The following is a 56,411-nucleotide window of genomic DNA, read 5'->3' as shown; positions in this document are numbered from 1 at the left end:
TAGGTGGCGACCATCCGCGCCTCGGGCGGCCGGGACGCGGCCTCGGTCAGCCCGGCCAGCACGGCGAGCACCGCGCACGCGAGCAGCGCGCCCGCCGACGCCTTCAGCCGCCCGTGCAGCGCGACGGCGAACAACGCCATGCACGGCACGGCGGTCGGCCGGAACTCCAGCTCGTTCGTCGGCATGACGAGCACCGCCCACACCCACACCACCCCGAACGCCAGCACGGGGTACCTGCGCCGCACCAGCAGCGCCGCGAAGCCGACCGCGACCAGGGCGACGAACAACCACAGACCCGCGCCCGCCGGCGTGCGGTTGCTGACCGCCGAGAACAGGAAGACGTCCACCGCGGTGGCCGAGGCGGCCAGGGCGACGTCGACCGCCGTGAAGCGGGACAACCACCGTGGCCGTCCCTCGCCGTCCATCAGGCCGATTCCTTCCGGCACGACGGCAGGTGGCCGCACGGGCCGATCGCCAGTGGTTCGCCCTCGAAAGCGCGCGCCTGGACCGACACGACAAGTCGCACGTTGGAACCGGACACCATTCCCTCCCCTTGTCACGCCATCCCGCGTTCGGTGCGCACGCATTTCCACGTGCTGGGAACAATGGCAACACATCTTCCCCGAACTATCGTCCACCCGGCGTCGGAGCTTGACGATCCCCCTCAGGGTTTACCTCGATCGGGCGACGCAGCACGGGAAAGCGGACCCGGCGAATCCACCCGGGGACCGACGAAAAGGCACATCGCGTTTCCGCATGATTGCCGTACAAAACCGACGACCGAACCAGACCGACGGAGGCGCGAGTGTCCACGGAGCCAGTTCCGCGCAGCCACGCCAGGGTGTTGTCCGAATGGGAGACGGCGCACTGGAGATCGCTGCCCGCCGCCCAGCAGCCGCCGTGGCCGGACCGCCGCGCGCGGTCGTTCCGGGCGAGGCTGGCGCGGTTGGCCGGCCTGGTGACGCCCGGCGAGGTGGCGGCGCTGCGGCGCGAACTGGGCGAGGTCGCGGCCGGTCGGCGGCTCGTCGTGCAGGCCGGTGACTGCGCCGAGCCGTTCGCCGAGTGCGGTCCGCGCCACGTGACGCCCAAGGCGGCGCTGGTCGACCGGCTGGCGACGGCGCTCGGCGACGACGACCGGCCCGTGGTGCGGGTCGGCCGGGTGGCCGGGCAGTTCGCCAAGCCGCGCTCGCGGCCGACCGAGGTGGTCGACGGGGTGGAGCTGCCGGTGTACCGGGGCGACCTGGTCAACGCGCCGCAGGCGGACCCGACCGCCCGGCGCGCGGACCCGGCCAGGCTCGTCGCCGGCTACCACGCGGCGCGGTCGGCGACCGGGCTGCTGCGCCACCACCACCCGTCGCTGTGGACCAGCCACGAGGCGCTGGTGCTGGACTACGAGCTGCCGATGGTGCGCCGGGACGACCGGGGCGTCCCGCTGCTCACCTCCACGCACTGGCCGTGGATCGGCGACCGGACCCGCGACGTCGACGGCGCGCACGTGCGGCTGCTGGCGTCGGTGGCGAACCCGGTCGCCTGCAAGGTGGGCCCGGTCATGCGGCCGGACGAGCTGCGGGCGCTGTGCGAGCGGCTCGACCCGGAGCGGGAGCCGGGTCGGCTCACGCTGATCGCCCGCCTCGGCGCGGACGCGGTGTCCGAGCTGCTGCCGCCGCTGGTGGACGCGGTCCGCGCGGCCGGCCACCCGGTGATCTGGCTGTGCGACCCGATGCACGGCAACACGGTCACCGACGCCGTGGGCCGCAAGACCCGACTGGTCGCCACGGTGGTCCGCGAGGTCGCGGGTTTCCGGGCCGCCGTGGACGCCGGCGGCGGGGTGGCCGGCGGCCTGCACCTGGAAACCACTCCGGACGAGGTCGCGGAATGCGGTTGGGACGACTTCCCGACCGGCTCGTACACGAGCCTCTGCGACCCCCGGCTCAATCCCGGACAGGCGCTCGCCGTGATCGCGGCGTGGCGTGCGGTCCGACTTCAAGAGGGGGAAAAACATTGCGTGGCAACGTGATAGTGACGCCGCCGTGCACGTTCCGGACGGCGGAGGACTTCGCCGTCCTGGCGGGCGACACCGTGCTGGGCGCCGTCCGCCACTCGACCAGGGGCGGCCGGCCGCGGTGGGAGCACGGCCTGCCGGTCCTCCCGCTGCACATGCTGCGGCCGGGTGAGCCCGAGGTCGTGGAGGTCTGGCACACCGAGGGGAGCCTGGTCCGGACCGGCGAGCACAAGGGGCTGCTCTACGCGCACGACGGCGAGGTGCTGTTCTGCGCCGGGTGGATCGGGCCGTCGGCGGACTGCGAAGAGGCCGCTCACCAGGCGTACCTGGCGGCGTTCGAGCTGGTCGAGGCCCTGGGCTACCCGAACGTGTTCCGCATGTGGAACATGCTCGACGGCATCACGGAGCCCAGCGCGCGCGGCACCGAGGTGTACCGGGACTTCTGCGTCGGCCGGGGCAAGGCGTTCGACGAGCGCGGTCACGCCATGCCGGCGTCCACCGGCATCGGCTCGCTGGGCGACGGCGTCGCGTTCTACTTCCTGGCGCACCGGTCGCACACGGCCGTGCACCTGGAGAACCCGTTGCAGGTGCCCGCGCACGAGTACCCGGAGCAGTACGGGCCGAGGCCGCCGAGCTTCGCGCGGGCGACGTACCTGAAGCCGGAGCGGGGTCGGGGCTCGCTGTACGTGTCGGGCACCGCGAGCATCCTCGACCACGCCACCGTGGCGCCCGGCGACGTGGCGCGCCAGGTCCAGGTGACGCTGGCCAACATCGCCGCGCTCATCGGCGCGGACAACCTCACCGGGCACGGGATCGACGGCGGCTACCGCCTCGACGACCTGCGCGCGATCAAGGTCTACGTCAAGCGACCCGAGGACGTGCCCCTCGTGACGCGGCTGTGCCGCGACGAATTCTCCCGGCGCGCGGACATCGCGGTGTTCACCGTCGACGTCTGCCGCCCGGACCTGCTGGTCGAGATCGAAGGGATGACACCGTGAACCGAGAGGGAGCACCCATGCCGAACACGTCCGTCCTGGCCGAGCCGGACGCCGCCCGGATCCTGATGGTGACCGATGGGACGGCGAGCTTCGACCGGGCCGACTTCGGCCTGGCCACCCTCGTGGACGTGCTGTCCACGCCGCCCGGGCCGTGGGTCCGGTTCGAGGTGACGCGGGCGCACCGGGAGGAGAACCTGCCCTCGTTGTCCGCGGACCTCCCGGGGTTCCGGTTCGACGGGCACGACCTGGGCCAGTACGACCAGATCTGGTTGTTCGGCGTGGCCCGCGCGCCCCGGCCGCCGTTGGACCAGACCGAGTTGCGCGCGTTGGCGGAGTTCATGGACGCGGGCGGCGGCGTGTTCGCCACCGGCGACCACGAGGACCTGGGCGTGTCCATGTGCGGCGACCTGCCGCGCGTGCGGAGCATGCGCAAGTGGCACTGGCCCGATCCCGGCCCGAACGGCGAGCCGGTCGCGCCGTCGATCGACGGCCCGGACCGCAACGACACGCTGTCGGAGGGCCACGACCCGCTGTTCCAGCTCAACGACCAGTCCGACGACATCCCGCAGGTCATCACGCCGCGGATGTACGCGACGTCGGACTCGCCGAAGTGGGCGCACCAGGGCTACCCGCACCCGCTGCTGTCGGGACCGCGCGGCACGATCCGCGTGCTGCCGGACCACCCGCACGAGGGCGAGTGCTACGTGCCGGACGACCTGACCAGGTCGTTCACCTTCGACGGGTACGAGATGACCGAGTACCCGGCGGGGTTGGCGCCGGAGGTCGTGGCGTGGTCGACGATCAACTCCCGGGCCGCGGACCGCGACCCGCGCAAGGGGCGGTTGGACGCGAGCACGTTCGGCGCGATCGGCGCGTACGACGGGCACCAGGTCGGCGTCGGCCGGGTGGCGGTGGACGCCACGTGGCACCACTTCTTCAACGTCAACCTGGTCGGCGACCCGACCGTGCCGGAGGACCCGATCAAGAGCGTCGGGTTCGCCGCGTCGGCCGCGGGTCAGGCCGCGTACGAGGAGATCAAGGCCTACTTCCGCAACATCGCGGTGTGGCTGTCCCGACCGACCACGCAGGAGGCCATGTGGTGGCGCGCGGTGTGGGCCACGCGCTGGCACCACCAGGTGGCGATGGACCTGCGGCCGGCGCTGATGGGCACGCCGGAGGACCTGGACCTGGCGGAGCTGCTGCGGATCGGCGCGGACGCCCGCCAGGTGCTGACGGCCACCGTCACCAGGGCGGACGCGTTGCAGTGGGCCGGCAGGCACGGCGTGGGCGCGGTCGACGCGGGCCTGTGGGAGACGGTCCGGCCGCACCTCGACCCGTGGCAGCCCCGATCGGGTGACGAAGAGGCGGGGCACCTGCCCAACCTCGTGCTGTCGCTGCTGCCGGAGCTGGTGCTGGACGCGGTGCTCGGCGCGGTCGTGTACGCGGTGGCCGCGGCGTTCCCGGAGCCGACCCAGGAGGCCCGTGACCGGGCGTCGGGCGTCGACTGGGCCGCGACGGTGCGCCCGCACCTGGACCGGGCGCTGGACGTGGTCGCGGAGCAGGTCCAGCGGACGGACACGCGGTTGCGGTCGTTGGGCGACACGCTCACCGCCGCCCGCCGGTCGGGCGCCTGAGCCCGACCGCTACGAGGGGGGATGACGGATGACCAGCGAGCTGACCAGCGAGCCGAAGACCGACCACGCGCCGCCCACCGGGGCCACGCGCACGGCGCTGCTCGACCGGGCGTCACGCGCGGTGGACGGCGTGCTCGACCTGAGCGTCCCGCTGCTGCGGATCGCCCTGGGCGTGGTGTTCCTGTGGTTCGGGGTGTTGAAGGTCGCCGGCACGTCGCCGGTGCGCGACCTGGTCGCCGACACCGTGCCGTTCCTGCCCGCGTCCTGGTTCGTGCCGACCGTCGGCGTGTTCGAGGTGCTGGCGGGCATGGCGCTGATCGTGGCGGTGCAGGTGCGGGTGGTCGCGGCGCTGACGGCGCTGCACCTGCTCGGCACGTTCCTCGTGCTGGTGGTGCAGCCGGCGGTGGCGTTCCGCCACGGCAACCCGCTGCTGCTCAGCGTCACGGGTGAGTTCGTGCTGAAGAACCTGGTGCTGGTGGCCGCCTCGCTCGTGGTCGCACGGCACCACCGCCGACGGCGCTGAGACGCCGTCACGGCCCGCCGGCCGGTCAGCTCTGAGGGGTGCTGACCGGCCGGCGGCGGTCGTGCGCGCTTCAGGACATCGTGGGGCTCGCCGTGTCCTTCGCCCTGGTGTAGGTGAGGCAGTTGGCGGCGTGGTCTCCCTGTCCGGGCCCGACGCGCACGCCGGACGCGGTGCACTCCAGTTCGGCGTTGTGGATGCAGTCGGTGCGCGAGCACGCGCCGACCTGCGCGACGACCTTGGGCAGGCCGCCCTTGCGGGCCAGGGGGATGAACGTTCCGCAGTCGGCCGCCCCGTTCGCGCCGCTCACGGTGATCGCGAAAGCGTGACAACCATCGTGGTTGTACGAACAACCCGTGACCGTGCACGAGTTGACGGCCGGCATTTCCGTGGTGGTCATGACCACTCCTCTGGACAGCAGGTTCCCTGTCCGGGACGTTGCCACCGACCACCGGGTACCGCAACACGAAATCATTAAGGGGAGCCTAACCTAAAAGCCCGCACCACGATTCCGATCGGCGTCCGGAATTGCGTTTCCCCTTTGCGCGGCGACGGTCGCGCAGCCGATCGACCCACCGACCCGCGGCCCCGTCACGGGGTGATCGCGATGTTGGTCAGACCGATCACCGCACGGGTCGCGGTGTTCGACGCGTGCACCACGTTCGGCACGCCGGCGCACTTCGACGTGGAGGTGATCCGGATCGCGTACTGGCCGACGCCGCCGAGGTCCGAGCGGTTGTCCCGCCACACGTTGCCGCACCCGTTGGCGGAGGACGGCGTGGTGGCGGGGTTGTGCGTCTCGTAGCCGTTGGCGAAGGTCCCCGGTGCGGCGAACGTGCCGGTGTTGCCCTCGATCGTGTAACCGGTGCCCTTCACGTCGACCCACGAGTCCGCCGAGTTCTGGCCCGAGATGCCGGTCCCGTCGAACGCGTTGCCCCGGATCACGCCGCCGACCGTGCCTTCCTTGACGTCGACGTGCTCGGCCGCGACACCCGGCCCGATCCGATTGCCGAGCACGTGCACCCGGTCGCTGCGGTCCACGCCGCCGGAATTGCCGTGGCAGGCCCAGTTCGAATTGGCGGACCCGAGGTAGACGGCTTCGCCGTACCCCGGCTGCCCGAGTCCCGTGTGGCTGATCGTGGAATCGCGCAGGACGCCGTCGGCCGACGAGCGCCGGAAGTGCACGGCTTCCTCGTCCACGTGGTGCACGTGCACGCGGTCGATCACGGTGTGGTGCGAGTTGTCCGCGACGATGCCCTTCTTCGACTCCCGCACGGTGAACCCGACCAGGTTCCAGTGCGGCGCGTCGTGCAGCCACAGCCCGTAGCCGGGATCCCAGCCCGGTGTCGGCGTCGGGCAGCCCGGCGCGGAACCCGACGGACCGTCGTTGACCAGCACCGCGTCGGCCGGACCGGTGAGCGTGACCGGAGCGCCGGCGGCGCCCGGCCGGGTGATCACGAACGAACCCCGGTACACGCCGGCGGCCATCCGGATGGTCTGCCCCGCCACGGCGCCGGCCAGGGCCGCCTGGAGCTGCGCCGCCGTGGCGACGTCCACGGTGGACCCGCCGGAGCCCGCACCGGTCGTGGCGGCCACCTCGGCGCTCGCGCCGGAGACGTTGCCCGCCGCGTCGCGCGCCCGCACGGTGAACGCGTACGCCGTGCCCGGCAGCAGGCCGCCGACGGTCGCGGCGGTGGACGTCACCGACGCGACCACGGTCGTGCCGCGCAGCACCTGGTAGTCGGTGACGCCGACGTCGTCGCTCGACGCCTCCCACGCCAACGACACCGAGCTCGCCGTCACGCCCGTCACCCGCGCACCGACCGGAACGGTGGGCGCGGACGTGTCGGGGACCGGACCTCCGCCGTCGCACGGCGTGCCGCCGACCGTGCAGCCGGTCGGCAGGCCGAGACCGGTGACGGTGAACCCGAAGCTCGCCGTGCCACCGGGCCGGACGCGGCCGTTGTAGCCCGCGTCGGCCAACCGGTAGTGCTGCCCGTCGCGGGTGAGCACGGAGCTCCACGCGTTGCTCACCGACGACCCGGGCGGCAGGTCGAACTCGACCACCCAGCCGGTGCTCTCCACGTCACCGGTGTTGGTCAGCACGACCTGCCCGCCGTACCCGGTGCTCCACACCGACGACCGACTGACCGCGGCGGACAGCTCCGCCGCCACCGCCCGCGCCGCGCCGACCTGCACCCCGACCAGGCAGGCGAGCGCGACACCCACCGCCATCAGGCGCTTACCCATGCGATCGCTCCTCGCGTCTCCGGCGGCGGCCGTGAGTCGACCTCTGGCTACCACGTCGACGGCGGGCCGTCGAGCCCGTCACCTTTCGCCGCTCCGGCTCGTCCACCCGGTAGACGACCGGGAGGGGACCGATGCACGACGACCTGGCGGACCGATTCGAGGCGCACCGCGGGCACCTGCGCGCGGTCGCCCACCGGATGCTGGGCTCCCTGCCCGAGGCCGAGGACGCCGTCCAGGAGACCTGGTTGCGGCTGCGCCGGGTCGACGCCGACGGGATCGACAACCTCGCCGCCTGGCTGCGCACCGTGGTCTCCCGGGTGTGCCTGGACGTGCTCCGCCACCGCCGGACCCGCCGCGAGGACGTGGTCGAGCAGGTGCCCGACCTGCCCGCCGACGACGACCCGGAGACCGAGGCGGTGCTGGCCGACTCGATCGGACGGGCGCTGCTCGTCGTGCTCGACACGCTCGGGCCCGCCGAACGCGTCGCGTTCGTGCTGCACGACGCGTTCGCCGTGCCGTTCGAGCGGATCGCGCCGATCGTCGGCCGCAGCACGGCCACCACGAAGAAGATCGCCAGCCGCGCCCGGCACAAGGTCCGCGGCACGACCGCGCTCCCCGAGCCCGAGCTCACCCGCCACCGGCACGTCGTGGAGGCGTTCCTCGCCGCCGCCCGCGCGGGCGACTTCGACGCCCTGCTCGCCGTGCTCGATCCCGACGTCGTCCGCCGCGCCGACCCCGCCGTGCTGCCACCCGGCGCGGCGGCCGAGGTCCGCGGTGCGCACGCCGTCGCCGCCGAGACCGTCGTCCTCACCGCGAACGCGCGCCACGCCGGACCGGCCCTCGTGGACGGACGCGTCGGCATCGTCGTCGCACCGCGCGGACGGCTCCGGCTCGCCCTCACCGTCACGGTCCGGGACGACCGGATCGCCGCCTACGACGTCATCGCCGACCCCTCCCGCCTGCGGCAACTCGTCATCACGGTGCCGGGCGACTTTTATCGTGACTTGAATCAAGTACGCCAGTAAGGTCGGGCGCGGCTGCCAGTCCCCGGCCGGCGACCGCGCGGAACCCGCCGCCACCGCGCGGACGACGGCCGTGGACCTCCCTGTGAAAGGACCACGTCCATGCAGTCCCCTGCACCATCACGGCGCGCGTCGACCCGGTGGGGCGCCGCGGGCCTCGCCCTCGCCACGGCGGCGGCCGGCCTCGCGGTGGCCGTCGCCACCGCGCCGGCGGCTCAGGCCACCGTCCTGCCCAACGGCTTCAAGAGCGTCGGCTACCTGCCGTCGTGGGCGGGCAGCGTCAACGCCGTCCAGTACACCAAGCTCACCCACATCAACTACGCGTTCACCCTGCCCAACTCGAACGGCACGCTCCAGGCCATCCCCGACCCGGGCAAGCTCGCGTCCCTGGTCTCCCTGGCCCACGCCAACGGCGTGCGCGTCTCGCTGGCCATCGGCGGCTGGAACGACGGCAACGACTCGGCGTTCGAGGCCCTGGCCGCCAACGCCACCAGCCGCACCACGTTCGTCAACGCCGTCGTCAACGCCGTCAACCAGCACAACCTCGACGGCGTCGACATCGACTGGGAGTACCCCGACCCCGGCGCGTCGGCGACCAACTTCACCGCCCTCATGGGCCAGCTCAGCACCGCCATGCACAGCCGCGGCAAGCTCCTCACGGCCGCGGTCGTGTCCGGCGGCGGCACCGCGGAAGGCGTCCAGACCGCCGTGTTCGGCCAGGTCGACTGGCTCAACATCATGGCCTACGACGGCGGCAGCCCGCACGCCAACTACGACTGGTCCATCGGCACCGTCAACTACTGGAAGTCGCGCGGCCTGCCCGCCGCCAAGGCCGTGCTCGGCGTGCCGTTCTACAGCAGGCCGAACTACTACACCTACGCGCAACTGGTCGCCATGGACCCGGCCAACGCCAACCGCGACTGCGTCACCGTCAGCGGCGTGCAGCAGTGCTACAACGGCGTGCCCACCATCAAGCGCAAGACCCAGTGGGCCATGGCCAACGCCGGCGGCGTGATGAACTGGGAGCTGTCGCAGGACACCACCGGCAGCACTTCCCTGCTCAGCGCCATCTACGACACGGTCATGGGCGGCACCACCCCGCCCGGCCGCACCGGTCCCATCACCGGCATCGCGGGCAAGTGCGTCGACGTGGCCAGTGCGTCGTCCGCCAACGGCACCGCCATCCAGCTCTGGACGTGCAACGGCACCACCGCGCAGAGCTGGACCGTCTCCGGCGACGGCTCGCTGCGCGCCCTCGGCAAGTGCCTGGACGTGGCGGGCGCGGGCACCGCCAACGGCACCGTGATCCAGCTGTGGGACTGCAACGGCACCGGCGCGCAGAAGTGGCAGGCCGGCTCCGACGGCACGCTGCGCAACCCCGCCTCCGGCCGCTGCCTCGACGCCACCGGCCCCAGTTCGGCCGACGGCACCCGGTTGCAGATCTGGGACTGCTTCGCCGCCACCAACCAGGTCTGGCGGCTCCCCGCCTGATCGAACCCCGGGCACGGCCCGTTCCTCGCGGAGCGGGCCGTGTCCCGCTTGCCCGCGGCACGGTCAACCGCAAAGGTGGTGCGATGGGTGAAGAGCGGGACGGCGTGGCGCTGACCAACCTCGACCAGCCGTTGTTCGACGGCGCCGACGCGACCAAGGGCGACCTGGTCGACTACCTGGACGCGGTGCGCGACCGGATCATCCCCGCCCTGGCCGGGCGACCGCTGTCGGTGGTGCGGGTGCGGCCGGGCCAGGAGCCGTTCACCCAGAAGAACCTGCCGAAGTACACGCCGCCGTGGGTGCGGACCGTGCCCCTGTGGGCGGAGACGTCCAAGCGGGAGATCCGGTACGCGCTGTGCGAGGACCGGCGCACGCTGCTGTGGTTCGCCAACCAGCGCGCGGTCGAGTACCACGTGACGCCGGCGCCGGCCGACGCGTTCGACCGGCCCGACTACCTCGTGCTCGACCTCGACCCGCCGGAGGGCTCGGGCTTCGACGTGGTCGTGGCGGCGGCGAAGCTCGTGCGGCGGGCGTTGGCCGACGACGGGCTGACCGGTGTGGTGAAGACCAGCGGATCCAAGGGCGTGCACGTGTTCGTGCCCGTGGAGGGCGTGGACCACGACGTGGCCGCCGCGACCCGGGCGTTGGCGGCGCGGGCCGAGCGCCTCGACCCGGAGCTGGCGACCACGGCGTTCATCAAGGACGACCGGGGCGGGCGGGTGTTCCTCGACTCGACGCGGGCCTACGGCTCGACCGTGGCCGCGGCGTACAGCCCCCGGATCCGGCCGGGCGCCACGGTGTCGTTCCCGGTGGACTGGGACGACCTCGACTCCGTGACGCCCGCCGACTTCACCGTGAAGACCGCGCCGGCGCTGCTCGGCGACGGCGACCCGTGGCACTCCCGGCTGCCCGCGCCCCAGAAGCTCCCGGACGACCTGGTCGCCGAGGGGCACACCATCCCGGTGGCCCGCGTCCAGGCGATGCACGAGGGCAAGCGGCGGGCCCGCGCCCAGCGCGCCCAGCAGTAACGCCACCGTGCCGCGCGCGGTCGGACCAGGTCCGCGCCGAGCCGTCGAGCAGGCGGCGCCGCCCGGTCTGCGTCCGAACGTGCCACGACGAAAGTCGCTACCGCGGGGGTGGCACAGCCCGCACGCTCGTGCGTGGCCATCCCTAAACCCTGCGGAGGCAGCCATGTCCTTGAGAAGGACGACCCCTGTGGCGAGCGCCCTGTTGCTCGCCGCCGCCCTGTTGAGCCCACCCGTCGCCACCGCGGCCCCGGTGAGCGCGGTGGCCGTGCCGGACATCCCGGTGGCCAACGTCCAGGCGCACCTGAACGACCTGCAGACCATCGCCACCGACAACGGCGGGAACCGGGCGCACGGCTGGCCCGGGTACCTGGCGTCGGTCAACCACGTCAAGGCGAAGCTGGACGCGGCCGGGTACCAGACGTCCGTGCAGCAGTTCACCACCAGCGGCGCGACCGGCTACAACCTGATCGCGGACTGGCCCGGCGGCGACCCGAACGACGTGCTGATGCTCGGCGGCCACCTGGACAGCGTGAGCGCGGGTCCGGGCATCAACGACAACGGCACCGGCTCGGCGGGCCTGCTGGAGGTCGCGCTGACCGTGGCCCGGCAGGGCCTGGCCCCGACCAAGCACGTCCGGTTCGGCTGGTGGGGCGCGGAGGAGCTCGGCCTGATCGGCTCCACCTACTACGTGAACAACCTGCCGACGACCGAGCGGTCGAAGATCAAGGCGTACCTGAACTTCGACATGATCGGCTCGCCGAACCCGGGCTACTTCGTCTACAGCGCCTCCGGCCAGCCGACCGGGTCGCTGCTGCTCCAGCAGACGTTGCAGGCGGCGTTCAGCGTGCCGACCGAGCTGACGTCGGTCGGCGGGCGGTCCGACCACGCGGCGTTCGCGCGGTCCGGCATCCCGGTCGGCGGCACGTTCACCGGCGCCGAGGTCACCAAGACCTCCGCGCAGGCGCAGAAGTGGGGCGGCACGGCGGGCGTCGCCTTCGACCGCTGCTACCACCGCTCGTGCGACACGATCAGCAACGTCGACGTCACCGCGTTGGACCGCAACACCGACGCGATCGCGTACGCCCTGTGGACGTTGGCGGGCTCCGGCGGCAACCCGCCCGGGCCGCGGTTCGAGAACGCGACCGACGTGACCATCCCCGACCTGACCACGGTCGAGAGCCCGATCACGGTCTCCGGCGTCGCGGGCAACGCGCCGTCGGCGCTGGCGGTCGGCGTGGACATCACCCACACCTACCGGGGTGACCTGGTGATCGACCTGATCGCGCCGGACGGCTCGGCGTACCGGGTGAAGGCGTCGAGCAACGACAGCGCGGACAACATCGTCACCACGTACACCGTGAACGCGTCCTCGGAGGTCGCCAACGGCACGTGGAAGCTGCGCGTGCAGGACGTCGCGTCCGCGGACACCGGCCGGATCAACGGCTGGTCCTTGCAGTTCTGACCGGAGCCGGGCGGCGGCGCGGGTTCCTGCGCCCGCGCCGCCGCGTCCGGCGGCACGGTCAGTTGATCGCGGCGATGAGCTCGTCGCGGCCCCGGGCGCCGGTCTTGCGGAAGATCGCCTTCAGGTGGTCGTTGACCGTGTGCACCGACAGGTCGAGCCTGCGGGCGATGTGCTTGGGCGCCGCACCCGCGTGCAACTGCTCGACGACCTGGCGCTCGCGGGCCGTGATGCCGTACCAGGAGCAGAAGGACGGGAGCAGCTGCGCGGCCGTGGCCGCCTGGATGACGACCGCCACGTCGCCCGCGCCGTCGGCGTCCAGCCGCTCCGCCTGGCACGCGACCCACCGCCCGTAGCTCGCCGCCGGGCCCAGCACCAGCGGCGCGCCCGCCGGGGCGCGGGCCGAGGCGGACATCCCGGCGAAGAAGGACCTGCCGGTCCACTCAGGAGCGCGCAGGCGGCTCTGCAGCCGCTCCCGCCACGCGAGCGCCGCCGGAGTGGCCGCTCTGATCTCGTGGTCCGGGCCGAGGACGATCACGCCCGGCGGCGGGCTCTCCGCGGCGGGCACCAGCGGGCCCGCGGTCACGTACCGGCGGAGGAACGCCACCAACGTCGGTCCGAGCCGCGCGGCGTTGCCGAGGTCCTCGTCGCTGAACGGCCGGGCGCCGCGCGCCCGGATCAGGCCGAGCGTCCCCCACACGCCGCGGGCGTCCCGCAGCAGCAGCCGCAGCTCGCTCTGGACGCCGTGATCGGCGAACAGCCGCCGCACCGCGCGGTGCCGAGGGCCGTCGCCCGCGCCCGCCACCACGTCGACCGGGACCGGTCGCCGCGCGAGGTCCTCGCGCAGGCACGGGTCCTGGCCCGTGTGGCAACCGCGCAGCAACCCCTGGCCGAAGTCCGCTTCGTAACCGTGCCAGAAGCTGAACGAAGCCGGTCCGAACCCGGTCGCCGGACCCAGACCCGTCAAGCGCGCCCCGTCGTGCGGCACCACGGACGCGACGGCCCGTGAGAGTTCCGCGCCGGACTCGGCCCAGCTCGCACCCTGTCCGGTCGCCGCGGTCAGCTCGCGCAGCAACCGCTCCCCCGAACGGCTCACACCGCGCAGTGTGAGCCGTTCGCGACCGCCCCGCAACGCCGCGGTCGCCCGCCCGGCACCCCCAACTTTCGGGATACCCGCCGAGCCGCCACCCGGCGGAGGGTTCAGCGCAGGTCGCGTGGCAGCGCGGACCTGCACCAGGGGTTCAAGGGGAGGACACCATGATCCGGTCCGGTTCGAAAGGGCTTCTCACGGGCGTGGCCGCCGCGGCGCTGGCGGTCGGCGGTCTCGTCAGCGCGTCGGCCTCGGCGGGCACCGCGCCGCAGCCGCGGTCCGAGCAGGCGGAGGTCGGCGTCCAGATCGTCTCGAGGCTGAGCGGGTTGTGCCTTGAAGTCCGGGGCGGCAACACGGCCAACGGCGGCGCCGTGGCCATGTGGACCTGCACCGGTGGCGACGGCCAGAGGTGGGAGAGCAACGGCAGCGAGTACCGCAACGTGTTCAGCGGCAGGTGCCTCGACGTCAACGACGGCAACGGCGCCAACGGCGCGGGCCTCAACCAGTGGGACTGCCAGGGGCAGCAGTGGCGGTTCAACGGCAGCGAGCTGCGGAACTCGAACGACAAGTGCCTGACGATCCCCGCCGCCAACCGGGGCAACGGCGCCGCCGTCGTGATGTGGGACTGCGTCGGCGCGGCCGACCAGCAGTGGCAGCTCGGCTGACGCCGGCCGGTCACCGGCTGATCACCCGGCCCGGTCCTTCAGGCTCGGGTGATCAGCCGGGCGTCCGCGTCCCGGCCGGGGCTCAGCCCTGCGCCGCGGCCTCGTCCATCCAGAACAGGTTCCAGATGTGGCCGTCGAGGTCCTCGAAGCTGCGGCCGTACATGAAGCCGTGGTCCTCGGCGTCCCGGACGAACCCGCCGCCCGCGGCCAGCGCCTTGTCCGCCACCTCGTCGACCTGCTCGCGGCTGTCCAGGGACAGCGCCACGATCGCCTCCGTGGTCGTGGCGGCGTCGGCGATCTCCTTGGTGGTGAACGTCTTGAAGAACGGCTTGGTCACCAGCATCGCGTAGACGGTGTCGCTGAACACGACGCAGGACGCGTTCTCGTCGGTGAACTGCGGGTTGTGCGCGAAGCCGAGCGCGGCGAAGAACTCGATCGACTTGGTCAGGTCGGTCACCGGCAGGTTCACGAAGATCTTCACGGACATGGTCTACAGCCCCCATTGGCACAGGCGGACACCGGCGTGTCCTGCGGATACTTGTGTGTCCGTCGGACACTGGGTGTACGATAGACACAGATCGACAACGTGAGCAACCCCCGATTTCGGAAGCCGGTGAGCGGATGGCGAGCGAGGACCAGGGCGTGGACTTGCTGTGGGGTTCGCGGGACAAGCCCGCACGGCCGGCCAGGCTCGCGCTCACCGTCGACCGCATCGCCGCCGCGGCGATCGAGGTCGCCGACGCGGAGGGCATGGCGTCGGTGTCGATGCAGCAGGTCGCCGCCAGGCTGGACGTCACGAAGATGGCGCTGTACCGGCACGTCGCGAGCAAGGCGGAGCTGGTCGCGGTGATGATCGAGTCGGCCGTCGGCGAGCCGCCGGACCTGAGCGGCGTGCCGGGCGGGTGGCGGCCGAGCCTGGTCAGGTGGGCCGACCTGATGCGGGAGACGTGGCGACGTCACCCGTGGCTGCCGGCCGCGACGACCGGTGAGCGCCTGACCGGTCCGCGCGAGGTGGGCTGGACGGAGGCCGCGGTGGCCGCGCTCGACGGCACCGGGCTCGACGGCGGCGAGCGGATGGACGCGGTGTTCCTGCTCAGCGGGCACATCCGCAACACGCAGTCGGGCGCGACGGCGGGCACGCAGCCGTGGACGGAGCAGAAGCAGCTGCGGACCGTCCTGCACGAGCACCGCGACCGCTTCCCGGCGCTGCACGAGGCGGCGCGGTCGATCAACGGCGCACCCCGCGACAACGGCTGGGCGTTCGGCCTGAACCGGATCCTGGACGGCCTGGAAGTGCTGATCGCCGCCCGCCGTCCGGACCCGACCGACTGACCCGGCGGCCCGGTCCGGCCACCCGTCGCCACGAGCCGCCCACCTGACCGGTCAGCTCCGGCGCGGCCGAGGTAATGGGGGTCGTTGGGTGGGGGCAGCCTCGGCGGGGGGCGGTGCCGGTCAGCGAACCCGTGGCCCGGTCCAGCGATCGGCGCGCCCGGCCGCTCCGCAGTCACCCGTCGAACCGAAGCGGTCGGTCGTGGGGCAGGAGGTCGGCGCCAGGACCGAGAGGGAGGCCAGGCGGCCCTGGTCCCGGGAGGTCCGGCGACGCCACGACGGGACGCCGCACGGGCCCGGCGCGAGGTCTCCGTCGGTCCACGAGGTCAGGTCGAACTCCCGCAGTTCGGCGACCAGCGCGCTCAGCGGCAGGCGCGGGCGGGTGCACGCGTAGCCCGCGGCGATGCCCAGCGCCAGCGGGAACCCGCCGCACAGACCCACCAGCTCCGCCACCGCACGGGGTTCCTCCCGCACCCGGGCCGCGCCGAGTCGCGCGGTCAGGAACGCGTGGGACTCCGTCCTGGACAGCACGTCCAGCGGCACGTGCGCGGCGCCGTGCCCGACGAGCAGCCCCGGCAGGCTGTCGCGACTGGTCACGATCACCGCGCACGACCGGCCACCCGGCAGCAGCGGGGTGACCTGGGCCGTGTCGGCGGCGTTGTCCAGGACCAGCAGCATCCGCCGCTGCGCGACCAGGCTGCGGAACAGGGCGGCCCGGGCGTGCGGGTCCGTCGGCTGCCGGTCGACGCCGTGCGCGTCCAGGAACCCGCGCACCGCCACCACCGGGTCCATCGGCGCGCCGTCACCGCCGAGGTCGACGAACAGCTGGCCGTCGGGGAACCGGTCGAGCCGCCGGTGCGCCCAGTGCAGCGCCAGCCACGTCTTGCCGATGCCGCCCGCGCCGACGACGGCGGTGACGGCCGTTCCCACGACGTCGAGCCGGGCCAGCTCGTCGCGCCGGCCGACGAACGGCACGGGCGCGGCCGGCAGCTGACGCGGCACCACCGCCGCGGCGCACGGGGGCGACGCGGCGAGCGCCGGGTCGGCGGCGAGGATCCGCCGGTGCAGCTCCCGCAGCGCCTCCCGGGGCTCGGCGCCCAGCTCCTCGACCAACCGCGTGCGGACCTGCCGGTAGTGCGCCAAGGCGTCCGGGGTGCGCCCGGCCCGGTGCAGGGCCAGCAGGTACTGGCCCGCCACCCGCTCGTCCAACGGGTGCCGCGCGGCGCGCGCGGACAGCTCCGCCACCAGCTCCGCGCCCTCCCCCGCGTGCAGCCGGGCGTCCACCAGGTCGTGCTCGGCGGCCGAACGCTCCTGCCGCAACCGGTCGCGCACGGCGCCCACCCACTCGCCGGCCAGGCCGGTCAGCGCCTCACCGCGCCACAACGCGAGCGCCTCGGTCAACGACCGCACGGCGTCGTCCTCGCGGGCGCGACCGCACAGCAGGCGGAACCGGTGCAGGTCCACCACCGCGTCGGCGACCAGGGCGTACCCGCCGGACCGGCGCACGATCGCCACCCCGTCCGCGCCGGTCAGCGCCCGCCGCAGCCGCGAGATGTAGCTGTGCAGGGTGGCCGGCGCCCGTCTGGCGACCTCCCCGCCCCAGACCCGCTCGACCAGCCGGTCCACCGGCACCGCCCGGCCGACGTCGACCGCCAGCGCGGCCAGCACGCACCGCTGCCTGGGCGCGCCCAGGTCCACCGGCCGCCCGTCGACCTCGGCGGTCACCTCCCCCAACAAGCGCAACACGACCGCCACGCCCCTCACCCCCGTGCGCCGAGACCTCTCTCCCCGACACCAGGCATAGCGCCCGTACCAGCGCCGTGCAGGAACTCTGCAAGAGGTTCACACCATGGGTACGCCATCGTGGGCCCGGCGCGGCGACCACCACGTTCGGCGACCCCCACCGCCGTGGCCGACCCGCGCACCGGTCCCCGCCGGACCTGACACCGATCGAACGAGGCGGTAGTGATGAACAAGGCAAAGTCCGTGATCGCCGTCGGCGTGACGCTGTTCGGCTGGTTGACCTTCGGCGGCGTCGCCGGCGCGGCGCAGGACCCGGGGTCCGACCGGCAGGCCCCGCGGCCCGCCGCCACCTGCAGCACCGGCTGGGTGGAGGTCGACACCGACAGGCTCAACGTCCGGAGCGGCCCCGGCACCAACTACGGCGTCATCGACACGGTGTACCGGGGCGATCTGCTGGCCTGCGGGTGGCTGGAGGCAGGCGGGCGGTACAGCGCGTGCGGCGTCACCAACGCCAACGGCTGGATCGCGGTCGACCTGGAGAACGACGGCGCGATCGACGGCTTCGTGGCGAGCACCTGCGTCGTGGACGCCTTCTAGCCGGGCGACGACCTGATCCCGGCAGCCCGGCGCCGTCCACGCGCCGGGCTGCCGGGCTTTCGCGCTACCTATGCAACTTGTTGCACTGCACCCCGTTGCACGGCTACGGTCACCGCCATGGCGTTGGAGCACGCGATCCTCGTGTCGCTGGACGAGCGCTCGGGCTCGGGCTACGAGTTGGCCCAGCGGTTCGAGAAGTCCATCGGCTTCTTCTGGGCCGCCACCCACCAGCAGATCTACCGCACGCTCAAGCGCATGGTGGAGCTGGGCTGGGTGTCGTGCCACGAGGTCGCCCAGGACGGCCGCCCGGACAAGAAGGTGTACGAGGTCGCCGAGGCGGGCCGCGAGGAGCTCGCCCGCTGGCTGGCCTCACCCGGCGAGCCCGAGACGATCCGGCACGACCTCTCGGTCAAGATCCGCGGCGCGTCGCTGGGCGATGCGAAGGCGTTGACCGGCGAGGTCGCCCGGCACCGCGACCTGCACGCCGAACGCCTCGACGTCTACCTCGCCATCGAGAAGAAGGACTTCCCGGACCCGTCGGCCCTGTCCGGTCGGCGGCTGCACCAGTACCTGGTCCTGCGCGGCGGCATCCGGGCCGAGCAGGCGCTGGTCGAGTGGTGCGACGAGGTGCTGGCCGCGATGCGAGAGGACGACCGGCGATGACCGCCTACCCCACCCTGCTCAAGCCCCTGGACCTGGGCTTCACGACCCTGCGCAACCGGGTCGTCATGGGCTCCATGCACACCGGCAACGAGGACCGGGCCAAGGACTTCGACGCGCTGGCCGCCTACTTCGCCGAACGGGCGCGCGGCGGCGTCGGCCTCATCGTCACCGGCGGCTTCTCGCCCAACCGGACGGGCTCGCTGTACCCCTTCGCCTCCAAGCTCACCACGCACCGCGAGGCGCGCGACCACCGCGTGATCACGCAGGCCGTGCACGAGCACGACGGCAAGATCGCCCTCCAGCTGCTGCACGCCGGCCGGTACGCCTACCACCCGTTCAGCGTGTCCGCGTCCGCGCTCAAGGCCCCGATCGCCAAGTTCCGCCCGCGCGCGCTGTCCGACCGGGGCGTGCGCGCGCAGATCGACGCGTTCGCCCGGGCCACCGCGCTGGCCCGCGAGGCCGGCTACGACGGCATCGAGATCATGGGCTCCGAGGGCTACTTCATCAACCAGTTCCTCGCGCCGCGCACGAACAAGCGCGCCGACCGCTGGGGCGGCAGCGCCGAGAACCGGCGACGCCTCGCGGTCGAGGTCGTGCGCCGCTGCCGCGACGCCGCGGGGCCGGACTTCGTCATCGTCTACCGGCTGTCGATGATCGACCTCGTCGAGGACGGGCAGACCTGGGACGAGGTCGTCGCGCTCGGCCAGGAGGTCGAGGCGGCCGGCGCGACGATCATCAACACCGGGATCGGCTGGCACGAGGCGCGGGTGCCGACGATCGTCACGTCCGTGCCGCGCGCGGCGTTCACGAACGTCACCGCCAAGCTGCGCCCGCACGTCGGCATCCCGGTGGTCACCTCGAACCGGATCAACATGCCGGAGGTCGCCGAGGAGGTGCTGGCGCGCGGTGACGCGGACCTGGTGTCGATGGCGCGCCCGTTCCTGGCCGACCCGGACTGGGTGCGCAAGGCCGAGACCGGCCGCGCCGACGAGATCAACACGTGCGTCGCGTGCAACCAGGCGTGCCTGGACCACACGTTCTCGTTGAAGAAGGCGACCTGCATGGTCAACCCGCGCGCGGGCAACGAGACCACGCTCCGGCTGCTGCCGACCCGCCGCGCCAAGCGGGTCGCGGTGGTGGGCGCGGGTCCGGCGGGGCTCGCGACGGCGACCGCCCTGGCCGAACGCGGCCACGAGGTGGAGCTGTTCGAGGCCGACGACGACATCGGCGGCCAGTTCGCCATCGCCTGCCGCATCCCGGGCAAGGAGGAGTTCGCCGAGACGATCCGCTACTACCGGCGGCGGATCGAGCTGACCGGCGTGAAGCTGCACCTCGGCGCCAGGGCCACCGCCGACGACGTGGCCGGCTTCGACGAGGTCGTGGTCGCCACCGGCGTCGCGCCGCGCGTGCCCGCCATCCCCGGTGTGGAGCGCGCCCTGTCCTACGTGGACGTCGTCCGCCACGGCTCGCCGGTCGGCGACCGGGTCGCGGTGATCGGCGCGGGCGGGATCGGGGTGGACGTGGCGGAGTTCCTGACCCACGCCTCCTCCCCCGCCCTCGACGTGGACGAGTGGCGCGCCGAGTGGGGCGTCACGGACCCCGAGCTGGTGCGCGGCGGCATCACCGCGCCGAAGCCCGCCGAGCCCGCCCGGCAGGTGTACCTCTTGCAGCGCAAGGCGTCCCGGATCGGCAAGGGCCTCGGCAAGACCACGGGCTGGGTGCACCGGGCGGCGCTGGCGGCCAAGGGCGTCGAGCAGCTGACCGGGGTGAACTACGAGCGGATCGACGACGACGGCCTGCACATCACGTTCGGGCCCAAGCGCGAACGGCCGCAAGTGCTGGACGTCGACACGGTGGTGGTGTGCGCGGGCCAGGAACCCGTGCGCGACCTCGTGGACGCGCTCACCGGCCGCGGTGTCGTCACGCACGTCATCGGCGGCGCGGACGTCGCCGCCGAGCTCGACGCCAAGCGCGCCATCGACCAGGGCACGCGACTCGCGGCCACGATCTGACCAGGAGGCACGGATGAACGCGGCACTGCGGTTCAAGGCGGCCGTCGAGGCGGGCGACGTCCTCGGCGCCACGGAGTTCTTCAGCGACGACATCACGTTCCACAGCCCGGTGAAGTTCCACCCGTTCGAGGGAATCGACTCCGTGCGCGCCCTGTTCGGCGTGCTCCAGCGGACCTTCGAGGACTTCCGGTACGTCGGCCAGTACGACGGGCCGGACGGCCACGTCCTGCGCTTCCGCACCGTGGTGGGCGGCAGGCAGGTCGACGGCATCGACCTGATCGAGCTGGACGAGGACGGCCGGATCGGCACGTTCACCGTGATGATCCGGCCCCAGTCGGCGCTGACCGCGGTCGGCGAGGCGGTCCTGGCGGGTCTGGTCGCCGACGGCGTCGTGCCGTAGCCGAGCGGCCGACCACCCCTAGGCTGCACGACGTGGACTTCATCTTCACCCGACCGGACTCGAAGGCCGCGGCCGCGGCGCTCGAGGTCTGCCACGAGTACGCCGAGCCGTGGCTGCTCAACCACTCGTTGCGCGCCTACTCGCTGGCCACCGCCCACGCGGCCGACGTGGACATTCCCCACGACGGCGAGCTGCTGTACGTCGCCGCGCTGCTGCACGACCTCGCGCTCACCCCGCCGTTCGACAGCCACACGCTGCCGTTCGAGGAGGCGAGCGGGCACGTGGCGTGGGTGTTCGCGGCCGGCGCCGGGTGGGGACGGGTGCGGCGCGACCGGTTGACCGAGGTCATCGTGCGGCACATGCGCGAGGACGTGCCGGCCGACGAGGACCCGGAGAGCCACCTGTTGCAGGTCGCGGTCGGCGCCGACGTGTCGGGGCGCGGGCTGGACCGGTTCGCCGAGCGGGTCAAGGACGACGTCGTGACCCGCTACCCGCGGCTGGGGTTCGCCGACGCGTTCCTGGTCAGGGCAGAGGACCAGGCCGAGCGCAAACCGCGCTGCGCCGCCGCCGAGCTGATGCGCGACGGCTGGGCGCAGCGGGTGACGGGCAACCCGTTGGACGCGCCCGGCCGGTGACCGGGCGCGTCCGGGGAGTCGATCACCTCAGGCCGTAGGCCCGGATGATCGTCTGGTCGACCGCGTTGCCCGCGGCGTCACGCGCCTGGGCCTTGAGCGAGACGAACTTCGCGCCGGCCGGGTGCACGACCGCCGCGAGCCAGCGCTCGCCGACCCTGAGCAGCGGCGCGGGCCGCCACGTCGTGCCGTCGTCGTAGGACACCTGCACGGCGGGCTTCGCCACGCCCTGCGCCCCGGTGACCCCGTTGCGCTGCACGTACACCGGGATCGCGAACGGCCGTCCGGCCGCCGCCCGGTTCTCCGCGTCCAGCGACGGCGCGAACCGCACCGCGAGCAGCGGCAACGCCGCCGGGTCCGGCCCGGCCACGTGCTCCGAGGTGAACGACCAGTCCGCCACCACCCTGGTGGACAGCTCGGCCACACCGGACCGCTCCGCTTCGGTGTGCAACCGGTAGACGCCCTTGCCCGACGGCACGACGCCCGCCACGTACCCGTCGTAGGGCGACTCGGCGAGCAGCGCGCCGTCGCGGTGCAGCGTCGTCTTCGCCGCCGAGACCTCCGAGAACCCGAGGTGGTTCGGGTCCTGGTCGGTGAACATCGGCAGCGAGACCACGACCTCGTCGCCGAGCCGCCCGGCCCACTCGTGCACGGCGGTCGAGGCCGGGAACGCCGGCCCGAACACGGCCGCGTTCCACTTCTCGGTCACCGTGCGACCCGCGGTGAACCGGCGCGGCAGGGAGGTCGACTGCGAGCTCTGCGGCGGGAACGCCTGGGGCTCCGGCATCTGCAGGAAGCTGCCGTACCAGTCGACGCCAGGCGAGTAGTACTCGGTGAGCTCCAGCGGCAGCGGTCCGCCCGCCATCTGGTCGCGGAACCCGGTCGTGCCGGGTCCGGACGAGGAGACCGACGACTTGACCTTCACCAGGTCGCGGCGCTGGAACGACCGGTCGAGCCGCTCGGGCACCGCGCCGTCGTGCCGCCACGCGACGTTGTACTGGTACGGGCTGCCGAGGTACGTGCCGTCGGCGTCCGGCTTCGCCAGCCGTCCCGCGACCTCGAAGCTCGCCGCACCGGGCGCGGACGTCTTCGACGGCACGAACAGCACGGCGCCCGGCGGGAACCCGATGAAGCCGGTGCCCGTGTCGCCCCAGGACGCCCGGCGGCTGAAGAACACCTCGGTGTAGCCGACCTCCGCCTCCTTCTCGTCCACCGACAACGCGATCGGCTTGCCCGCCCGGGCGTCGAACACGAACTCGGCGGGTCCGGTGACGGTGGCGCTGGGCTCCAGCACCTGGGTGAGCTGCTGCGTCTGCCTGGTCTGGATGAACGCGTCGGCGTAGTAGGTGCCCTTGGGCACGCGGGCGACGACCGTGCCGGACGGGTCGTGGTCCAGGTACGCCTTGCGGTGGTTCACGTCCACGAACCGGAAGAAGTAGTCCGGCGTCGGCGCGCCGGTGTGGTCGAGGAACGTCATCTTCACGTCGTAGCTCTCGACCTCCTTGGTCACGCCGATCGGCGTGCGCAGCGGCGTCGCGCCGCCGGTGGCCACCACGGCGCCGCCGTACCGGCCGTCCGGCGACTCCAGCGAGGTGTGGACCGTGACGACGACGGCCGCCTCACCGCCCGCCGGGACGGTGAGCGACGAGGGCGAGAACGTGACCATGCCCGCGGGCGCCGGGTTGCCGGCCGGGTCGCGCAGGTCGGCGGTCGGCGTCAGCGTCACCGGGGTGGCGCCGGAGTTGCGGTAGGAGATCTTGCGCTCGATCGGCTGGTCGTCGGCGTGCGGCCACTGGGCCACGCCCATGCTCAGCGACGCGGGTTCGGCCGCCAGCGACTGCGTGACGGCCGCGGCCACGTCCACCCGGCCCGCACCCTGCTCGTACACGGTCAGGTCGGCGTTGGGCTTCGCGCTCGCCATGAGCGCGCCCTTGATCCGCGCGGCCGGCCAGTCCGGGTGCTGCGCGGCCAGGATCGCCGCCGCGCCCGCGACGTGCGGCGCGCTCATCGACGTGCCGGACAGCGCAACGTGCGCGTCGCCGACTGGGGTGCCGATGCGGCCGTTCTTCGCCTTGGCCGCGACGATGTCCACGCCCGGCGCGGTGATGTCCGGCTTGATCGCGTCGTCGTCCCAGCGCGGGCCGCGCGAGGAGAACTCCGCGAGCGCGTCGGACCGGTCGACCGCGCCGACGGTGAGCGCCAGGTCGGCCGCGGCCGGGCTGCCGATCGTCTGGTCGGACGGACCGCTGTTGCCCGCCGAGACCACGAACAGCGCGCCGCCGTCGGTGGTGAGCCGGTTGACGGCCTGCGACATGGGGTCGGTGCCGTCGGTGCGCATGGAGCTGCCCAGGCTCATGTTGACCACGTCGGCGCCCGCCGCCACGGCCCACTCCATGCCCGCGATGATGTCCGACTCGTAGCCGCCGCCGTTGTCGTCGAGCACCTTGCCGTTGAGCACCGCGCTGTCCGGCGCCACGCCCTGGTAGCGGCCGGCGCCGGTGATGGTGGCGGCGACGTGCGTGCCGTGGCCGACGCGGTCGTCGGTGTCGGGGCTGTCGCTGAAGTTGCGCGACTCGACGACGGCGCCCGCGAGGTCCGGGTGCGCCGGGTCGACGCCGGTGTCCAGGACCGCGACCTTCGCGCCGGCGCCGGTGTGCCCGGCCTGCCACGCCTGCGGCGCGCCGATCTGCGGGACGCTGCGGTCGAGCGTGGCGCGGACCGGGCCGTCCAGCCACACCTTCGCCACGCCCGCGGCCCGCGCGCCCGCCCAGAACGCGGCGTCCTTCGGCGCCTTGACCGCGTACCCGCCGATGCTGGGCAGCGGCTCACCGGCCACGGCCGGGCCGGTCGAGGTCACGATCAGCGGCGTGACGCGGGTCGAGCGGTCTTCGTAGCCGGCCCGGATCAGGCCGGTGACGTCGAACAGCCGCTCGTCCAGCACGCCCGACCGCACGTCGCCCAGCACGTCGGTCGGCAGCACGTGCAGGTCGCCGTGCTCGTCCAGTCGCTGCACGAACCGCACCTCGGCGCGGCCACGACCGGGCCGCACCTGAGCGCGGTTCCCGCGGACCGTGACGACGTCACCGGTCACCAGTGTGACCGTGCCGTCCGGTTGCGCGCCGACCGGCGGCGCGGTGGTCGGCTCCGGTGGTTCGGCCGCGGCCGGGGCGCTCGCGGCGAGCATCACGACCGCCGCTAACAGCCCCGATGCGACTGGTCCCCTGGTTCTGCGGGACATGTGCCCTCCCCCTCAGCGTGGCGGTGCCTCACCGACCGCCACTGCCCTCGGTTACTAGGACACCTCGGAGAGCCACCGCGTTGCTTCGGGAAAGCGCATTCAGGGCGCGATACCCACTTGGCCGAGCCGCGCCCACAGCCATTCCTGCCGGGCGGTCATCGCCGGCCACCGGGTGCCGCCGGGACGCGGGTACACGTGCGCCGAGTAGGGCGCGGGGTGGTAGGCGGGGTCGAAGAAGCAGCCCGTGCCGTACTCCGCGTCCGCGGCGGGGCAGTCGGCGGCGATCGACGCGGGCGTGGGCTTGCGGCCGGTGCTCTGCCACGTCACGAGCGCCCGCAGCGCACTGGCGTACTCCGAGTCGCTGAGCGCGCTGTGCTCGGATTCCGTGGTGAACGCCTGCACGAGGTGCTCCGCGGTCCCCGCGCCGACCCGGCTCGCCAGGTAGGCCGACTCGTGCTCGACGAACGCCGTGGGGTCGCCGATCCCGTGCACGGTGATCACCGGGATCGACACCGCGCCGGTCGGATCGCTGTCGTAGGACAGGTCGCGCGCGGCCGACGGCGTGGCGCTGAACCGCTCGACGCCCGCGTTCAACGCCTCGTCGTCGTGCGATCCGGTGTACCGCACTCCCCTGTTCGCGAACGGGTTCTGCCCGCCGAGCCGATTGTGCACGATGTCGCGGAACGTGAAGGTGGCGAAGGTGAGGTGCGACGCGAGCGCGCTCTCCGGGACCTTGGTCACGGCGAGGATGTCGTCCAGGTTGCGTTGTTGCAGCGCGCTGCGCTCGGCGGGCGGCGACTGGTAGCCCGTGCACTCCTGGAGCCGCGCGCGCAGGCCGGCGGTGGTCATGGTCGAGTCGGCGCGCAGCCCCATCCACAACGGGTACTGCGGCTCGTCGGGCCGCGGGTGGTTGCCGCAGTAGTACTGGTAGACCACGCGCAGGTCGACGCGGTAGTCGTAGCCGCGCGAGCCGCCCGCGAGCACGCCGCTGGTGAGCAGGGCGGCGTCGTACGAGTCGTAGGCCTCGATGGCCTTCGCGGCCACGTTCCCGCCCCACGACTGGCCGTGCAGGATCGTCCGGTGCGGCTCGCCGAACCGTCGCACGAACGACTTCCGCGCGTTCTCGGTGTCCTCGGCGCCCATCCGGGTGCCGTAGCCACCGCGCCGGTAGGACGAGCCCGCCAGCGCGTAGCCCTCGCGCACCATCACCGCCCACCGGTCGAGGTCCTCGGTCGCGCGGTCCGCCGTGGGCGCGGCGAGGTCGGGGCCGCCGTGCGAGTGCACGACCAGCGAACCGTTCCATTCGGCCGGGATCGCGAACGCGTGGAACGCGCCGGTGGCGTCCTGCCCGCCGTAGCAGGTCGCGTCCGCCGGGAGCCGGGCGGGACACGGGACCTGTCCGGTGTCGGCGGTCGCGGGCGCGGCGGCGAGCACCGCGGTCAGCGTGACGGCGAGCGACGCGCTCAAGCCGAAGCGGTTCACGGACGACCTCCTCCGAGGAGCGGCGGCGCTGCGTCGCGCCACGGCGCACATCGTGTGCGCGTCACCGCGGGTGGGCCACTTCCGGTCGGAAAACTTGGGGTTGCCCTGACACTTCCCCGGCAAACGCCGCGCCGGTCGGTCCGCAATCACTCGATCGAGCGCACTTCCGGCGAGCCGGTGGGCACGCGGCGGAACGGTCGCAGCACCTCGCGGAGGTAGTCGAGGGAACCCCAGCGGTCGCCCTCGTGCGCCAACGTGCTCAGCACCTCCCGGAGGAACACCACGGGCATCCGGTCGCGCCAGTCGCGGTCCAGCGGCCGGACCTCGTGGTAGGCGTCGAAGAACCGGGCGGGCGAGTCGGCGCCGCAGAACATCATGCTCAGGTCCACGTCCGGCCACGTCCACGACACCGCCGGGTCGATGAACACCGGCTCGCCCGCCGCGGTGGACACCACGTTGTTGTGCCACAGGTCGCCGTGGGTCAACGCGGGCGGCGCGGCGGGCACGATCTCCGGCAGGCGCGCGCACAGCCGTTCGACCGCGTCCCGGTCGTCCGCGGTCAGCACGGCGTCGACCTTCGGCTCGTCCAGGTAGCGCAGGAGCCGGTGCTCGGCGAAGAACGCGTGCCCGTCGTCGTGCCGGCCGTTGCGCTGCGGCAGCAGGCCCAGCCACCCGTCGTGGTCCCAGCCGAACCAGGGGCCGCGCACGTCGTGCAGCGCGGCGATCGCGCGTCCGGCGCTCTCCCAGAACGCGTCCGTCTCCAGCGGCCGCGGGGTCAGCGCCTCCAGCAGCAGCCAGTCCTCGCCGACGCCGAGAACCTCCGGCGTGCGCAGGCCGTGCCGCCGCAGCACCGCCAGCCCGTCGGCCTCGACCTGGAACAACGACGGCGGCGCGTCCTCGGACGTCTTGAGCACGACCTCGCGGTCCGGGCCGCGGACGTGCCACACCGTGTTGACCACGCCGCCGGTCAGTCGGACGACCTCGGCGTTCTCGCTCAACCGGGCCAGGACTTCCTGCGCGGTCAACGGTCCCCCCTGATTCCGCTGTCCGGCCGACGCCGGCGATCTCGCACCGAGACTACCGTCGGATCGATTCAGCGGACATCTCGCACTGGAGCGACCATGCCCAAGTTACGCACGCCCGCGGCCGTCCTCGCGCTGGCCGTGGCCCTGCCGCTGGTGACCGCGCCCGCCGCGCGGGCGGCCGCCCTCGTCACCGAACTGCCCGGGCTCCCGGGCTACCCCACGCACCGGACGGTCGCGGTCAACGACCTCGGCCAGGTCGTCGGCTTCACTACCGGCAACGGCGCGCCGCACACCGTGCACTGGTCACCCGGCGGCGGGGCCACCGACCTCGGTCTCGGCATACCGTCCGGGCTGAACCAGGGCGGCCAGGTGCTGATCCAGGAGTCCGTCGTCGCCACCGGCCCGTACATCCAACGGCCGCGGATCTGGCACGCGGGCAAGGTCGCCGACATCACGCCGGGCTCCGGCTGGGTGATCGCGTCGGCGATCAACAACCGCGGCTCGGTGCCGATGACGCTCCCCAGCTCGTCCTCGGGCTACCACCAGGAACGCGCGGTCCTGTGGCAGGACGGCAAGCACACGTCCTTGCCGTTGACCGGGCCGCACCTGTGGCTGAGCGCCATCAACGACGCCGGGGTGGTGGCGGGCAACAAGCTGCCCATGTTCGACGGCGACGCCCACGCGTTCCGGTGCGTGGACACCACGACGTGCGAACCGCTGGCCAAGGTGCCCGGCTCCGGCACGTACTGGGTCGAGGCGATCAACGAGGCCGGGGTGATCGTCGGCAACCAGGACACCCAGGCGCTGCGCTGGGAGGGTTCCGGCGTCACGGTGCTGTCCACCGATGGCGGGGTGGCCGACAACCGGCAGGCGCTCAACGAGCGCGGTGACGTCGTCGGCTGGACCAGGGATTTCAACGGCGACCGCAAGGCGGTGCTGTGGCCCGCCGGCGGCAAGCCGGTCGACCTGGGCGTGCCCAGCCCGTCCGAGGCGGTCGCGATCAACGAACGCGGTGACGTGGTCGGCTGGACGTCTGCGGACAACCCCGACGCGCCGCGCGCGTTCCTGTGGCGCAACGGGAAGGTGGTCTACCTGGGTTCGCTGGGCGGCGCGCACAGCCTGCCGGTCGCGCTGAACGACCGGGGCACGATCGTCGGCGAGAGCACCACCGCCGACGGCACGCTCAAGGCCGTGAAGTGGAACGTAGTCACCACCACGCCCCAGCGCTGATCACGGCTGGAAGCGGTAGCCCCGCCCCGGTTCGGTGATCAGGTGCCGCGGGTGGGCGGGGTCCGGTTCGAGCTTGCGGCGCAGCTGGACCAGGTAGACGCGCAGGTAGTGGGTGGCCGACGTGTAGGCCGGCCCCCACACCTCCGTGAGCAGCCGTTGCGGGCCGAGCACCTCGCCGCCCGCCCGCACCAGGGCCTCCAGCAGGCCCCACTCGGTGGGCGTCAGGTGCACCTCGGCGCCGTCGCGGTGGATCTTCTTCGCGGTCAGGTCGACGGTGAACGACGCCGTGCGCACCGGCGGCTCTTCGATCGCGGCCCGGCGCCCGCGCGACCGGCGCACGGCCGCGCGCAGCCGGGCCAGGAACTCGTCCACGCCGAACGGCTTGGTCACGTAGTCGTCGGCGCCCGCGTCCAGCGCGCGGACCTTGTCGGTCGAGTCGAGCCGGGCGGACAGCACGACGATCGGCGCGGTCGTGACCCGGCGCAGGCGGGTGATCACGTCGACGCCGTCCAGGTCCGGCAGGCCGAGGTCCAGCACGACCACGTCGGGCCCCTCCTCGGCCGCCTGCGCCTCCTCTACCGCGCGTAACGCCGACGTGCCGTCCGACGCGGTGAGCACCCGGTAGTCGTGGGCGTTCAGGGTGATCCGCAGCGCGCGCACGATCTCCGGGTCGTCGTCCACCACCAGGACCGCGGTCATGCCGTGGTCACCGCGGCGATCGGCAGCGAGATGACGATCGTCAGGCCGCCGCCGGGCGTGTCCTCGGCCGTGATGGCGCCGCCCATGGCGTCCACGAACCCCTTCGCCACGCTCAGCCCGAGGCCGATGCCCGGGGTGGCGTCCCGGTCGCCGAGGCGTTGGAACGGCGCGAACACGGCGCTCGCGGTGTTCTTCGGCAGCCCCTGCCCGTGGTCGACGACCCGCAGCTCCACCCGGTCGCGGTAGGCGCTGGCGCGCACCGCGACCTCCGGCTCGTCGGCCTTGATCCGGCCGTCGCCGTCCACGTCGACCAGGCGGCGCGGGCTGAGCCTGCCGTGCCGCAGGGCGTTGTCGATCACGTTGGCCACCACGCGTTCGAGCAGGCCGAGGTCGGCGAGCACGGGCGGCAGGTGCTCGGCCACGTCCACGGACACCGTGCGGCGTTCGTCGATGCCGGCCAGAGCGCGCGCCACCACCTCGTCGTACGTCACCGCACGCAGTTGCGGCACGACCGCCCCGGTGGCCAGCCGTGACGAGTCGAGCAGGTTGTCGATCAGGCCGGTCAGCCGGTCCGCGGACACCTCGACGGTCTCCAGCAGCTCGGCGGTGTCCTCATCGGACAGTCTCAGGTCGACGTCGCGCAGGCTGCCGATCGCGGCCTTGATGGACGTCAGCGGCGTGCGCAGGTCGTGGCCGACGGCGGACAGCAACGCGGTGCGCAGCTCCGTGGTCTCCGCGCGGCGCTGGGCCTCGGCCGTCTCGGCGGCCATCCGCTGCTGCCGCAACGCCATCAACGCCTGACCGGCCGCCGCCTCCAGCGCCCGCTGGTCCGCCGCGGGCAGCGCCCGCCCGCGCAGTGCCAGGTGCACGTCCGCCGTCACGGGCACGTCCACGTCCGCCTCGTCCGGCTCGGCGCACGGCCGCGGCCCGACGCACGCCACCCGTTCCCACTCCCCGTCGCGCCGCTCCAGCAACGCCACCGAGTCCAGCGCGAAGTTCTCCCGCACCTTCTCCAGCAGCCGGGCCAGCGGGAACGGGCTGGTCAGCACCGTGCGGGCGTAGGAGGCGAGCAGCGCGGCCTCGGTGCGGGCCCGCGCGCCCTGCTCGGCCAGCCGCGCCGCCCGGTCCACCACCAGCGCGACCAGCAGCGCCACCACCAGCATCGCGACCAGCGTGACGAGGTTGGCGGCCGTCGCGACGGCCAGGGTGTAGTAGGGCGGGGTGAAGAAGAAGTTCAGCAGCCCGGCGCCGAAGAACGCCGCAGCCAGCGCCGGACCGTGGCCGCCGACCAACGCGACCACGACCGTGGCCAGGAAGAACCCGACCAGGTTGGTGGAGAACGTCAGGTTCTCGCCCAGCAGCAGCCCGATCCCGGTCACGACGGCGGGCAGCAGGCCGGCCAGCGCCCAGCCGAGCAGCCTGCGGTACCCCGGGTGCGCGGCGGCGGCCCGCCGACGGCGCGGGCCGCGGCGGGCCTCGTCGTGGGTGACCATGTGCACGTCGATCGGCCCGGACTCCTGGATGGTCGCCGCGCCGATGCCCTCGTCGAACACCCTGGCCAGCCGCGACCGGCGGGACGTGCCGAGCACGAGCTGGGTGGCGTTCACGCCGCGGGCGAAGTCGAGCAGCGCGGTCGGCACGTCGTCGCCGACCACGGTGTGGAACGTCGCGCCGACGTCCTCGGTCACCCGCCGGAACCCCGCCACCAGCTGCGGCGACACGCCCTCCAACCCGTCACCGCGCAGGATGTGCACGACCATCAGCTCCGCGCCCGCGCGGGCCGCGATGCGCCGGGCGCGGCGGATCAGCGTCTCGCTCTCCGGGCCTCCGCTGATCGCGACCACGACCCGCTCCCTGGTCTCCCAGGTGTCGGTGATGCTCTGCTCGGAGCGGTAGCGCTGCAACGCCACGTCGACCTGGTCGGCCACCCACAGCAGCGCCAGTTCGCGCAACGCGGTGAGGTTGCCGACCCGGAAGTAGTTGCCCAGCGCCGCGTCGATCTTGTGGGCGGCGTAGACGTTGCCGTGCGCGAGGCGACGGCGCAGCGCCTCGGGCGTGAGGTCGACCAGCTCGACCTGCTCGGCGCGCCGCACGACCTCGTCGGGCACGGTCTCGCGCTGCCGCACGCCGGTGATGCGCTCGACCACGTCGTTGAGGGATTCCAGGTGCTGCACGTTGACCGTGGACAGCACGTCGATGCCGGCTTCGAGCAGCTCCTCGACGTCCTGCCACCGCTTGGCGTTGCGCGAACCGGGCGCGTTGGTGTGCGCGAGCTCGTCGACCACCGCGACCTCGGGCCGTCGCGCCAGGAGACCGTCCACGTCCAGCTCTGTGTTCGATGGCCGCTGCTCCGCAGACGGCGGCTCGGTCGCCTGGAAGTCGGTCGTTCGCGCCTGATTTTCCGGCGATCGAAAAGCGTGATCGCCGGAAAATGAGTCGCGAGCGACCGACGCGACCTCGCGGGGTGGGTCACCACGGTGGTCGAGCTGCCGGCGTGCAAGGCCACCGGGGTGGTCGAGGTGGGAGCGAGCACGGTCACCGGGGTGGTTGAGCTGCGGGCCTGCCGGGTCGCCGGCGTGGTCGAGGTGGGAGCGTGCCGGGGCGGCGGGGTGGTCGGGCGGCCGGCGATCACGGTCACTGGGGTGGTCGAGTCGCGGGCCTGCCGGGTCACCCTGGTGGTCGAGCGGCCGGCGAGCCGGGTTACCGGGGTGGTCGAGGTCGGAGCGAGCTGGGTCGCCGGGGTGGTCGAGTTGTCGGTGTGCCGGGGCGCCGAGGTGGTGGCGGGGCAGTTGTTCGAGGCCGTCGAGCAGGGCCGCGGTGTTCTCGCGGCCGTGCGTCTCGACCAGGCCGACCACGACGTCCGTGCCCCTGGCCCGGCGGCGGTGCGCCTCGCCGAGCATGGCGAACGTCTTGCCGACACCGGGCGCCGCGCCGAGGTAGATCCTCAGCTCGCCGCGCTTGCGCTTGCCGTCCACGGACCCAGTGTGCGCGCGCCCGTTTCCCGGCGCGGTGCAACCCCGGTCCTTTACGCGGTCTTGACGGTCGCGGAGGCGCGTCGAAGTGTTCACCCGGAGTTCGACTCCGCGCACCACCCCACGCACGGCCGCAAAACGATACTTCGGCCTGCCGCCGTTCGGGTCATGATCGGAGTTCCGCATGTCGCACGACCACCACCACGGCCACACCCACGAGCACCACCACGAGGAAGTGGAGGGCAGCTGGCGCGACGCCCAGGACGACCGGCCGCTATCGGTGGCGCGACGCCGGTTCCTGGCCGGTCTGGGCGCGGCCGGCGTGGCGACCACCCTGGGCGCGCTGCCCGCCCACGCGCACGGTGACCGCCCGGCCACGCCGGTGAACCCGTGGGGCGGGCGCGGGCGCTGGTTCGCGGGCGACCACCACATCCACACCAAGTACTCCAACGACGCCCAGTACGAGGTCGCGCAGCAGGTCGCCAAGGCACGCGAGCACGGGCTGGACTGGGTCGTGATCACCGACCACGGCGGCGTCGCGCACGAGAAGTTCTCCATCGACCAGGTCGCGCCGGACATCGAGCGCGCCCGCAGGTCGCACCGGGACGTGCTGGTCTACCAGGGCCTGGAGTGGAACATCCCGGGCGCCGAGCACGCCACCGTGTTCCTGCCGCCCGGCCGGTCCACCGTCGACATCCTGCGCGCGTTCGAGGCCGCCTACGACGGCGGTGTCCTGTCCACGCCGGTCGCGAACGGCGGCAAGGGTCTGATCACCCGCTCCACGTCGGCCGACGGCGAGCCGTACGCGTTGGCGGCCCTGCGGTACCTGGAGGCGCAGGTGCTCTCCGGCCGCACGGAGATCGCCCTGATGTTCGCCAACCACCCGGCCCGGCGCGGCGTGGACAGCCCGCACGAGTTCCGCGGCTGGCGCGACGCGGCACCCGGCGTGGCCGTGGGCATGGAGGGCGCGCCCGGCCACCAGGCGGCGGGCATCCCGACCGCGAACGGCGGCCGCGGCGCCGCGCGCGGGCTCTACGACGCCTCGCCCAACCAGGACAGCTTCCCCGGCTTCGCGCCGACCGCGACGGAGAACCCCTACCGCACCTACGGCGGGTTCGACTGGATGACCGCCAAGGTCGGCGGCCTGTGGGACTCCCTGCTGGCCGAGGGCAGGCCGTGGTGGGTCACCGCCACCTCCGACTCGCACCGGGTGCACCTGGACACGCACAAGCAGGGCACCGGCGACCACAGCACGACCGGCAGCCGCGGCGCGCCGATCGACACCGGCGTGCCGCAGGTCGAGAGCGACTACTGGCCCGGTTTCTACAGCTCGACGCTGGTCGGCGCGGACTCCAAGTCCTATGTGGACGTGATGCGCGGCATGCAGGGCGGCAAGGTCGTCGCGGTGCACGGGCGGATCGTCGACGGGCTGAACCTGCGGGTCCGGTCGCTCGGCGAGGGCGACGACCGGGGCGTCACGATCGGCGGCCGCACGTTCGTCCGGCGCGGCCACGACGTCGAAGTGGTGATCGAGGTCGACCTGGCGCGCGGGCCGAACTTCGCGGGCGTGGTGCCGCGGCTGGCGAAGGTGGACCTGATCGCCGGCCCGATCACCGGCCCGGCGGCGGACCGCGACGCGTTCTCCGCGCCCGCCACGCAGGTGGTGAAGTCGTTCGAGGTCGCGCGCACCGCGCGCGGCACGGTGAAGTTCACGCACACGTTCCGCCGCGTGGAGGGCGCGTTCTACCTGCGGCTGCGCGGTTCGGACGGCAACCGGCTGACGTCGGACGGCAACCCGGTGATGGACGTGATCGGTGACGCCGACCCGTGGGCGGACCTGTGGTTCTACGCGAACCCGGTGTTCGTGGACGTCATCTGATGCCGTGGCTCGGCGCCGTGCCCGCCCTGCCCGGCGAGCACGGCGCGGCGCACGTGGACGCGCTGCTGCTGGCGGCGTTGGACGGCGTGGCGGCGGACTTCGTGTGCACGCACACCGACCGGTCCGGGCCGGTCGCCGTCACCACGCTGTCCGCGCACGTGACCGGCGAGGTGGACGTGGACCGGCTGGCGGAGGCGTTGGGCGGGCCGGTGGCCGTGCTCGACGACTCCGACACGCCCGCCGCACGGGCCGCGCGGGCGGGCCGCGACCGCGCCGACGGCCGGTGCGTCCGGTTCCCCGGCCAGTCCGCGCTCACCGGCACGCACCCCGCGGCCGAGGTGGTGGCGCGGTCGGCGATCGACCGGGTGGTCGGCATCGGCGTCGCCGTCGCGCCGACCGACCCGGTGCAGACGCTGGGCTTCGTGCGCCCGGTGTGCCGGGACGGCGAGCTGCTGCTACTCGTGGAGCCCGCCGTCGGTGGCGTGCTGCGCCCGGCGGAGGCGGAGAGCCCGCACGAGTGCTGCGGGGGTCATTGACCGGATGCCCGGACCGCCCGCGAACGCCCACAGGGCGATCACCGGGTCGCAGATCGCGCACCCCAGCGACGAGTGCTCGGCGAACGGCACGATCGGGTTGCCGTGCAGGTGGTGCGCCACGTCCGCGGCCGTGTGCACGAGCCACCCGATGCCGATGAACGTCCACGACGTCAGGCCGCGGTAGGCGCAGAACGTGATGACGGCGGTGATGGCGAACTCCCACGCGCCCAACCCGCCGCCGCTGAGGTACGCCGCGCCGGCGCCGCCGACCATGACCGCGTTGAACGGTCGGCGGTGCCGGTCGGGGATGAAGGAGTTCAGGAGCACGTACAGCACGCCGATGAGCAGTGCCGAGACCACGACCATGGTTGGCGGTCCTTGTCGTCGCAGGAGAAACGTTCCGCCCCGGACGTTAGGAGCGCCGCGGCCGGCACGGCAGTGGCCGGAGTGCCACGTCCCAACGGGTTCTCGCCAACACCCGTCGCACGTGGTCGGGGGGGGGGGGGGGGGGGGGGGGGTGCCCTCCGCTACTGCTCTCTGTGCCGTCCCCGCTTCTCTCCCCCCCTCCTCCCTCCCTCTCCCCTTCCGCCCCTGCGTCCCTCCTCCCCCTCCTAACGTGCTCCCACCAACCTTTGTTGGGGGGGGGGGGGGGGTGGCGCCCCCCCCCCCCCCCCCCCCCCCGACCGCTGTCCCGTCGTCAGGCGCTCGCCGCCACCTCGGGCTTCTCCTCCGCCAGGTCCAGGCTGGAGCGCAGGGTGACCGGCTTGAGCAGCAGGGCCGCGATGACGCCGATCACCGCGATGGCCGCCGAGATCAGGAAGATGTGGCCGGTGGCGTCGCCGTAGGCGTTGCGGACGATGTGCTGCACCGCGTCCGGCAGCACGTTCAGGTTGAGGTTGCCGCCGCCCGCGCCGCCGGCGGGGATGCCCGCCGCGGTCAGGTCGCGGGTGATGTGCTCCTCCACCCGCCGGGCCAGCACCGCGCCCAGCACCGACACGCCGATCGTGCCGCCGAGCGACCGGAAGAACGCGATGGTGGAGCTGGCCGCGCCGATGTCCTTCAACGGCACCGTGTTCTGCACCGCGAGCACCAGGTTCTGCATGCTCATGCCGACACCGACGCCCACCAGCAGCATCGCGCCGCCGACCAGCACCAGCGACGTGTCGTGGTCGATCTGCCCGAGCGCGAGGAACCCGAGCACCAGCGTCGCCGCGCCCACCACGATGTAGGGCTTGACCCGGCCGGTCTTGGTGATCAGCCGCCCGGACACGATGGACGCGCCGAGCACGCCGACCATCATCGGGATGGTGAGCAGGCCTGCCTCGGTCGGGCTGTAGCCGCGGCCGATCTGGAAGTACTGGCCGAGGAACACCGCGCCGCCGAACATCGCCATGCCCACCGCCACGCTGGCCAGGATCGCCAACGCCGTCGTGCGCTGCTTCACGATCCCCAGCGGCACCACCGGTTCCGCCGCACGCGCCTCGACCGCGACCGCGCCGCCCAGCAGCGCCACCGACGCGCCGACCATGGCGAAGCTCTGCCACGACAGCCACGCGAACGAGCCGTCCACGAACGAGATCCACACCAGCAGCACGCTCACGCCGACCGCGATCAGGCTCGCGCCCAGGTAGTCGATCTTCACGTCCTCGCGCCGGACCGTCTTCACCTTCAACGTGGCCTGGAGCACGAACAACGCGATCACCGCGACCGGCACGCCGATGAAGAAGCACCAGCGCCAGCCCAGCCACGAGGTGTCCACGATGAGGCCGCCGAGCAGCGGCCCGCCGACCGTGGCCAACGCCATCACGCCGCCGAGGTAGCCGTTGTACCGGCCGCGCTCGCGTGGCGGGATCATCGCCGCGATCACCACCTGCACCAGCGCCTGCAGACCACCGACGCCGATGCCCTGGAACGCGCGTGCCGCGATGAGCTGGCCCGCGCCCTGCGCGAAGCCGCTGAGCACCGAGCCCACCACGAAGATCACGATGGCGACCTGGACCAGGGTCTTCTTGTCGAACAGGTCCGCGAGCTTGCCCCAGACCGGGGTGGTGGCGGTCGCGGTCAGCAGGGTCGCGGTGACCACCCAGGTGTACTGGGTCTGCGAACCGTTGAGCGCGCCGATGATCTGCGGCAACGCCGTCGAGACGACGGTGCCGCTGAGCATCGCGACAAACAGCACCAACAGCAGACCGCTCAGGGCCTCCAGGACCTGGCGGTGGCTCATCGTGCCGTTGGCGGTGGCGGGTGCGCTCATCGCGCGGCCTCCAAGGTGGAGCCGAGGGCTCCTTCGACGTCAATGGTCAGGCGCCCCAGGGAGGTGGTCAGCGCCTGGACCTCTTCAGGGCTCCAGTCGGCGAGCGCGCGGCCGAGCAGCCGGTCGTACCAGTCGCGGGCGGCGGCCAGCTCGGCGTGACCGCGTTCGGTCACCACGAGGATGCTGGCGCGGCCGTCGTCGGGGTCGGCCCGCCGTTCGACCAGGCCGTTCGCGACCAGCGCGGCCACCGCCCGGCTCACCGTGGACGGGTCGAGCCCGGCGCTGGCGGCCAGTTCCTTGGCGTGGCACCCGGTGGGTTCCACGCCGGCGCGGGCGATCAGGCCGAGCGTGCCGATCAGGCCGGGAGGCAGCGCGTGGTGCCGCTGCCTGACCATCCGCACAACCCTCAGCAGGTCGCGCACCCGGTCTTCCAGCTCCCGCGCGACGGCGTCCATGCCGTCCCCCTGTCTCTCCGCATTGCTTGCCACATACAACTATCACCCAAACTTGCACGACGTGCAAGTTTTCTCGTTGTGCACTGAGTTACATCGAAAAGCTGCACAGCGTGCACGTTTTGGTACCGTGGGTCACGCCCACCACACCGAGCAGCGGCCCGGTCACGCCGGGTCGGGAACGGACCGTCGATGACCACCGCTTCCCAGGAGAAACGCCCCTCCACCGGCCGGCCGACCGTTCCCCTGCCGCCCGAGCTCACCCGGCGTGACGCCGGCCCGTTCCACCCGCCGGCGGCCTTGACCCGCCTCGGCGAGCAGGGGCCGGTGCACCGGGTGACCATGCTCGACGGCGACCCGGTGTGGGTCGTCACCAGCCACGAGCTGGCCCGCACACTGCTCGGCGACCCGCGGCTGAGCTCGGACCGGTTCCGCAGCCGGCGCGTCCTGGAGAAGCTGCCCCAGCCGATCCGCGCGAGGTTGGCCGACAAGCGGGCGCGGGCGGGCAGCTTCATCACCATGGACCCGCCCGAGCACACCCGCTACCGCAAGCTCCTCACGGGCCAGTTCACCGTGCGGCGGATGCGTCAGCTCGAGCCGCGCATCCAGCGGATCGTCGACGACCACCTCGACGCGATGATCGCCGCCGGACCGGGCGCCGACCTGGTGCGGGCCTTCGCGCTGCCGGTGCCGTCACTGGTGATCTGCGAGCTGCTCGGCGTCGAGTACGCCGACCGCGACGAGTTCCAGGAGCGCACCGGGAAGCTGCTGCGCCTGGACCTGCCCGTGGCCGAGATGATGCGGCTCGCCGACGAGCTGCGCGCCTTCATGCACGACCTCGTGCGCGCCAAGCGCGCCAAGCCGACCGACGACATGCTGTCCGGCCTGATCGAAGCCGACCCCACGCTCACCGACGACGAGCTGATCGGCATGGCGAACCTGCTGCTGGTCGCGGGCCACGAGACGACGGCCAACATGCTGGCGCTGGGCACGTTCGCGCTGCTGGAGCACCCCGAGCAGCTCGCCGCCCTGCACGCCGACCCGACGTTGATCGGCGGCGCGGTCGAGGAGCTGCTGCGCTACCTGTCGATCGTCCACCTCGGAGTCGTCCGCACCACGCTGGCGGAGGTGGAGATCGCGGACGAGGTCGTGCCGGCCGACTCGACGGTGCTGGTCTCCGTGCCCGCCGGCAACCGCGACCCGTACCACTACCCCCGGCCCGACGAGCTGGACGTGACCCGGGCGCGCGGGCCGCACCTGGCGTTCGGGCACGGCGTGCACCAGTGCCTGGGCCAGCAGCTGGCCCGGGTCGAGATGGTGGCCGGGTTCACCGGCCTGCTGAGCAGGCTGCCCGGACTGCGGCTGGCCGTGCCCGCGGCCGACGTGCCGATGCGCGACGACATGCTGGTCTACGGCGTGCACGCGCTCCCGATCACCTGGGACGCCTAGGCGGGGTCCGGGCGCACGGCGGCGAAGCCCACGTCCAGCCGGTCGATCATCACGTCGATCAGCTCGGACAGCTCGGGCCGTTCGGCGGCGTCCAGCCACCAGCCGACGACCACCCGCAGGGTCGCCATCACGGTGGCCGCGAACATCACCGGGTAGAGGTCGGTGGCCGGGTCGACGCCGACCCGTGCGGCGACGACGGCGGCGAGTTCCCGTTCCTGCACGGCGAACGCGGCGATCTGGTGCGGCAGCAGGGCCGGGGTGCGGCGCAGCGCGCGCAGCTGCGCCACCCGTTCCGGGTCGATCCGGTCGGGCACGACGTCGACCAGGGCCGCCCGCAACGCCGGCAGCACCGGCTCGTCCCCGGGCCGGTCGGCGAAGGCGTGGACGAACGCGGCGGCCGTGGCGACGTCACCCGCGACCACCGCCTCCTCCTTGGAGGAGAAGTAGTTGAAGAACGTGCGCAGCGAGACACCCGCCTCGTTGGCCACCTGTTCGACGGTCACCCCGTCGAGGCCGTGCTCCACGCACAGCCGCAGGGCGGCGTCGGCCAACGCCGTCCGGGTGGCGAGCTTCTTGCGTTCGCGCAGTCCTGACACGCGCGAAAGTGTCGCACTTGTCCGGCTCCCGACCGGACAAGTGCGACACCGTGTCTTGTCCGCGCTGGTCGCCGACGCCCTGCGGCGGTCAGCGCCTGGTGGCGGGGTCAGTGCCCGGCGGCCATCTCCGCTGCCAACCGCTCGTCACCGCTGAGCGTCTTGAGCGGCTTCTCCTTGATGAACAGCACCGCCACCAGCGCCAGCACCGCGATCGGCGCGCCGATCAGGAACAGCTCGGCGGTGGCCGTGGCGTAGATCTCGCGCACGATCACCCGCACCGGCTCCGGCAGCAGCGCCAGGTCGGGCACCGTCGCCTCGCCGCCGGTGGGCGCGGGGCCGAACTTCTCCTCGCTCAACGCGGTCACCCGGTTCGCCAGCACCGCGCCCAACGCGCTCACGCCGATCGCGCCGCCGAGGCTGCGGAAGAACGTGAGGGTCGAGGTCGTGCTGCCGAGGTCGCGGGCGGGCACGTCGTTCTGCGCGGCCAGCACCAGGTTCTGCATGAGCATGCCGACGCCGATCCCCAGCACGGCCATGTGCACGCTGACCATGAACACGCTGGTGTTCGCGTCGATCGTGGCCAGCAGCAGCATGCCGCCGACCATGATCACGCCACCGGCGACCAGGAACGCCTTCCACTTGCCCCACTTGGTGATCAGCTGACCGGCGACGGTCGACGACACCAGCAGGCCGAAGATCATCGGCAGGCTCATCAGGCCGGCCTGGGTGGGCGTCTTGCCCATGCCGATCTGGAAGTACTGCGACAGGAACACCGTGCCGCCGAACATCGCCACACCGACCAGCGCGCTGGCCAACGTGGTCAGCGCCACCGTCCGGTTGGCGAAGATCGTCAACGGCACGATCGGGTCCGCCGCCCGCGACTCGACCCACACGGCCAGGGCCAGCAGCACCACGCCGACCGCCACGAGCAGCGCGGTCCACGCCGAGGCCCACTCGAACTGGTGGCCCGCCAGCGTCGACCACACCAGCAGCGTGGAGACGCCGCCGACGATCAGCACCGCGCCCAGGTAGTCGATCTTGACCTCCTTGCGCACGACCGGCAGGTGCAGCGTGCGCTGGAGCAGGAAGATCGAGGCGAGCGTGAACGGCACGCCGATGAAGAAGCACCAGCGCCAGCCCAGCCACGAGGTGTCCACCATGACGCCGCCGATGAGCGGGCCGGCGACCGTGCCGACGCCGAACACGGCGCCGAAGATGCCGGCGTAGCGGCCCATCTCGCGCGGCGGGATCATCGCCGCCATCACGATCGTGGCCAAGGCCGTCATGCCGCCCGCGCCGAGGCCCTGCACGACGCGGCTCGCGATGAGCACCTCGACGTTCGGGGAGAAGCCCGCGATGAGCGAGCCGACCACGAACAGGCCGAGCGAGAGCTGGATCAGCAGCTTGCGGCTGTAGAGGTCGGCGAGCTTGCCCCACAGCGGCACGGTCGCCGTCATGGCCAGCAGTTCGGTCGTGACGACCCAGGTGTAGACGGACTGCGAACCGTGCAGGTCCGCGATGATGCGCGGCAACGCGTTCGACACGATGGTCGACGCGAGGATGGCCATGAACATGCCCAGCATGAGGCCGGACATCGCTTGCACGACGTCCCGGCGCGAAGTCGTGCCGGTTTCGGTGGACATCGGATCCCCCAGTTTGTCTGCGACTGTGACGCGGTGTTCGGACGCGGCGCTTGCGCGACCGCGGTTCGGCTGTGGTTCAGCCGCGGTGGTGGCGGGGCGGGTCGGCGAGACCCGCGGCGATCAGGTCGAGCGCTTCGGCGAGCAGGTCGTGCAGCGGGGCGGCGGTGCTCGACCAGCGGGCCACCGCCACCCGGAACGCCGCACCCGCCGCCGCGCCGAGCAGCAGCGGGTAGGTGTCGTCGGCGGGCAGGCCGACCCGTTCGGCGATGCCGGCGACCAGGTCGCGCTCCAGGGCTTCGCCGCCGAAGAACAGCCTGGCCAGCAGCACGGGGTGCTGCTGGACCACCCGCATCCGTTGCAGCCACAGCTCGCGGTCGTCCGCCAACTCCGCCGCGACTTCGGCCAGGAGTGCCTCGCGCACCGCCGCGGCCGCGGACAGGTCCGCCGGTTGGGCGAGCACGCGGGCTCGCACGCGTGGACCGGCCTCCGGGTCGGGGCCGAGGACGGCGTCTTCCTTGCCGGCGAAGTAGTTGAAGAACGTGCGCGGCGAGACGTCGGCGGCGGCGCTGATGTCCTCGACGGTCACGTGGTCGAGGCCGTGCTCGGCGACCAGGCGGACGGCCGCCTGCCCCAACGCCCTGCGGGTCTGCCGCTTCTTGCGGTCGCGAAGCCCTTCGGCCGCCTGCGTGGTCACTCGATCAGGGTAAGTAAAAACCTGCACTCACTGCAACTTTGCAGACCGTGCACCATTTGTGATCCCGCTCTCCCCACCCCGCCCCCACCGTCGACACGACCCCCGACCGCCACTCGCCCCCGCCACTCGGACCCTGGCCCTCCGGAATCCACCCCTGCCGCCGACCCACCCTGCCGCTCCCATACCGCTCCCCCATCACCGCAGCTTGTTGGCTATGGCGAGCGATTCTGCGGCAACCCCCGGGTCTTGCCGCAATCCCCCCTGTGCGCTATAAGTTGAAGCGGGAAGGAGTGAACACTCCCCCTTTCCCTCACGAGGCAACCTTCACCGCACGGCCCAGCCGCCGCCTCGTCCCTCACGCGATCCCCCAACGCGAACGCCGCCAGCCACCGCAGCACCCGCACTCCAGCGCCCCGTGTCGTGCCCCGAAACGCCCTTCGCACCCCACCCGCACCGCCACGCCCGCGACCGCACCGCCATCTCCACGCGTGCCCAGCCAGCCGCGAATCGCGACCCGTCTCGGATCGCGGGCGGCCGCAGGTCGCCGTGGCGGATCGATCGGCCTACCCGAACACTTCCTCCGGGTCGCAGTTCATGACGACCTCGCAATCGCAGTACCCGCCGAGTTCAGCCAACCCTTCGGCCACCAAACCCCATTCGAGCCGACCCCATTCGAGGCCCTGGCGCTCGACGCCCCTGCCCTCCTGCCCCTGCCGCTTGCGATCCTGGCCATCCCCGCCCTGCCGCTCGCGCCCCTGACTCTCCCGCCCGTGGCGCTCGTGGCTGTCGTGGCGCCGGCCGTCGACCCACGACCGGGCGTGGCGGAGGGTGTGGTCGCAGCCCCTCGATGCTGGGCCTCGTCCACCGACCGGCCGCCTTCCTACCGCCTCATCCTTGCCCCGCCTCGACCTCAACCTCCTCAAGCCCGTGCGTCCGCCGTGCACACGGGGTCCGCCGCGCCGTGCCGCCTCCTTCTTTCCCGGCAACGCGGCTCGCGCTCGAAAAGTTGCCCATTGACACTTCATTCGCCCGTTGGAGTGATCTCCGAGGCCGGTGCGGTGGCGACGGTGGCGACTCCTGTCGGTCCATTGTGCCTGGTTGGAGCGGCCGTCGCCACGAGAGTCGCAACGGTTTCCCGGGTGGCGTCCACCAAAGGGCGGGAAAGCACAGTGGTCGGGCACGCTCCACAATGCGCAGTTCGGCGGCGGAGGCGCAGGGAGGGAACCCAGGAGCATCACACCGATGGGTGACCGTCCACTTCGAACAGGCGCGCCGGCTTGAAACGCTGCCACGGCACGGCGACGCTGGTGGCCCCGAAGGCATGGCAAGATCGACTCGCGAGGGAGAACGATGCTCCGCAGCACTCGCCTGTTCGGCCCGAAGCGCCGCGTGACCTTCTCACTGCCCCTCGACCAGCCGCGCGGGCCGGTGAGCGTGGTCGGCACGTTCAACGACTGGACCCCCGGCGTGCACGAGCTGGTGCCCCGCCGCGACGGCACGCGCACGGTGACCGTGATCCTCTCCCCCGGCACGCACCGGTTCCGCTACCTCGGCGACGGCGGCCTCTGGTTCGACGAGCCCGACGTGCCCCACGTCGACCCCGACGGCTGCGTGCTCACGGTCGACGCGACGTGAACTGACCGTGGAAGCCGAACGGGATGGCGTGCGGCACGTCGGCCCGCGCGACCTCCGTGAACGTGGCCGCGTCGAGCACCAGCAGACCGGACCGCCCGGCCGAGCCGTCGAGCACCACTGACAGCACCACACCGTCGTCCTCGGCACGGGCGCCGGGCGCGGGCACGAACACCGGCTCGCCCGGGTAGCGGCCGGGCTCGTGCCAGCGGCTCGTCCGTCCACTGAGGACGTCCACCTTGACCAGCTGGTTGAGGAAGTCGCGCGTGCCGTTGTCGCGGGAGCCGACGCCGTAGGCGTACCGGTAGTCGCGGCCGTTGTGCGATCCGTACGCGATGCGCGGCAGCTCCAGCGAGTCCGACGCGAGCCGCCGCGACCGGATGCCGCCGCCGGACAGGTCGACCTCGTACCGCGTCGGGAACGACAGCGGCAACTCCCCCTCACCGCGCACGTTGTCCAAGTACAGCGCGTCGACCACGGTGGCATCCGGGTACGCAGCGACGTCCACGACGACCCGGCCGTCCTCGTCGTAGGCGTTGACGTGGTGGAACGCGAAGAACGCGTCGGTGCGCTCGTCGGCGACCACCGAACCGTCCCGCTGGTCGAGCACCACGAACCGGGTGCCCAGTTCCGGCCGCCACCGGTAGTTCTCGATGAACGGCCTGGCGCGCAGCAGCAGCGACAGCGGGTTGACCACGAACGGGAACACGGCCAGCACGACGTGCCGCTCGGTGACGGCGAAGCTGTGCAGGTAGCCCGGGCGGTCGGTGGGGAGGGAGGCGATCAGCTCCCGGGCCTGGCCGCGCTGCCGGTAGACCTGGTAGACGCTGCGCCGGCCGAACTTCAGCACGTAGTTGACCAGGTCGTCGGTGAGCGGCGCCCGGTGCGGGTGCGCGGTGGTGACGTGGCCGGAGATCGCGTCGTCGTCATCGGCGAGGCCGACGGTCGCCAGCGTCTCGCGGTCGAACTCCACCGCGATGGGCGTCTCGGTGAGCGCGAAGTCCCGGTCGCCGTCGGAGGTCACGTTCACGTTGGCGTTCGACGTGCGGCGCAGCCCGGGGTGGGTGAAGAAGCGGTTGAAGATCGAGCGGCACGGGTCGGTGGCGAACTCGCCGAACGCGATGTGGCCGTCGTCGCGCGCGGAGCGGAAGCTGGGCGTCTCCAGGTACCGGTTGCGGTAGGTGACGGCCCCGTCGGCGAACCCGAAGCGGTGCAGCATCGCCAGGCCGTCGAACCAGTGCCGGAACGAGCCCTTGTCGGTCTCGAACTTGGCGGGTCCGTTGCGCACCAACGTGCCCGCCAACCAGGGCGGCAGTTCGCCGCGCACCTCCAGGTCGACGACGACTTCCCGGTCGAGGCTCTCGAACCCGGCCCGTGGACCCATCACGACCTCCTTCGCAGAACAGCGTTACACAACAACGTTATAAAACACTGTTTTGCTTCAGTCGTCAAGCCGGACCTCGTCACCCCGCTCGTGCGCCCACCGGCCGAGCGCGTCGATCGGCTCGAGCAGGCTGCGCCCGAGGTCGGTGAGCCCGTATTCGACCCGGTCGCGCGACGCCGTCCGGACCACCAGCCCGGCGCCCGCCAACCGCCGCACGGTCTCGGTGAGCACCTTCGGCCGGATGCCGCCGATCGCGCGCCGCAGCTCGGCGGGCCGGCGCGGGCCGTGCCGCAACGCGTGCAGCACCACGGGGTTCCAGGTGTTGGCCAGCAGGTCGAACGCCTGCCTGGCGCGGCAGTCGGCGAGGAAGTCCACGAGCGGCCCCCTGGGTCGTGGACACCATTTGGTGCCCGTCGGGCTCTTTAGCGTCGGCTCAAGCCAATCACTTGGACCTAGGGAGAGAGCGTGCGGATCGGTGTGCTGGGGTCGGGCGGGATGGCAGACGCGCTGGGCGGCCGTTGGGTCGCGGCGGGGCACGAGGTGGTGATCGGCGGGCGTTCGCCGGAGCGCTCGAAGGAGTTGGCGGCCAGGATCGGCGCCGTCGCCGGGCCGCCCGCGGACGCGGTGGCGTTCGGGGACGCGGTGCTGCTCGCCGTGCCGGCGGCGGTGGCGGCCGAGGTGCTCGGGCGCGCGCCGGGCCGGGTGGTGATCGACTGCACCAACTCGGTGGTGCCGGGCCGGTTCGTGCTGGACGAGCCGCGTGCCGCCGCACGGCTCGCGGCCGCCTCGGGGGCGCACGTGGTGAAGGCGTTCAACCTGTGCCACGTGGACGTGTGGCGGCAGCCGTCGTTGACGTTCGAGGGACGGCCGCTCGGGGTGCCGCTGTGCGGCGACTCGGCCGACGCGCTGGACGTCGTGCGGGCACTGGTGCGGTCGATCGGGTGCGTGCCGGTGGACGGCGGGCCGCTGGAGCGGGCCGAGTTGCTGGAGGCGACGACGGCGTTCGCGATCGGGCTCTGGGTCGGTGGCGCGGACGTGCGGTCGATGTTCCCGCCAATTCCGTAAGCACTAATATAACAGCACTGTTGTATCCCGAGGGAGGAACCGTGCTGTACCCCGAGATCGAGCCGTACGACCACGGCATGCTCGACGTCGGCGACGGGCACCACGTGTACTGGGAGGTGTGCGGCAACCTGGACGGGAAACCGGCGGTGGTGCTGCACGGCGGGCCGGGCTCGGGCTGCACGCCCCGTGCCCGGCAGTACTTCGACCCGGCGGCGTACCGGGTGGTGCTGTTCGACCAGCGCGGCTGCGGGCGCAGCACGCCGCACGCCGGCCACCCGGTCGTGGACCTGTCCACCAACACCACCGACCACCTGATCGGCGACCTGGAGAAGCTGCGCGAGCACCTGGGCGTGGACCGGTGGCTGGTGTTCGCCGCGTCGTGGGGCTCGGTGCTGGGCCTCGTGTACGCGGAACGGTTCCCGCACCGGGTGTCGGAGATGGTGCACGCGGGCGTGGCCACCGGGCGCCGGGCGGAGACCGACCTGCTGACCACGGGCTTGGCGCCGATGTTCCCGCAGGCCCACGCCCGGTTCCGCGAGCTGGCGCCGTCCGGCGACCCGGCGGCCGGGTACCTGGAGCTGCTCCTGGACCCGGACCCGGCCGTGCACCGCCGGGCGGCGCTGGAGTGGTGCGCGTGGGAGGACGCCTTGCAGCCGTTGTCCACCGGCGGGCTGCGGTTCGAGAACCCGGAGCACGGCCTGGCGTTCGCCCGGCTCGTCACGCACTACTGGGCGCACGGGTCGTGGCTGCGCGAGGGGATCGTGCTGGAGGAGGCGTGGAAGCTCGCGGGCATCCCGGGCGTGATCGTTCAAGGAACGCTCGACCTGGGGAATCTGATCGGCACGCCGTTCGACCTCGCGCACGCGTGGCCGGACGCGGAGCTGGTCCTCGTCCCCCACACCGCGCACGGCGGGAGCGACGCGATGACGGAGGGCAGGCGCGCGGCTACTGACAAATTCCGGTAACACCCGGAAACTCGGTGCGATGGACTGAGGACAGCCCGATCCCGGGGCTGGTCGACCGGTGGCGAAGGAATTGATGTTGGAACGGTTCACCGAGAGCGCGCGCCGGGTCTCCGTGATCGCCCTCCAGGAGGCGCGGAGGTTCGCCCACACCGCCATCGGCACCGAGCACCTGTTGCTCGGGTTGGTCGGCGAGGGCGGCGCGGCGGCGTCGGTGCTGGCGTCGGTGGGGGTGTCGCCGGCCGGGTGCCGGGCGCGGGTGCTGGAGGTGTCCCGGCCGGGTGTCGTGCCCGTGCCCGGTCGCCTGCCGTTCACGCCCGGCGCGAAGCGGGCGTTGGCCTCCGCCGTGCGGGAGTCGCTGGCGTTGGGGCACCGGCACGTCGGCACCGAGCACCTGCTGCTGGGGGTGCTCGCGGAGGACGAGGGCGTGGCGCTCGACGTGCTGGCCCGGTGCGGCGTCGACCCCGGCGAGGTGCGGGACCGGGCGTTCGCCGCGCTGGCCGGGATCGACCTGTCCCCGGTGGCGCGGCTGTTCCTCAGCTACCGCCGGCCGGACGACGTGCACCTCGCCGGGCGCATCGCGGACCGGCTGGACGACTTCGGCCGGTCGGTGGTGGGCGACGTCGGTGAGTGCGACGTGCTGCTCGCCGTCGTCGGGCCGGGCTGGACGCCGACCGACCTGATGCGCGCCGAGGTGGCACGTGCGGCGGAACGCGCGGTGCCGGTGATCCCGGTGCTGGTCGACGGGGCGGTGCTGCCCGTCGACCAGCTGCCGGGAACCGGTCAGGTCGCCGACCACGTCACCGTCCGGCACGAGACGTTCCGGGCGGACGTGGCGCGGTTGGCCGACGTGGTCCGCTACGCCCAGCCGGGCATCGGGTAGCCCGCCATCAGGTCGGCGACCTCGGCGGCGATGCGGTCGAGCACCTGCGCGTCGTCGGCCGCCCGGACGGCTTGGTCGATCCACTCCGCGACCTGCGGCATGTGGTCCTCGGTGAGGCCGCGGGTGGTGATGGCGGCCGTGCCGAGGCGGACGCCGGACGGGTCGAACGGCTTGCGCGGGTCGAACGGGACGGTGTTGTAGTTGGCCTCGATGCCCGCCCGGTCCAGGGCCTTGGCGGCGGGCTTGCCACCGATGCCCTTGCTGGTCAGGTCGACCAGGATCAGGTGGTTGTCGGTGCCGCCGGAGACCAGGTCGAAGCCGCGGTCGAGCAGCGCGGCGGCCAGTGCGCGCGCGTTCTGCACGACGGCGTGCGCGTAGAGGCCGAACGACGGCTCCGAAGCCTCGCCGAGCGCGACCGCGATGGCCGCCGTGGTGTGGTTGTGCGGGCCGCCTTGCAGGCCCGGGAACACCGCCTTGTCGATCGCCTTCGCGTGCTCGGCGTCGGTGAGGATCATCGCGCCGCGCGGTCCGCGCAACGTCTTGTGGGTGGTCGTGGTGATCACCTGGGCGTGCCCGACCGGTGACGGGTGCGCGCCGCCCGCGACCAGGCCCGCGATGTGCGCGATGTCGGCCGCGAGGACGGCGCCGACCTCGTTGGCGATCTCGGCGAACGCGGGGAAGTCGATGGTGCGCGGGATGGCCGTGCCGCCGCAGAAGATCACCTTGGGGCGTTCGGCGCGGGCCAGGTCGCGGACCTGGTCCAAGTCGACCACGCCGTTCTCCTTGGTGACGCCGTACTGGACGCTGCGGAACCACTTGCCGGTGGCGGAGACGCTCCAGCCGTGGGTGAGGTGCCCTCCCGCGGGCAGGGCCATGCCCATGACGGTGTCGCCGGGGTCGAGGAACGCCAGGTAGATGGCGAGGTTGGCCGGTGAGCCGGAGTAGGGCTGGACGTTGGCGTGGTCGACGCCGAACAGCGCCTTGGCCCGACCGACCGCCAGCTCCTCGACCGGGTCGATCACCTGCTGGCCCTCGTAGTAGCGGCGGCCCGCGTAGCCCTCGGAGTACTTGTTGGTCAGCACGGAGCCGGTGGCTTCGAGGACGGCGGTCGAGACGTAGTTCTCCGAGGCGATCAGGCGGACCTTCTCGAACTGGCGGCGTGCCTCGGCCTGGACCAGGCGCGCGACCTCGGGGTCCGCTCCGGTCAACGACGGGATCGCGGGTTCGTGCATGACGACCTCCACGCGCGCGGGGGCGCTGCCGCAGCACCCAGGCGCGCGGTGCATCTCGGCTCAACGCTCCCCGGTGGTCGTTCCCACCCTCGGCACGCCAGTCGCGAACACCGCGAATCGTACCCCAGCGGCCCTGACCGACCGGTGGGTTCCGGCCCGGACGGCAACGGTTTTGGGCGGAACGGGCCATTGCCGCAACGGCGGGTCACCCATACTTTGTGGGTTGGAAAACTTCCAACCGGCCCTGTGCCACGTCAGCACTTCCCCCTGCCTCGAAAGGACTGACGTGCTCGATCGGCGAACATTCGTGCTGGGAGCCGCCGCGACCGCGGCCCTCACCAGCACGCTGACGGCCCACGCGGCTGCTGCGGCACCCGCGTCGAGCGCCGCCGACAACCCCCGAAAAGCCGCGGGCGTGTTCCTCGCGTCCGACGGCACCCCTCTCATGGTGACCGAGGAGAACGGCCAGTGGGTCGTCGTCGACGAAGGCGGTTCGGTGCGCATCACCACCGGCCTCGCCGGCGCGGACCTGGTCGACGTCTCCCGTGACGGCTCCACCTTCCACGCGGTCGGCGCGCTGCGCGGCGACCCGATCGCCACGATCTGGGAGTCCACCGACGGCATCGCGTGGCGCGAGGCCCGCCGCCTGCACGGCGTGCGCTCGGAGTTCACCGCGGTCGGCGGCGGCCTGGCGTTCGGCTCGGTGCTCAAGCACGAGCGCGCTTCGCTGGTCCGCATCGCCGCCCGCCGCACCGCGTCGGGCTGGAACACCGTGCCCGTGCGGGGCTTGGAGTGGACCGACGACCTGTCGGCCACCGCCGTCACCGCGACGCCCGACGGCTGGGTCGTGGCGGCCGTCGACGTCTCCGGCACGGTCCTGCACACCTCGCGCGACGGCGTCACCTGGACGACCCGGCCCCGCCTGGACGGTGTCGCCGTGCGCGGCCTCGCCGCGGTGGACGGCCGCGTGCACTGGGTCGGCAACGAGATGGTCGACGCCACCCCGCTCACCGGCGTGCTCGACGCGGACCGGACCCGTCCGGCCGTGCCGCAGGACGCGAAGGCGCTGGGTGTCGCGGGCACCCGTTCCGGCTGGCTCACCGGCGGCCGGCTGATCACCGCGGAGGCGACCCGATGATCACGTTCCAGCGGATCGACGGCACCCCCGTCTACTACTGGCGGTCCGGCCGCGGCAACACGACGTTGCGCAACTGGCAGGTCACGCAGGCGTTCTACGACTCCCTGGTGCTGTGGATCCGGGACCTGCGGTCGCTGTCGTCGGCGTACGGCAGCATCACGTACCTGGTGTCGGCCGGCTTCTACGTGAACAAGCCCGGCGAGCACGGCTCGGGCACCGCGATGGACCTCGACCACGTGCGGTGGAGCGGCGGGCAGGTGTCGTCGCCGCTGGACCGCGACCACGCCTCCGGCACGCTCGCCACGCGTCGCCGCTACCTGGCGGTGGACGCGGTGTGCCGTCGTCGGTTCCGGTTCGCGTTGGACGGTTGGTACAACGCCGCCCACGAAGACCACATCCACTCCGACTTCGGCGGCCTGCCGGTGCGGTGCGTGACGGGGTCGGAGAGCGACACGAAGTTCGTGCAGGCGCTGTGCAACAACTTCATGAGCTCCGGGTTGGTGGTGGACGGCATCTGGGGTCCGAAGACGCAGAGCGCGTTCACCACGGCGAAGTCGCGGCTCGGGACCACCGGTGACCCGCACACCAGCAGCGCGGCGTGGCAGTCGTTCCTGTCCGCGGCGGCTCGGAAGGGCTTCGCGAACCAGGCGTTCTGATCCGGCGTGGACGAGTGGACGGGCCCGTGAGCCGAGTGCCGGCTCACGGGCCTTTCCGCTGCGGCTCGGAGGATCAGGGCTCCGGCTTGTTCTGAGCGTTGAACTCGGGGGGCCTGGACGAGGGACGCGGTCGACCTGAGCGTTCGGCGCGCGCGGCGGTGGTGATCGTGGTGGTGGTCGAGATCAGGCCCAGCAGGCTGCGGCGGTCGGAGCGGGAGCGGGCGGCGAGGCCGAGCACGACGGCGGCGAAGAACACGAACCCGCTGTGCCCGGCGGAGATCAGCAGCAGGACCGGCAGCCACCAGAGCACGAACCGCAGCACGACCGCCCGTGCCGGCGCCGTGCCGCCCGTGCGCGCGTCGGCCAGGGCCAGGTTGAACGCGACCTGGCCAGGCGTGGCCCGGTCGGCGCGCAGCAGCGGCACGACGACCGTGGCGACCACCGGCACCAGCACCCCGAGCGCGGCCCCGAACCGGTCCGAGACCGCGAGCCTGGTCAGCCCGGGCGTTCCGGTTCCCTCGCCGACGAGCACGAGCACCGCCCGGCACGCGAACTGCGCCAGCGACAAGGTGAGCAGGTCGCCCGCGAACGCCAACCCCCGCCGCACCAGACCCGGCGGCCCGGTGTCGGCCACGGGCTCCGGCACGGCCGCGGGCAGCCGCCGCCCGACCCACCGCGCGAGCAGCCACCCGACGACCGCGCCCGCGGTGTTGGTCATGAGGTCGTCCACGTCCGCGACCCGGTACGGGCACGGGTAGAGGCCGAACACCGCCGTGCCCTGCGTCGTCTCCACCGCGAGCGACACCAGCAGCCCGATCGCGGTCGCCGCCACCACGCCGCGCCGGAACCGGTAGCACAGCAGGAAACCCAGCGGCACGAACAGGGCCACGTTCAACGCCACCTGGAGGAACGCGGGGCTGGTCGGCGAGTAGCCGGCGGCGGCGATGTCGTCCAGCGACGCGAACGGGCAGGGCTGCCAGTAGGCGCGCAGCGACCGGCTCGTGCAGAACTCGCCGGTCACGTCCGGCAGCGGGAACAGCGTGAACGCCACCAGCGCGCAGCCGTACAGCGCACTGGCCACCGCCACGACCGCGGACCAGCCGCGCAGCCGACCGTGGCGCCGGTACTGCCGGTGCACCCACGGCAGCACCGCCACCGGCACCAGCAGCGCGAACAGCACCAGCGTGATGATCGACTCGCTCATCCGCACCGACACGCGGCCACGCTAGGCCGCGCCTCCGGAACCCGCCCGCCTGTCACCTGATCGAGTGGTCGAACCGAATCGGCCCCGCCGTCGAACGCCTGTCGAGGGCTACCACCGAGGATGGGGGATCCATGGACGACTCAGCGGCGTGCGCCGCCACCCGTTACGCCAACCAGGTGCACGCGACCGTGGAACGCCTGGCCATCGGCCGCCGTTGGCCGCTGGTGCTGGCGGACGGCAACGTCCACCTGCCCACCGGGCGCGGCATCGGCGGTCTGCTGGTGAGCGCGCGCGTCGGCGGGCAGGTCGAAGCGGCGCTGCCCGCGCTGGCGCTGTCGGCCGACCTGTGGGCGTTCCTGGTCGACACCGCCGACGCCGGCACACCCGTGCTGCCGTCGCACGTGCGGCTGATGAACAACGGCCACTACCTGCCGCTGCCACCCAGCGTGACCGCGGACGGCCCGGTGCGGTGGGTCCGAGAACCAACCGACCACCTACCCCGGCTGTCCACCGTGCTGCGCCTGTTGGGCCCGATCGCGCCGACGGTGATGATCCGGCGCGCCCGGCGGTGACGGCTCAGGGTCGGCGAGCCGCCCACCTGTCCTGCCGGCCAACAGGTCTCGCACGGTGCCGGTGCGACTCCAATCCTCCTTCCCAGCGAGCGATCCCGTCGGTGTCGACTCGACCCCCACCCGTCTCCCCCGCCACCAGGTCCCGTCTCGGGTCGTCTCTCCCGGATGGCGGCGACGCCGCACCAACCCCGCCTCCCCGGCGGGGTAGTCGGGTACGGCGTCAGCGCGGTCCCAGGCCCGTCTTGCCGTCGAGCAGCTCCCGCCAGACGTCGAGGTGGCCGGCGTGGCGTGCGGTCTCCTCGATCATGTGCAGCACGATCCGGCGCAGGTCGGTGGTCTCGTCACCGAGCTGGTCGGGATGCCGCACGGCCGGGCGCGTGTCCAGCGGGGTGGTGGCGAGGATGGCGTTCGACCGCTCCCGCTGGTCCCGGTAGAAGGCGAAGACCTCCGCCGACGACCGGGGCGTGGTGAACGGCGGAGGGTCGTCCGACCACGGTAACGCGTCGGCGTGGCCCCGGAGGATCTCCTGGAACCAGTGCCGCTCGGCGTAACCGAGGTGTTCGACCAGGGCGAGCGGCGTCCAGCCGGACGGCAGCACCGCGGTCGTCAACGCCTCCTCGTCGAGACCGTCGAGGATCGCCAGCACGGCTCCCCGCTGCGCGTCCAAGAACGTCGTCAGCGCCGACTTCTCGTCGTCCTCCACCGTTCCTTCCCCCCTGTTGATCGGATCGGCGCGGACGTTAACAGGGAGCACCGACAATTCACCGCGTCGGCATCCGGACGTCGTCGGGATCCTTGTCCGGCCGCAACCCGCGCCACGACGAGTGCCGCAGCCGCCCGTCGGTGGTCCAGGCCCGGTACTCGACCTCGCCGACCAGCTCCGGCCGCACCCAGTGCGCACGGCGGGCGTGATCGGCGGGCACCGCGTCGACGAACGGCGACTCCGCGCGCTCCAACGGCCGCAGCCGCTCCTCGAGGGCGAGCAACGCCGAGTGGGTGAACCCGGTGCCCACCTTGCCCACGTAGTGCACCCCGTCGTCACACCGCACACCGAGCAGCAGTGACCCGATCGTGCCCGCACGCCGACCGTCGCCTGGCCGCCAACCGCCGATCAGCACCTCCTGCGTGCGCACCAACGGCACCTTCACCCACGCCGCCGAGCGCCGCCCCGGCTCGTAGCGCGAGGTGACCCGTTTCGCGACCACGCCTTCGAGCCCGTAGTCCTCGGCCACCGCGAGCACGTCCTCACCGTGCACCTCGCCGAACGACGGCGGCACCCGGACCTCCGGCCGGCCGCCCAGGCCGAGCGCGACCAACTCCTGCCGCCGTTCCGCGTAAGGCGCGCCGAGCAGCGACCGACCGTCCAGGTGCAGGAGGTCGAACACGTAGTAGACGACCGGCACGCGGGCCAGCAGGTCGCCACCCGGTCGGGCCACGTGCATCCGGGTCTGGAGCCGCCCGAAGTCCGGCTGCTTCCGCTCGCCGAGAGCGACGATCTCACCGTCCAGCACGGCGTCGTGATCACCGAGTAGGGCGGACAGCGCGCGTACCTCCGGGTAGGTCCCGGACACTTCGAGGTCGTTCCGGGTCATCGCCCGCACCCGCCCACCGCGCGCGTACGTGACCGCCCGGACACCGTCCCACTTGAACTCGAAGGCCCACCCGGGCCCCGGCGGGAGTCGGCCCGGCGAGGCCAGCATGGGCCGGATCAGCTCGGGGAAACCTGCCTCGGCGCGCAACGGCATGCGACCGTCCCTTGTAGACGGATCACGTCGCGCCCAGTGTCACCCGCCCGGCCCGGAGCCGCACATCGGCGGACACGATCGTGGCCGCCTGGCGGACCTGAGTGGTGAGTTCAGGGGTCCTGAACGTTCGACACGCGGGGTCAGCAGGTCGGGGTGCTGGTGGCGCGGCGTTCGAGCATGACGGTGTCGCGCCAGACGCCGTGGTGCCGGGCGATGCGTTCGCGGACGCCGACGGTGCGGTAGCCGGCCGAGTGGTGCAGGGCGATGCTGGCCCGGTTCTCGGGGAAGATCGCGGTCTGCAGGGTCCAGAGGCCGCCCTGGTCGGCGGCGGTGACCTGCCGGTGCAGCAGCGCCTTGCCCACCCCCCGGCCGCGGAAGCCGTCACCGACGTAGACCGACGTCTCGGCCACGCCCGAGTAGCACTCCCGGGCCGAGACGGGGGTGGCGGCCGCCCAGCCGGCGACCCGACCGTCCACGACGGCGACCCAGCGGTGCCCGGGCAGCCACTTGGCCTCCAGCGTGCGGCGGCTGGGCGTCTCGGTCTCGAAGGTGGCGTTGCCGGTGGCGATACCCTCGCCGTAGATGCGGCGCACGTCCGGCCAGTCGTCGTCGACCAGCGGGCGGACGGTGACGTCGGCGGGCAGGTCGGCCGGGCAGCACGGGCGGGTGACGATGGTGCCCATGACGGCGTCGGCGGCGTGCGGCAGGCCCGTGCAGCACGCCGGGTTGACCGACACCAGGGTCGCGGTGCCCTCCCTGCGCAACCGCACGAACCCGACGTCGGCGAGTTTGCGCAGGTGGTGCGAGCAGGTGGACTGGCTGACGCCGACCGCCTCGGTCAGCGCGCCCACGGTGATCTCGCCGGGGTGGGTGGCGACGGTGTGCAGCAGGCGCACGCGGGTGGGGTCGGCCAGGCAGGCGAACCACTCGGCGTAGGTGGAGGCGTCCTCGGGGGCGAGGCCCACCGCGGGCAGCGTCGTCGTCATGCCCACCAGAGTATCGACAAACGCCGATGGTTGCATCCATCGAGCCAACTCGATACATTCCCACCTGTTCGATCGAAGACAGACGATGAAAAGGGGTGGCTCGTGGACGAGCTTCCGGTGGTCGTGGTCGGGGCGGGGCCGGTCGGGTTGGCGGCGGCGGCGCACCTGCTCGAACGCGGCCTGCGACCCGTGGTACTCGAAGCCGGCCCCCAGGCCGGCGCGGCCGTGGCCCGGTGGCGGCACGTGCGCCTGTTCTCCCAGTGGTCCGAACTCGTCGACCCCGCCGCCCGCCGACTGCTGGAACCCACCGGGTGGACCGCCCCGGACGGCGAGACCTACCCCACCGGCGAGCAGTGGGCGGCGCAGTACCTGGTGCCGCTGGCCGAGGCGCTGGGCGAGCACGTCCGGGTGAACGCCCGCGTCATCGGCGTCGCCCGCCGCGGCCGGGACCGCGTCGTGGACGCCGGCCGCGACAGCGAACCGCTCACCGTGCACGTCGAAGGCGGCCGGCGGATCACCGCACGGGCCGTCGTCGACGCCTCCGGCACCTGGGGCGCGCCCAACCCGCTCGGCGGCGACGGACTGCCCGCGGCCGGCGAGCCGGAGGCGGCGGACCGCATCGGCTACCGCGTGCCCGACGTCGTCGGCGAGCAGGCCCGGTACGCGGGCAAGCGGATCGCCGTGGCCGGCAGCGGGCACTCCGCACTCACCGCCCTGGTCGCACTGACGAACCTCGCCGAACGGCACCCCGGCACGCACGTCACCTGGCTGCTGCGCCGCGGCGCGGTCGGCAACGTCTTCGGCGGCGGCGAAGCCGACCAACTGCCCGCACGCGGCACCCTCGGACTGAAGGCCCGCGCGGCGGTGAAGGCCGGGCACGTCGACGTCGTCACCGGCTTCCGCACCGCAGCCGTCGAACGAGACGGCGACCGCGTGGTGCTGGTGTCGCAGGACGGACACCGACTCGACCCCGTGGACGAGGTCGTGGCACTGACCGGGTTCCGACCGGACCACTCCTGGCTGTCCGAGGTCCGGCTCGACCTCGACCCCGTGCTCCAGGCCCCGACCACGCTCGCCCCGCTCATCGACCCCAACGTCCACTCCTGCGGCACCGTCTACCCACACGGCGCGAACGAACTGCGCCACCCCGAGCCCGGCGTCTACCTCGTGGGCATGAAGAGCTACGGCCGCGCCCCGACGTTCCTCGCGATGACCGGCTACGAACAGGTCCGCAGCGTGGCCGCCGAGATCGCCGGCGACCACGAAGC

At 72.8% G+C, this 56,411-nt stretch carries 52 protein-coding genes and 1 riboswitch (1 of these 53 running past the window's edge); of the genes, 27 read left to right on the top strand and 25 right to left on the bottom strand.

Annotated elements, in window-relative coordinates; all coding sequences use genetic code 11:
• Positions 1–425, bottom strand: the 5' portion of a protein-coding gene (locus ACZ7GX_RS28370) for a sensor histidine kinase (RefSeq protein WP_498780995.1). It extends 793 nt beyond the left edge of the window; 425 of the gene's 1,218 nt are visible here — the first part of the coding sequence; it begins with the start codon at positions 423–425; the stop codon falls past the left edge of the window.
• Positions 426–805: 380 nt separating this feature from the next.
• Between ACZ7GX_RS28370 and ACZ7GX_RS28365 the strand changes: the two genes are divergently transcribed.
• From ACZ7GX_RS28365 to ACZ7GX_RS28350, 4 genes are read left to right on the top strand one after another with little or no spacing between them, the layout of a single operon-like run.
• Complete coding sequence (locus ACZ7GX_RS28365) at positions 806–2,017, top strand: 3-deoxy-7-phosphoheptulonate synthase (protein WP_498780994.1); 1,212 nt, start codon at positions 806–808, stop codon at positions 2,015–2,017.
• Positions 2,014–3,000 carry an FkbO/Hyg5 family chorismatase gene (locus ACZ7GX_RS28360; protein ID WP_498780993.1) on the top strand — a complete coding sequence of 329 codons (987 nt, stop codon included), beginning with the start codon at positions 2,014–2,016 and terminating at the stop codon, positions 2,998–3,000. Before ACZ7GX_RS28365 ends, ACZ7GX_RS28360 begins: the two co-directional genes overlap by 4 nt.
• 17 nt (positions 3,001–3,017) lie before the next feature.
• Complete coding sequence (locus tag ACZ7GX_RS28355) at positions 3,018–4,634, top strand: hypothetical protein (protein WP_498780991.1); 1,617 nt, start codon at positions 3,018–3,020, stop codon at positions 4,632–4,634.
• A 28-nt stretch (positions 4,635–4,662) separates the two neighbouring features.
• On the top strand, positions 4,663–5,157 hold the full coding sequence (locus tag ACZ7GX_RS28350) for a DoxX family membrane protein (RefSeq protein ID WP_498780990.1): 495 nt from the start codon (positions 4,663–4,665) through the stop codon (positions 5,155–5,157).
• Between the two features lie 70 nt (positions 5,158–5,227).
• Here the strand turns inward: ACZ7GX_RS28350 and ACZ7GX_RS28345 are convergent, their stop codons facing one another.
• Together ACZ7GX_RS28345 and ACZ7GX_RS28340 are read right to left on the bottom strand one after the other, a co-directional pair.
• Entirely contained in the window at positions 5,228–5,554 is a 327-nt protein-coding gene (locus ACZ7GX_RS28345) for a DUF1540 domain-containing protein (RefSeq protein WP_498780988.1), read from the bottom strand.
• Between the two features lie 191 nt (positions 5,555–5,745).
• Positions 5,746–7,404 (bottom strand): cellulose binding domain-containing protein, encoded by a 1,659-nt coding sequence (locus tag ACZ7GX_RS28340; RefSeq protein WP_498780986.1) that lies wholly within the window; start codon positions 7,402–7,404, stop codon positions 5,746–5,748.
• A gap of 131 nt (positions 7,405–7,535) precedes the next feature.
• On the opposite strand from ACZ7GX_RS28340, the gene ACZ7GX_RS28335 reads away from it, so the two are divergent.
• The 4 genes from ACZ7GX_RS28335 (at position 7,536) to ACZ7GX_RS28320 (ending at position 12,407) form a co-directional block, all read left to right on the top strand.
• Positions 7,536–8,429 carry a sigma-70 family RNA polymerase sigma factor gene (locus tag ACZ7GX_RS28335; protein ID WP_498780984.1) on the top strand — a complete coding sequence of 298 codons (894 nt, stop codon included), beginning with the start codon at positions 7,536–7,538 and terminating at the stop codon, positions 8,427–8,429.
• A 99-nt stretch (positions 8,430–8,528) separates the two neighbouring features.
• Positions 8,529–9,917 carry a glycosyl hydrolase family 18 protein gene (locus ACZ7GX_RS28330; protein WP_498780982.1) on the top strand — a complete coding sequence of 463 codons (1,389 nt, stop codon included), beginning with the start codon at positions 8,529–8,531 and terminating at the stop codon, positions 9,915–9,917.
• 83 nt (positions 9,918–10,000) lie between these two features.
• Positions 10,001–10,945, top strand: coding sequence for a DNA polymerase domain-containing protein (locus ACZ7GX_RS28325; protein ID WP_498780981.1), 945 nt, complete (start codon positions 10,001–10,003; stop codon positions 10,943–10,945).
• A gap of 187 nt (positions 10,946–11,132) precedes the next feature.
• Entirely contained in the window at positions 11,133–12,407 is a 1,275-nt protein-coding gene (locus tag ACZ7GX_RS28320; RefSeq protein WP_498780979.1) for a M28 family peptidase, read from the top strand.
• A gap of 58 nt (positions 12,408–12,465) precedes the next feature.
• Here ACZ7GX_RS28320 and ACZ7GX_RS28315 read toward each other — a convergent pair whose 3' ends face one another.
• Positions 12,466–13,500: a LuxR C-terminal-related transcriptional regulator gene (locus ACZ7GX_RS28315; protein ID WP_498780977.1), complete on the bottom strand. Its 1,035-nt coding sequence runs from the start codon at positions 13,498–13,500 to the stop codon at positions 12,466–12,468.
• A gap of 161 nt (positions 13,501–13,661) precedes the next feature.
• Between ACZ7GX_RS28315 and ACZ7GX_RS28310 the strand changes: the two genes are divergently transcribed.
• Entirely contained in the window at positions 13,662–14,159 is a 498-nt protein-coding gene (locus tag ACZ7GX_RS28310; protein WP_498780975.1) for an RICIN domain-containing protein, read from the top strand.
• An 82-nt stretch (positions 14,160–14,241) separates the two neighbouring features.
• On the opposite strand, the gene ACZ7GX_RS28305 is transcribed toward ACZ7GX_RS28310, so the two are convergent.
• The gene (locus ACZ7GX_RS28305) at positions 14,242–14,646 is read right to left on the bottom strand and encodes a VOC family protein (RefSeq protein ID WP_498780973.1); all 405 of its coding nucleotides are present in this window, start codon (positions 14,644–14,646) and stop codon (positions 14,242–14,244) included.
• 134 nt (positions 14,647–14,780) lie between these two features.
• Between ACZ7GX_RS28305 and ACZ7GX_RS28300 the strand changes: the two genes are divergently transcribed.
• Positions 14,781–15,491, top strand: a complete 711-nt coding sequence (locus ACZ7GX_RS28300; RefSeq protein ID WP_498780971.1) for a TetR/AcrR family transcriptional regulator — start codon at positions 14,781–14,783, stop codon at positions 15,489–15,491.
• Positions 15,492–15,611: 120 nt separating this feature from the next.
• Here ACZ7GX_RS28300 and ACZ7GX_RS28295 read toward each other — a convergent pair whose 3' ends face one another.
• Positions 15,612–17,243 (bottom strand): AfsR/SARP family transcriptional regulator, encoded by a 1,632-nt coding sequence (locus tag ACZ7GX_RS28295; protein WP_498780969.1) that lies wholly within the window; start codon positions 17,241–17,243, stop codon positions 15,612–15,614.
• Positions 17,244–17,456: 213 nt separating this feature from the next.
• Between ACZ7GX_RS28295 and ACZ7GX_RS28290 the strand changes: the two genes are divergently transcribed.
• The 5 genes from ACZ7GX_RS28290 to ACZ7GX_RS28270 all read left to right on the top strand — a co-directional run bounded on the left by ACZ7GX_RS28290 (position 17,457) and on the right by ACZ7GX_RS28270 (position 21,538).
• Complete coding sequence (locus ACZ7GX_RS28290) at positions 17,457–17,828, top strand: SH3 domain-containing protein (protein ID WP_498780967.1); 372 nt, start codon at positions 17,457–17,459, stop codon at positions 17,826–17,828.
• A 117-nt stretch (positions 17,829–17,945) separates the two neighbouring features.
• Entirely contained in the window at positions 17,946–18,491 is a 546-nt protein-coding gene (locus ACZ7GX_RS28285) for a PadR family transcriptional regulator (protein ID WP_498780965.1), read from the top strand.
• Positions 18,488–20,503 carry an FAD-dependent oxidoreductase gene (locus ACZ7GX_RS28280; protein WP_498780963.1) on the top strand — a complete coding sequence of 672 codons (2,016 nt, stop codon included), beginning with the start codon at positions 18,488–18,490 and terminating at the stop codon, positions 20,501–20,503. The genes ACZ7GX_RS28285 and ACZ7GX_RS28280 overlap by 4 nt, the downstream gene beginning before the upstream one ends.
• A gap of 13 nt (positions 20,504–20,516) precedes the next feature.
• Positions 20,517–20,903, top strand: coding sequence for a nuclear transport factor 2 family protein (locus ACZ7GX_RS28275; protein WP_498780962.1), 387 nt, complete (start codon positions 20,517–20,519; stop codon positions 20,901–20,903).
• Positions 20,904–20,935: 32 nt separating this feature from the next.
• Positions 20,936–21,538 carry an HD domain-containing protein gene (locus tag ACZ7GX_RS28270; RefSeq protein WP_498780960.1) on the top strand — a complete coding sequence of 201 codons (603 nt, stop codon included), beginning with the start codon at positions 20,936–20,938 and terminating at the stop codon, positions 21,536–21,538.
• Positions 21,539–21,560: 22 nt separating this feature from the next.
• Here the strand turns inward: ACZ7GX_RS28270 and ACZ7GX_RS28265 are convergent, their stop codons facing one another.
• The 3 genes from ACZ7GX_RS28265 to ACZ7GX_RS28255 all read right to left on the bottom strand — a co-directional run bounded on the left by ACZ7GX_RS28265 (position 21,561) and on the right by ACZ7GX_RS28255 (position 27,280).
• Positions 21,561–24,773 carry a S8 family serine peptidase gene (locus tag ACZ7GX_RS28265; RefSeq protein WP_498780958.1) on the bottom strand — a complete coding sequence of 1,071 codons (3,213 nt, stop codon included), beginning with the start codon at positions 24,771–24,773 and terminating at the stop codon, positions 21,561–21,563.
• A 99-nt stretch (positions 24,774–24,872) separates the two neighbouring features.
• Entirely contained in the window at positions 24,873–26,255 is a 1,383-nt protein-coding gene (locus ACZ7GX_RS28260; protein ID WP_498780957.1) for an alpha/beta hydrolase family protein, read from the bottom strand.
• A gap of 146 nt (positions 26,256–26,401) precedes the next feature.
• Entirely contained in the window at positions 26,402–27,280 is an 879-nt protein-coding gene (locus ACZ7GX_RS28255; protein WP_498780955.1) for a fructosamine kinase family protein, read from the bottom strand.
• A gap of 96 nt (positions 27,281–27,376) precedes the next feature.
• Between ACZ7GX_RS28255 and ACZ7GX_RS28250 the strand changes: the two genes are divergently transcribed.
• Entirely contained in the window at positions 27,377–28,510 is a 1,134-nt protein-coding gene (locus tag ACZ7GX_RS28250) for a hypothetical protein (protein WP_498780954.1), read from the top strand.
• On the opposite strand, the gene ACZ7GX_RS28245 is transcribed toward ACZ7GX_RS28250, so the two are convergent.
• On the bottom strand, positions 28,511–29,209 hold the full coding sequence (locus ACZ7GX_RS28245; RefSeq protein ID WP_498780952.1) for a response regulator: 699 nt from the start codon (positions 29,207–29,209) through the stop codon (positions 28,511–28,513).
• Positions 29,206–32,184: a DUF4118 domain-containing protein gene (locus ACZ7GX_RS28240; RefSeq protein ID WP_498780951.1), complete on the bottom strand. Its 2,979-nt coding sequence runs from the start codon at positions 32,182–32,184 to the stop codon at positions 29,206–29,208. Before ACZ7GX_RS28240 ends, ACZ7GX_RS28245 begins: the two co-directional genes overlap by 4 nt.
• Positions 32,185–32,365: 181 nt before the next feature.
• Here ACZ7GX_RS28240 and ACZ7GX_RS28235 point away from each other — a divergent pair, with 181 nt between their 5' ends.
• Together ACZ7GX_RS28235 and ACZ7GX_RS28230 are read left to right on the top strand one after the other, a co-directional pair.
• Entirely contained in the window at positions 32,366–34,060 is a 1,695-nt protein-coding gene (locus tag ACZ7GX_RS28235) for a PHP domain-containing protein (protein WP_498780949.1), read from the top strand.
• On the top strand, positions 34,060–34,596 hold the full coding sequence (locus tag ACZ7GX_RS28230) for a hypothetical protein (RefSeq protein WP_498780948.1): 537 nt from the start codon (positions 34,060–34,062) through the stop codon (positions 34,594–34,596). The genes ACZ7GX_RS28235 and ACZ7GX_RS28230 overlap by 1 nt, the downstream gene beginning before the upstream one ends.
• Here the strand turns inward: ACZ7GX_RS28230 and ACZ7GX_RS28225 are convergent.
• From ACZ7GX_RS28225 to ACZ7GX_RS28215, 3 genes are all read right to left on the bottom strand, one after another.
• On the bottom strand, positions 34,516–34,962 hold the full coding sequence (locus ACZ7GX_RS28225; RefSeq protein ID WP_498780946.1) for a DUF6010 family protein: 447 nt from the start codon (positions 34,960–34,962) through the stop codon (positions 34,516–34,518). The two genes, ACZ7GX_RS28230 and ACZ7GX_RS28225, sit on opposite strands and share 81 nt — an antisense overlap.
• Before the next feature lie 331 nt (positions 34,963–35,293).
• On the bottom strand, positions 35,294–36,850 hold the full coding sequence (locus ACZ7GX_RS28220; RefSeq protein WP_498780944.1) for an MDR family MFS transporter: 1,557 nt from the start codon (positions 36,848–36,850) through the stop codon (positions 35,294–35,296).
• A complete protein-coding gene (locus tag ACZ7GX_RS28215; protein ID WP_498780943.1) occupies positions 36,847–37,305 on the bottom strand; it encodes a MarR family winged helix-turn-helix transcriptional regulator in 459 nt (152 codons plus the stop codon). Before ACZ7GX_RS28215 ends, ACZ7GX_RS28220 begins: the two co-directional genes overlap by 4 nt.
• Positions 37,306–37,494: 189 nt before the next feature.
• On the opposite strand from ACZ7GX_RS28215, the gene ACZ7GX_RS28210 reads away from it, so the two are divergent.
• On the top strand, positions 37,495–38,751 hold the full coding sequence (locus tag ACZ7GX_RS28210; protein WP_498780941.1) for a cytochrome P450: 1,257 nt from the start codon (positions 37,495–37,497) through the stop codon (positions 38,749–38,751).
• Here the strand turns inward: ACZ7GX_RS28210 and ACZ7GX_RS28205 are convergent.
• The 4 genes from ACZ7GX_RS28205 to ACZ7GX_RS28190 all read right to left on the bottom strand — a co-directional run bounded on the left by ACZ7GX_RS28205 (position 38,748) and on the right by ACZ7GX_RS28190 (position 42,709).
• Positions 38,748–39,347 (bottom strand): TetR/AcrR family transcriptional regulator, encoded by a 600-nt coding sequence (locus ACZ7GX_RS28205; protein ID WP_498780940.1) that lies wholly within the window; start codon positions 39,345–39,347, stop codon positions 38,748–38,750. The two genes, ACZ7GX_RS28210 and ACZ7GX_RS28205, sit on opposite strands and share 4 nt — an antisense overlap.
• A gap of 107 nt (positions 39,348–39,454) precedes the next feature.
• A complete protein-coding gene (locus tag ACZ7GX_RS28200) occupies positions 39,455–40,990 on the bottom strand; it encodes an MDR family MFS transporter (protein ID WP_498780938.1) in 1,536 nt (511 codons plus the stop codon).
• A 76-nt stretch (positions 40,991–41,066) separates the two neighbouring features.
• Positions 41,067–41,684, bottom strand: coding sequence for a TetR/AcrR family transcriptional regulator (locus ACZ7GX_RS28195; protein ID WP_498780937.1), 618 nt, complete (start codon positions 41,682–41,684; stop codon positions 41,067–41,069).
• A 563-nt stretch (positions 41,685–42,247) separates the two neighbouring features.
• The gene (locus tag ACZ7GX_RS28190; RefSeq protein ID WP_498780935.1) at positions 42,248–42,709 is read right to left on the bottom strand and encodes a DUF2695 domain-containing protein; all 462 of its coding nucleotides are present in this window, start codon (positions 42,707–42,709) and stop codon (positions 42,248–42,250) included.
• Positions 42,710–43,034: 325 nt separating this feature from the next.
• On the opposite strand from ACZ7GX_RS28190, the gene ACZ7GX_RS28185 reads away from it, so the two are divergent.
• Positions 43,035–43,319, top strand: coding sequence for an isoamylase early set domain-containing protein (locus tag ACZ7GX_RS28185; RefSeq protein ID WP_498780934.1), 285 nt, complete (start codon positions 43,035–43,037; stop codon positions 43,317–43,319).
• Here ACZ7GX_RS28185 and ACZ7GX_RS28180 read toward each other — a convergent pair.
• Positions 43,300–44,700, bottom strand: coding sequence for a carotenoid oxygenase family protein (locus ACZ7GX_RS28180; protein ID WP_498780932.1), 1,401 nt, complete (start codon positions 44,698–44,700; stop codon positions 43,300–43,302). The genes ACZ7GX_RS28185 and ACZ7GX_RS28180 overlap by 20 nt on opposite strands.
• A gap of 57 nt (positions 44,701–44,757) precedes the next feature.
• Positions 44,758–45,075: a winged helix-turn-helix transcriptional regulator gene (locus ACZ7GX_RS28175; RefSeq protein WP_498780931.1), complete on the bottom strand. Its 318-nt coding sequence runs from the start codon at positions 45,073–45,075 to the stop codon at positions 44,758–44,760.
• A gap of 90 nt (positions 45,076–45,165) precedes the next feature.
• On the opposite strand from ACZ7GX_RS28175, the gene ACZ7GX_RS28170 reads away from it, so the two are divergent.
• From ACZ7GX_RS28170 to ACZ7GX_RS28160, 3 genes are all read left to right on the top strand, one after another.
• Positions 45,166–45,765 carry an NADPH-dependent F420 reductase gene (locus tag ACZ7GX_RS28170; protein ID WP_498780929.1) on the top strand — a complete coding sequence of 200 codons (600 nt, stop codon included), beginning with the start codon at positions 45,166–45,168 and terminating at the stop codon, positions 45,763–45,765.
• A gap of 41 nt (positions 45,766–45,806) precedes the next feature.
• On the top strand, positions 45,807–46,730 hold the full coding sequence (gene pip, locus ACZ7GX_RS28165) for a prolyl aminopeptidase (RefSeq protein ID WP_498780928.1): 924 nt from the start codon (positions 45,807–45,809) through the stop codon (positions 46,728–46,730).
• A 73-nt stretch (positions 46,731–46,803) separates the two neighbouring features.
• Positions 46,804–47,610 (top strand): Clp protease N-terminal domain-containing protein, encoded by an 807-nt coding sequence (locus ACZ7GX_RS28160; RefSeq protein WP_498780927.1) that lies wholly within the window; start codon positions 46,804–46,806, stop codon positions 47,608–47,610.
• On the opposite strand, the gene glyA is transcribed toward ACZ7GX_RS28160, so the two are convergent.
• Entirely contained in the window at positions 47,586–48,842 is a 1,257-nt protein-coding gene (gene glyA, locus ACZ7GX_RS28155) for a serine hydroxymethyltransferase (protein WP_498780926.1), read from the bottom strand. The two genes, ACZ7GX_RS28160 and glyA, sit on opposite strands and share 25 nt — an antisense overlap.
• Positions 48,843–48,870: 28 nt before the next feature.
• Positions 48,871–48,957, bottom strand: a riboswitch (ZMP/ZTP riboswitch).
• 171 nt (positions 48,958–49,128) lie between these two features.
• Between glyA and ACZ7GX_RS28150 the strand changes: the two genes are divergently transcribed.
• Both ACZ7GX_RS28150 and ACZ7GX_RS28145 read left to right on the top strand, forming a co-directional pair.
• Positions 49,129–49,980, top strand: coding sequence for a hypothetical protein (locus ACZ7GX_RS28150; protein WP_498780924.1), 852 nt, complete (start codon positions 49,129–49,131; stop codon positions 49,978–49,980).
• Positions 49,977–50,636 carry an extensin family protein gene (locus tag ACZ7GX_RS28145; protein ID WP_141975207.1) on the top strand — a complete coding sequence of 220 codons (660 nt, stop codon included), beginning with the start codon at positions 49,977–49,979 and terminating at the stop codon, positions 50,634–50,636. Before ACZ7GX_RS28150 ends, ACZ7GX_RS28145 begins: the two co-directional genes overlap by 4 nt.
• A 73-nt stretch (positions 50,637–50,709) precedes the next feature.
• Here the strand turns inward: ACZ7GX_RS28145 and ACZ7GX_RS28140 are convergent, their stop codons facing one another.
• The gene (locus tag ACZ7GX_RS28140; protein WP_498780923.1) at positions 50,710–51,852 is read right to left on the bottom strand and encodes a VanZ family protein; all 1,143 of its coding nucleotides are present in this window, start codon (positions 51,850–51,852) and stop codon (positions 50,710–50,712) included.
• 119 nt (positions 51,853–51,971) lie between these two features.
• Here ACZ7GX_RS28140 and ACZ7GX_RS28135 point away from each other — a divergent pair, with 119 nt between their 5' ends.
• Positions 51,972–52,412 carry a hypothetical protein gene (locus ACZ7GX_RS28135; RefSeq protein WP_498780922.1) on the top strand — a complete coding sequence of 147 codons (441 nt, stop codon included), beginning with the start codon at positions 51,972–51,974 and terminating at the stop codon, positions 52,410–52,412.
• Positions 52,413–52,632: 220 nt separating this feature from the next.
• Here ACZ7GX_RS28135 and ACZ7GX_RS28130 read toward each other — a convergent pair whose 3' ends face one another.
• The 3 genes from ACZ7GX_RS28130 to ACZ7GX_RS28120 all read right to left on the bottom strand — a co-directional run bounded on the left by ACZ7GX_RS28130 (position 52,633) and on the right by ACZ7GX_RS28120 (position 55,143).
• Positions 52,633–53,115 carry a DinB family protein gene (locus tag ACZ7GX_RS28130; protein ID WP_498780921.1) on the bottom strand — a complete coding sequence of 161 codons (483 nt, stop codon included), beginning with the start codon at positions 53,113–53,115 and terminating at the stop codon, positions 52,633–52,635.
• A gap of 58 nt (positions 53,116–53,173) precedes the next feature.
• Positions 53,174–54,157 carry a non-homologous end-joining DNA ligase gene (ligD, locus tag ACZ7GX_RS28125; RefSeq protein WP_498780919.1) on the bottom strand — a complete coding sequence of 328 codons (984 nt, stop codon included), beginning with the start codon at positions 54,155–54,157 and terminating at the stop codon, positions 53,174–53,176.
• A gap of 140 nt (positions 54,158–54,297) precedes the next feature.
• Positions 54,298–55,143 (bottom strand): helix-turn-helix domain-containing GNAT family N-acetyltransferase, encoded by an 846-nt coding sequence (locus ACZ7GX_RS28120; protein ID WP_498780917.1) that lies wholly within the window; start codon positions 55,141–55,143, stop codon positions 54,298–54,300.
• Between the two features lie 102 nt (positions 55,144–55,245).
• On the opposite strand from ACZ7GX_RS28120, the gene ACZ7GX_RS28115 reads away from it, so the two are divergent.
• Positions 55,246–56,411, top strand: a 1,166-nt coding sequence (locus tag ACZ7GX_RS28115) for an FAD-dependent oxidoreductase (RefSeq protein ID WP_498780916.1), incomplete at its 3' end; no start/stop codon positions are given.

The sequence above is a fragment of the Actinosynnema sp. NPDC037264 genome (assembly GCF_055603705.1).
This window is presented reverse-complemented; position numbering and strand designations above follow the sequence as displayed.

Coding starts and splice junctions, on each gene's coding strand:
- ACZ7GX_RS28305 (WP_498780973.1), bottom strand. CDS start 14,646: ATGTCCGTGAAGATCTTCGTGAACCTGCCGGTGACCGACCTGACCAAG.
- ACZ7GX_RS28160 (WP_498780927.1), top strand. CDS start 46,804: ATGTTGGAACGGTTCACCGAGAGCGCGCGCCGGGTCTCCGTGATCGCC.
- ACZ7GX_RS28355 (WP_498780991.1), top strand. CDS start 3,018: ATGCCGAACACGTCCGTCCTGGCCGAGCCGGACGCCGCCCGGATCCTG.
- ACZ7GX_RS28185 (WP_498780934.1), top strand. CDS start 43,035: ATGCTCCGCAGCACTCGCCTGTTCGGCCCGAAGCGCCGCGTGACCTTC.
- ligD (WP_498780919.1), bottom strand. CDS start 54,157: ATGCCGTTGCGCGCCGAGGCAGGTTTCCCCGAGCTGATCCGGCCCATG.
- ACZ7GX_RS28220 (WP_498780944.1), bottom strand. CDS start 36,850: ATGAGCGCACCCGCCACCGCCAACGGCACGATGAGCCACCGCCAGGTC.
- ACZ7GX_RS28345 (WP_498780988.1), bottom strand. CDS start 5,554: ATGACCACCACGGAAATGCCGGCCGTCAACTCGTGCACGGTCACGGGT.
- ACZ7GX_RS28135 (WP_498780922.1), top strand. CDS start 51,972: ATGGACGACTCAGCGGCGTGCGCCGCCACCCGTTACGCCAACCAGGTG.
- ACZ7GX_RS28190 (WP_498780935.1), bottom strand. CDS start 42,709: ATGAAGTGTCAATGGGCAACTTTTCGAGCGCGAGCCGCGTTGCCGGGA.
- ACZ7GX_RS28290 (WP_498780967.1), top strand. CDS start 17,457: ATGAACAAGGCAAAGTCCGTGATCGCCGTCGGCGTGACGCTGTTCGGC.
- ACZ7GX_RS28120 (WP_498780917.1), bottom strand. CDS start 55,143: ATGACGACGACGCTGCCCGCGGTGGGCCTCGCCCCCGAGGACGCCTCC.
- ACZ7GX_RS28235 (WP_498780949.1), top strand. CDS start 32,366: ATGTCGCACGACCACCACCACGGCCACACCCACGAGCACCACCACGAG.
- ACZ7GX_RS28275 (WP_498780962.1), top strand. CDS start 20,517: ATGAACGCGGCACTGCGGTTCAAGGCGGCCGTCGAGGCGGGCGACGTC.
- ACZ7GX_RS28340 (WP_498780986.1), bottom strand. CDS start 7,404: ATGGGTAAGCGCCTGATGGCGGTGGGTGTCGCGCTCGCCTGCCTGGTC.
- ACZ7GX_RS28230 (WP_498780948.1), top strand. CDS start 34,060: ATGCCGTGGCTCGGCGCCGTGCCCGCCCTGCCCGGCGAGCACGGCGCG.
- ACZ7GX_RS28180 (WP_498780932.1), bottom strand. CDS start 44,700: ATGGGTCCACGGGCCGGGTTCGAGAGCCTCGACCGGGAAGTCGTCGTC.
- ACZ7GX_RS28215 (WP_498780943.1), bottom strand. CDS start 37,305: ATGGACGCCGTCGCGCGGGAGCTGGAAGACCGGGTGCGCGACCTGCTG.
- ACZ7GX_RS28280 (WP_498780963.1), top strand. CDS start 18,488: ATGACCGCCTACCCCACCCTGCTCAAGCCCCTGGACCTGGGCTTCACG.
- ACZ7GX_RS28265 (WP_498780958.1), bottom strand. CDS start 24,773: ATGTCCCGCAGAACCAGGGGACCAGTCGCATCGGGGCTGTTAGCGGCG.
- ACZ7GX_RS28225 (WP_498780946.1), bottom strand. CDS start 34,962: ATGGTCGTGGTCTCGGCACTGCTCATCGGCGTGCTGTACGTGCTCCTG.
- ACZ7GX_RS28250 (WP_498780954.1), top strand. CDS start 27,377: ATGCCCAAGTTACGCACGCCCGCGGCCGTCCTCGCGCTGGCCGTGGCC.
- glyA (WP_498780926.1), bottom strand. CDS start 48,842: ATGCACGAACCCGCGATCCCGTCGTTGACCGGAGCGGACCCCGAGGTC.
- ACZ7GX_RS28145 (WP_141975207.1), top strand. CDS start 49,977: ATGATCACGTTCCAGCGGATCGACGGCACCCCCGTCTACTACTGGCGG.
- ACZ7GX_RS28325 (WP_498780981.1), top strand. CDS start 10,001: ATGGGTGAAGAGCGGGACGGCGTGGCGCTGACCAACCTCGACCAGCCG.
- ACZ7GX_RS28285 (WP_498780965.1), top strand. CDS start 17,946: ATGGCGTTGGAGCACGCGATCCTCGTGTCGCTGGACGAGCGCTCGGGC.
- ACZ7GX_RS28210 (WP_498780941.1), top strand. CDS start 37,495: ATGACCACCGCTTCCCAGGAGAAACGCCCCTCCACCGGCCGGCCGACC.
- ACZ7GX_RS28300 (WP_498780971.1), top strand. CDS start 14,781: ATGGCGAGCGAGGACCAGGGCGTGGACTTGCTGTGGGGTTCGCGGGAC.
- ACZ7GX_RS28350 (WP_498780990.1), top strand. CDS start 4,663: ATGACCAGCGAGCTGACCAGCGAGCCGAAGACCGACCACGCGCCGCCC.
- ACZ7GX_RS28310 (WP_498780975.1), top strand. CDS start 13,662: ATGATCCGGTCCGGTTCGAAAGGGCTTCTCACGGGCGTGGCCGCCGCG.
- ACZ7GX_RS28200 (WP_498780938.1), bottom strand. CDS start 40,990: ATGTCCACCGAAACCGGCACGACTTCGCGCCGGGACGTCGTGCAAGCG.
- ACZ7GX_RS28330 (WP_498780982.1), top strand. CDS start 8,529: ATGCAGTCCCCTGCACCATCACGGCGCGCGTCGACCCGGTGGGGCGCC.
- ACZ7GX_RS28335 (WP_498780984.1), top strand. CDS start 7,536: ATGCACGACGACCTGGCGGACCGATTCGAGGCGCACCGCGGGCACCTG.
- ACZ7GX_RS28245 (WP_498780952.1), bottom strand. CDS start 29,209: ATGACCGCGGTCCTGGTGGTGGACGACGACCCGGAGATCGTGCGCGCG.